This is a genomic window from Streptomyces pseudoechinosporeus (genome assembly GCF_054783935.1).
The window spans coordinates 610,933-668,603 of the sequence record NZ_BAAGPS010000009.1 but is presented as its reverse complement, the minus strand read 5'-3'; the positions used below and the strand labels follow the sequence as shown (position 1 = coordinate 668,603).

The following is a 57,671-nucleotide window of genomic DNA, read 5'->3' as shown; positions in this document are numbered from 1 at the left end:
GCCGTCGTACATGCTGTTCCAGCCCGCGAAGTTCTCGCGGAAGCCCGCCGAACTGTCCCGGCGGCCCTCGGATCCGGCCGCCGAGTAGAGCAGTTCGTGCAGGTCCTTCCATTCCTGGACCTGCTCGGTCTCGTCCCCGGCCGCCTCGGTCTCCAGGGAGGGCACGACATAGGCGGCCAGCCTACGGTCGCCGGGCCGGTCCTCACGCACCACGACCGCCGCCTGGTCGACGGCCGGGTGGCCGCGCAGTACGGACTCGACCTCGCCGGGTTCGATGCGGAAGCCGCGGATCTTCACCTGGGAGTCGGCCCGGCCGAGGAACTCAAGCCGCCCGTCGGCCTTCCAGCGCACCAGGTCGCCGGTGCGGTACAACCGCTCGCCGGGCGCCCCGAAGGGATCCGCGACGAACCGCTCGGCCGTCAGGTCCGGCCGCCCCAGATAGCCGCGGGCCAGGCCCGCGCCGCCTAGATAGAGCTCGCCCGCCACGCCCGCCGGGACGGGCTTCAGCCGGGCGTCGAGGACGTAGGCGCGGGTGCCGGGGTCGGGGACGCCGATCGGCACGATGGTGCCGGCAGGGGTGTCGGGGTCGCAGAGGCCGAGGGTGGAGTTGGTGGTCGCCTCGGTCGGGCCGTACGCGTTGAACATCATCCGGCCGCGCGCATAGCGGCCGACCAGCTCGGGCGAGACGCGTTCGGTGCCGGCGAGGAGGGTGGCGGGCGGCAGTTCGATGTCCTCGGGCATGGCGGCGAGCAGGGCCGGCGGGAGGATCATGAAGGTGATGCCGTGGGCGTGTGCGTACTCGGCGAGCGGTGCGCCCGGCACCCGGCGTTCGGTCGGTACGACGACGAGCCGGCCGCCGGAGAGCAGTCCGAGGCACAGGTCCCAGAACGCCACGTCGAAGCTGGGCGAGGCGAACTGGAGCACCCTGCTGTGCGGGCCGATGCCGAACCGTTCGGTCTGTGTCGCGATCAGCTTGGCGACGCCCGCGTGCGAGAGCACCACGCCCTTGGGGCGGCCGGTGGAGCCGGAGGTGTAGATGACGTAGGCGGCGTTACCGGTGGACAGCGCTTCGGGGGTGGGATCGTGCGCCGGACGCTGCCCCAACTCCCGTACGGTGTCGGGCTCGTCGAGGATCAGGCGGTCCATGCCGTCGCTCGGCGGGATGTCGGCGGCGGCCTCGGTGGTGGTGACCAGGCAGGCGGGGGCCGCGTCGGTGAGCATGTAGGAGATGCGGTCCGCCGGGTAGTCGGTGTCCACCGGCAGGTAGGCGGCGCCGGACTTGAGTACGGCGACCTCGGCGATGATCAGCTCGGCCGAGCGGGGCACCGCGAGCGCGACGACCCGTTCGGGTCCTGCACCGCGCGCGATGAGAGCGTGGGCCAGCCGGTTGGCGCGTTCGTCGAGCTCGGCGTAGGTCAGCCGGGTGTCTTCGAAGACGAGGGCAACGGCGTCCGGGCGCAGGCGTACCTGCTCGGCGAACAACTCCGGCCAGGTGCGCGACGGGACGTCGTGCTCGGTGTCGTTCCACTCCTCGAGGATGCGGTGGCGCTCGCCGGCGGCGAGCAGTTCCAGTTCGCCGACGGGAGTGTGCGGGCGGGTGAGAGCGTCGGCCAGCAGGGTCGCGTAGTGGTCCGCCATGCGCTCGGCGGTCGCGGCCTCGAAGAGGTCCTGACGGTAGGTCACGCGCACTTCGCCCGCAGTGACTTCACCCGCGGTGACTTCGAGCGTGACGTCCAGCGGGCCGGCCGATGCGGTATCTCCGAAGGCCGTGTTGAACAGCAGACCGCCGCCGCGGGTGGGCTCCGGACTCAACTGGGCGATGAGCGTGGACAGTTCGACCCGGTGGTCCCGGCCCTCCGCACACGCCTCGGCCACCCGGCGCACCAGTTCGGTGAACTCCGTGCCGCCGTCCAGGACGACCCTGACCGGCAGGCCGTCGTACCCGACGGTGATGTCCCGTGCGCCGCTGTAGCGGTGCAGCACGGCGACGTACGCGGACAGCAGCGTCGCCTCGTCAGCCGCGGTGCCCAACGAACGGCTCACCGTCCACCACTCCCCGCCGGGCCGCAGCGGGTACGGGAAGTCGACCGGGAGGGCTGTCTCCTGAGGAAGCGGGTCGAGCCGTCGACTCCAAAAAGTCTGTACTTCGTTGTCGCCGATGCCAGACACACGCTCTACAAAACCGGACACAGCTGACCGTGCCTCCCGGATGTGCGGAACCGGCTCTGCCGGAGGACCGCAGGTCATACTAAGGTAAGGATTACCTAACCAAAAGACCCAATCGCCACAGAGGCCAAGCTCACGACTAGGATTAAGGTCTGCCTAACCTAAGGGAGTCTGGTCCGTGGAGACCGAACGGTGAAGCGGGGCAAGAGACTTGGCCCCGTACTACTGGTGGCGCTGCTCGGCGCTGTTCTGGTGGTGCTCTGTCTGCTGTCGCTCGCGCTGGGCGCCGCAAGCGTTCCGCCGGACCAGGTGATCCGGACGCTGTTCGGCGACGCGCCGAGCCGGTTCGTGGACAACATCGTCTGGTCGGCACGGGTGCCGCGCACCACGCTGGGCCTCGCGGCGGGCGCCGCCTTGGGCCTGGCGGGCGCCCTCATGCAGGCCCTGACCCGCAATCCCCTCGCGGACCCCGGGATCCTGGGGGTCAGCGCGGGTGCCACCTTCGCCATCGTGCTGGCGGTGGGGGTGTTCGGGTTCGGCTCGTTCTACGGGTACGTCTGGTTCGCCTTCGCGGGCGCGCTCGCGGCGAGCGTCGTGGTCTACCTCCTCGGCGGCCTTGGACGTTCCGGCCAGACGCCGGTCAAGTTGGCGCTCGCCGGTATCGCGGTGACCTCGCTGCTCACCTCGTTCACCAGCGCCATCGCTCTGACCGACCCGGACGCGCTGGACCGCTACCGCTTCTTCACCGCCGGTTCGATGGCCGACCAGGACGGTGCCACGGTGCTGCGGATCCTGCCGTTCCTCGCCGCGGGCGCCATATTGGCCCTGGCCTGTGCGCCGGCGCTCAACAGCCTGGCCCTCGGCGAGGACGTGGCGGCCTCGCTCGGCCGAAACCTCGGCCTGGTCCGGCTGCAGGGCGTCGCCGCGGTCACCCTGCTGACCGGGGCCGCGGTCGCGGTCATCGGCCCGGTCGTCTTCATCGGCCTGGTGGTCCCCCATGTCGCCCGGGTCCTCACCCAGATGGCGGGGATCGGCCCCGACCACCGCTGGCTGCTGCCGCTGTCGGCCGTCCTCGCCTCGAGCCTGCTGCTCGCCGCGGACATCATCGGCCGCCTCGTCGCACGGCCGACCGAGGTCCAGGCGGGCATCGTCGTCGCCTTCATAGGCGGCCCGTTCTTCATCGCCATGGTCCGCCGACGCCAGCTCGCGGAGGTGTGACCATGGCCAACCCAAAGTCCACCCTCACCAAGTCCCCCTTGGACTCCGGCACTTCGCCCGCCCCCACACGCGTCCGCTCCTACCGCACCTTCCGGCTGGCCGTACCGCCCGTCTCGGGGATCCTCCGTCCCCGTCTGGTGGCGCTGAGCACGGTGCTCGCCACGGCCACCTTCCTGCTGTTCTGCTGGGGCCTGACGATCGGCGACTATCCGATCGCCTTCGCCGATGTCGTACGCGCGCTCGTCGGCAGCGGCGACCCCGGCACCGTCCTCGTCGTCCAGGAGCTGCGGCTGCCGCGCTCCCTGGTCGGTCTGCTGGCCGGGATCGCGTTCGCCGTCTCCGGGGCGCTGTTCCAGACCATGACGCGCAATCCGCTGGCCAGCCCCGACATGATCGGCCTCACCCAGGGTGCGGGCACCGCCGTGGTCGCGGGCATCGTGCTGGGCTGGGACGCCGGCCTCGGCACCCAGGCCCTCGGACTGCTCGGCGCGCTGGCCACGGCCCTGATCGTGTACGCCCTGGCCTGGCGGCGCGGCACCACCGGCTACCGGATCATCCTGATCGGCATCGGCGTGGCCTGGATCTGCACGAGTGCCACCGACTATCTGGTGGCCAAGGGCGGACGGTTCCAGGCGCAGGCCGCCCTCGGCTGGCTGGTGGGCAACCTCAACGGCCGTACGTGGGACCAGGTCGGCCCGCTCGCGATCGCGCTGGCGGTGCTGCTGCCGGCGGCGCTGCTGTTCGGGCGTCTGCTGCGCACCCTCCAGCTCGGCGACGATGTCGCCACCGGCCTCGGTACCAGGGTGCAGTTGGTGCGCCTCTCCATCCTGCTCACCGGGGTCGGCCTGATCGCCTTCGCCACCGCGTCCGCGGGCCCCGTCGTCTTCGTGGCGCTCGCCGCACCGCAGATCGCCCAGCGGCTGGCCGGTACCGCCTGGCCACCTGTAGTCGCCTCGGGGCTGACCGGGGCCCTGATGGTCCTGGGCAGCGACCTCATCGCCCGCACGCTCGTCTCCGGCACGGAACTGCCGGTCGGAATCGTCACCGGCGTGCTCGGCGCGCCGGTCCTGCTCTGGTTGCTCGTCCGCGTGAACCGCGCGGGTTCAGGAGGTTGATCCATGTCGGTTGAACCCAAGTCGGCGGGCGCCTCGTCGAGCAGCGACCCGGACCTGCGGGCCAGCGGACTGCGCCTGGCGTACGACAACCGGCTGGTCGTGGACGGCCTCGACCTGGCCGTGCCGCCCGGCCGGATCACCGCGATCGTCGGCGCCAACGCCTGCGGCAAGTCCACGCTGCTGCGTGCCCTGGCCCGGCTGCTCGCACCCCGTGAGGGCGCCGTCCACCTGGACGGCCGTGCCCTGCAGTCCATACCGTCCCGGGAACTCGCCCAGCGCCTCGGCATCCTGCCGCAGAGCCCGGTAGCCCCCGAGGGGCTGACCGTCATCGACCTGGTCAACCGCGGCCGTTCACCGCACCAGACCTGGTGGCGGCAGTGGTCCAAGGCCGACGAGCAGGCCGTGCACCAGGCGCTGGCCGCCACCGCCATGACCGACCTCGCGGACCGTCCGGTCGACGAGCTCTCCGGCGGGCAGCGCCAGCGCGCGTGGATCGCCATGGCGGTCGCGCAGGGCACACCCGTACTGCTCCTCGACGAGCCGACGACGTACCTGGACCTCGCCCACCAGATCGACGTACTGGACCTGATCACGGACCTCAACCGGCGCGAGAACCGCACCGTCGTGATGGTGCTGCACGATCTCAACCAGGCCTGCCGCTACGCCGATCACGTCGTCGCCATGAAGTCCGGCCGGATCGTCGCCGAGGGCCCGCCGGCCGAGGTCATCACCGCCGAGACCGTGGCGGACGTCTTCGACCTGAGCTGCAAGATCACCCTGGACCCGGTCAGCGGCACACCCCTGGTCATTCCGATGGGGCGCCACCACGGGGCCGACACGGCTCATCCGGCCCGTACGTGACTGACGGCGGCGCCCGCGAGCCGGGTGGCCAGTTGGCGCAGCCGTTCCTCGGACGGGTCGCCGCCGACCGTGAGGTTCAGCGTCTCGACCGCCGTCTCGCCGTCCTGGATGTACGAGCGGTGCACCACCACGACGCGGCAGGTGTCGGGCCCTTCCTCGTCCGGCTGGATCACCGCGGTGCGGCCCCCGATCCGGGTGAGGGTCCCGTCGGCCGCCGTTGGTGTCTCGCCGCGGTCGAACCGCAGCTCGGCCCACAGGTCGTTGGTGGTGCTGTGCCACTTGCAGTCCCAGTTGCCGAAGCCGATGTCCGGATCCCCGGCGTCGATGCCGGGGATGACTTCGAGGGCGTCCGCGGTGAGCAGGGTGCAGGCGTCCTGGTGGATCAGTGACGTCTTCGGCAGCTGGTCCGAACGCCGGGGCAGCTCCCCGCGGTTGAGCACCTGGACCGCGTACTCGGTGGCGGCTTCGGCCATGTCGCACAAGGGCGCGCTGCCCTCGTCCTGTTTCGCGACGACCATGATGTTGACGTCGGGATCGCCGGCCGGCAGCAGAGCCTTGACGCAGGCGTCGCCGTCGTCCGCCTCGTCCACCACACCGGTGGTCTCCTTCGGCGGCGACAGCTCGGAGGCCCCGCTGGTGTCGAAGAAGACCTCCACGTCCACGGGCTCGTCCTCGCCGGTGTCCACGATGACGTCGCACCGGTCGAAGTTGCCGTAGTCCCGGTCGAGGTCCGCCTCGCCGAAGGGCTTGAGCACAGATGTGGAGCTCAGGGCGCAGAGGTCGGCCGTACGGTGATCCCCGATGACGGATCCCGCGTTCTTCGACTGCGAGGCCGCCGAACCCGTCGCCCCCGGGGCGCTCGGCACCGCTTCCGTCCTGTCGCCCTGTGCCTCCCGGTCGTCGGGGATGATCCGACCGACCAGGAACGCCACGGCCAGGGTGAGTACGGCCGTCGTCGCCACGAGGAACAGCCGGGACCGTACCAACGCCGCCGCCCTCCCCCGGAGTTCGCTCCGTGGGGCGTCATCGGGCGGGAGGACCTCGCCGACGTCCGGAACGGGACCCGTCCTGGTGTTCCGTCCGGGTTCCGCGGGCGGCAGCGGTTCCTGAGGTCCCGCGACCTCCTCCAGCAACCGCCGGGCCTCGGTCGCCGTCGGCCGGTTCTTCGGCTCACGGTCGAGCACGGCGGGCAGGATGTCGCTCAACACCCCGATGTCCTCGGCCAGTTCGACCTCGCCCCGGGCGGCCTGCCGCTGCGCGACGTACGGATCCACGTCCTCGCCCGCGCCGGGGCGCGGCGACCGGCCGGTGACCAGGTCGTAGAGCAGGGCGCCGAGGGAGAACACATCGGACGCCGGCTCCGGCTGCCCCTGTACGACCTCTGGCGCGGCGTAGTCGGGTGTGTAGCTGACGGCGCCGTTCGGTGTGATCGTCTCCTTACCGCCGACCCGGTACGCGGCTCCGAAGTCGGCGAGTTCGGCAAGCCCCTGGCGGGTGACGACGACGTTGCCCGGCTTGACGTCTCCGTGCACGAGCCGTTCGGCGTGCAGTGCGGCCAGCGCGTCGGCGATCTGGGCGCCCACACGTGCGGCCCGCTCCGGAGACATCGTGGGCCGGTCCTCCAGGCTGCCGCCAGACACGTACTCCATCACCAGCCAGGACGTCGACTTACGGCGTCCACCCGCCCGTTCGTCGCCGGGCAGCGTGAGTACGTCGTGCAGGGTGACGACATGGGGATGGCTGAACGGTGCCAAGGCGCGGGCCTCGGCCTCCAGCCGGTCGAATCCGGTGGGGGTGTCGTCCGCCGGCCGCAGCCGCTTGAGGATGACATCGCGGGGCAGGCGTTGGTCGCGGGCCAGCCACACCTCGCCGATACCCCCCTTGAGAGGGCCTTTCACAAGCCGGTAGCGCCCACCGACCGTCGTGCCCAGGCGCACCAGCACTCCCCTCGCCCGCCATTCGGAACCTCAGTCTCCGCCTCTGCGGGGCCCGCACGTACGGGGTGAGCACACAGTCACACAGCGCTTTCACCGGATTTTCGCGTTCCGTCCAGGGACGGGATCAGGGCAGGGATCAAGTGCCGTTGGCCCACTGACACCAGGCCGATTCCGGATCGGCGTACAAGGTGAACCCCGGGTCGCCGGTGACGCACTCGCGGATGCGGTCGGGGGCGCCGATGAGATGGAAGCGCACGGCAGGATCCTTGGGGAACAGCGCGCGCAGTTCGCCGTCCGAAAGCCCGTCGGCACAACGGAGTTCCTGCAGATCGAGGAAGAACTCCCGGTGCCCTTCGTCGACTTGATCGTGCAACCGATGTCTCAGCTGCCGTCGCGTGGTGGCGCCCAGCGTGCCGCTGGCCGCCATCCACAGGCGAAACGGCGCCTCAGCCAGCAGGCGCATGCGAATGACCGTGATTTCCAAGGGTGTTGTGCTCCAGTGGCGCGTGCGTCGCGGTGCGCGCCGTATGCCCGCTTACCAGCCGTGACCTTGCTACTCCACCTCGTACGCCGCCAGAAGTACGCGCCCCGCGACTGCGCGAACCCTCCCCTCGCCCCACACAGGCGTAACGACGCGCTCCACATGCCGCTGCGTCAGGAAAGGGCGCGTCAGGATAGGGACCCGCCCGTCTCTCCGGTGAGCTCGCGCAGTCGGCGCAGCACCGCGCCGTGTTCCGGGCGGTGCAGGGGCGAGGCGGACAGCAGTTGCGTCAGCACCTCGCCGAGCGGCCCGGCACGGCGCGGCGGCGCGGGAGTCGGCGGGTAGCCGCTGCCCGCCCCCTCGGCGAACGGCTCCCTGCCCTCGACGGCGAAGTACAGGGTCGTACCGAGCGCGAACAGGTCGGACGCCGGTGTGGCCGAACCCCCGTACAGCTGCTCCGGGGCGAGATAGCCGGGCGTGCCGATCACCCGCTGCGGCCCGGTGTGGGACACGGTGCCCGCCATGCGGTGGGCGATCCCGTAGTCGGTGAGGACCACGCGCGCGTGCGGGCGCCCCGAACCGTCCGGTGCCAGAAGGATGTTGGACGGTTTCACATCCCGGTGCACGATCCCGATGTGATGCCCGGCGGCGAGCGCCTTGAGCACGGCGAGACCGATCCGCGCCGTCTCGCCGGCCGACAGCGGCCCCTCTCCCGCCCGCAACCGCTCCTCGACCACCGCCTCCAGGGTCGTGGCACCGCGGACGTACTCCATCACGATCCACGGGAAGCCGTCCTCCTCGACGACGTCATGGACCGTCACCACATGCGGCGCCTCGCGCAGGGCGGCAAGACTCCACGCCTCGCTGAGCGCCCGGGCAGTCCGTACCTCCGGACTCTCCTCCCCCGGCACGGCCCTCGTCCGTACGACGACCTCCTTCACCGCGACCTCCCGGCGCAGCCGCAGGTCGTACGCCAGCCAGACGCGTCCCATGCCTCCGGTGCCGATCGGCTTGATCAGCCCGTACCGCTCGGCGAGGACCCGCGCCCAGGGACCGCGTGCCTGGCCGTCGGGCGCGGACGGGCGCGGGGGCGCCACATTGGTGTCCCCGTGCTCCTGCTCGATCTCGTCCATCTGCGTTGCCCCGGATGCCGGATGCCTGGCATGTCGTCCGTACGCCGTCAGTACATCGTCAATGTGCCCTCGGTACTACCTGGTCAGTGCGGTCAGTACGCGGGTTTCAGCGCCCCCGCGGGAAGCTTCGTGCCGTCCTCCTGGATCACCGTGCACATCACCCAGCGGAACCCGGCGTCCCACTCGTCTTCGTTGGACGACCAGCCGTCCATCTCATGGCCCTTGCCACGGGCCCAGTTGACGCCGTACCTCTCCTCGCAGAGGTCTTGCTCGTCGGCGCTCTCAATGGAGTCGTTGCCCGAGGACCACGTCCAGCCGACGGCCTGTTCGTGGTGCGGCTCATCGCAGCTGACCAGGTAGAAGGTCCAGATGTCGTCCTCCTCCTCGGTGTTGAAGCAGTCGCCCGGGCCCATCTGCGTCACGTACACCTCCTCGCCCTGCGTGCGGTACTCGCCCAGCGGGCCTCCGAGGGTGGCCTTCTTCAGGAAGACCAGACAGGCTGTGTCCGGTGGCTGGCTCTGCCCGGCGGCCGGCGGCAGTACGTGCAGGACGGGGTCGGGCATGGTCTTGCGCAGCTTCTCCGTACGCTCGGCGCACTCGGTCCGCGCGGACGAGGCGCTGGAACTCGGTGTCGCACCGGACGCCGGTTGCGTGCCGGACGCGACGGTCGTGATCACCTGGCCCTCGGGGTCGCCATCGACGCAGTCGACGAGCTCCAGCTCGGGCTGCCCCTTGAACTCGCCCTCCTCCCAGTCGGCATCCACACACTGCCCGGGCATCAGCCCGTCCTTCAGGCCCACCCGAGTGCCGTACGGGAAGGGGCTGCGGGTGGTGGTCGGAGTCGGGGTCGGGGACGCGCTCGCCTTCGGCTGTTGCCTGGTCTCCGCGCGCTGCCGCTGTCTGTCGTCGCTGTACACGGCGGCACCGACGCCGAAGCCGCCGGCCGCCACGAGCACGCCGACGAGTGCCAGCAGGGCCGGGAGCCGCCATCCCTGGGTGCGGGGCGGGGCCTCGGCTCCGGGGCGGGTGGGGGTGATGTCCCGGTCACCATCACCGTCGCCGTCGCTGTCCCCGGCCGTGTCCCCATCGCCGGAACGGGGAGCTTCCTCACGGACGGCGGCTTCGACCCCCTCAGGGGCGCCAGCCTTCTTGGGCGCGCCGGGCTTCTCCGGGGCGCCGGCCTTCTCAAGGGTGGCGGCCCTCTGAGAGACGCCAGCCTTCTCCGAGGCGGCTCCAGCCACCGGCGCAGCCTTCCCCTCCCCGGCCTCCGCGGCCTCCGCCAGAAGCTCCGCCGCCTCCGCAGCCTGCGTACGGTCCAGCGGGTTCTTCGCCAGCAACCCCATGATCACCCGGCTGAGCCGCTCGCCGGCCCGCTGCGGCGGGGAGGGTTCCGTCTCCAGCAACGCCATCAGGGCCGCTTCGGGAGTGTCCCGGTCGAAGGGTCCCGCGCCCTCGACGGCGAAGTAGAGGGTGACTCCGAGGGAGAAAAGGTCGGAGGCAGGGGTCGCCTCACCGCCGTGCACCCGCTCCGGGGCCATGTAGCCCGGCGTGCCGATCACCACACCGCTCCGGGTCAGTCGGGTCTCCCGCGGCCGGAGCGAGATGCCGTAGTCCGTGAGCAGGACACGGCGGTCGGCGACCCCGGAGTGGTCGGGCGCGAGCAGGATGTTGGAGGGCTTCACATCCCGGTGGATGATGCCGAGGCGGTGCCCGGCGGCGAGTCCGTCGAGGGCCGCCGCCCCGATCCGGGCCACCTCGTCGGCGGGCAGCGGGCCGCGGTCCCGTACGGCGGCACTCAGGTCCATGGTGCCCGGCAGGTACTCCATCACGATCCACGGCAGGCCCTCGTGCTCCACCACGTCGTACACCGTGATCACATTCGGGTGTTCGCGCAACTGGGCCGCCTTCAGCGCCTCCTTGCGCCCGCGGGAGGCACGGTCGCCGGAGGCCTCGTCCGGCAGTACCGGGACCTCGATCTCCTTGACCGCCACCTGGGCCCGAAGCTCCTGGTCCTCGGCGCGCCAGACGCTCCCCATCCCTCCGGAACCCAGCCGCTGCCGCAACCGGTAGCGCCCGGCTATGACCCGTTCCTGCTCCCCTGCCACGTACCGCTCCCCTCACAGTGCGTGTGATCAGCCGACGACCACACGACGTGCTCAACCGACCGCCAGGGGGTCATGGTTACGCGAGACTCCCGGGACCCCTCCCGGTCACGCCCTCCCAGCCGTTTTCAGGCCAGGGCCTCGGCGCGCGGGGACTGGCCCGCGTACGCCGCCCTCAGCACCTCAAGGGCCCCGCCCATCGTGACCGTGCGCGGATTGGGGTACGCCTCGGCGGCTGTCTGTCCGGCTGCCACTGTCAAGTCGTCGTCGGTCAGGCCGAGTTGGGCGAGGGAGCGGGGTGCGCGGAGGCGTCCGGCCAGCTCCCAGAGGGCGTGCGGGGCGTTGTCCGTGTCGAGGGCGCGGTTGAGGGTGGTGATCGCTTCGGGGACGGCGGGTGCGTTGTAGGCGAGGGCGTGCGGGAGGACGACCGTGTGCGTCTCGGCGTGCGGCAGGCCGAAGGTGCCGCCCAGTACATGGCACAGCTTGTGGTGCAGGCCCATGGTGGTCGCGCCCAGGCAGGAGCCGCAGAGCCAGGCTCCGTAGAGGGCACGGCTGCGTGGCCCGATGGCCTCCGGATCGGCCGCCACCCGTGGGAGCGCGGACGTCATCGCGCGGACGCCCTCCTCGGCCATCAGCGCGACGAGGGGCGAGGTGTCGGGGGCGTACAGCGCCTCCGCCGCATGGGCGACGGCGTTGAAGCCGCTGGTCACGGAGAGGGCCGGGGGCAGACTCAGGGTGAGTTCGGGGTCGTAGACGACGCTGCGGGGCAGGACGGCCGGGTCGCGTCCGGTGCGCTTGACGCCGTGCTCGGTGACGCCCCAGACGGACGTCATCTCGGAGCCGGCGTAGGTGGAAGGCACAGCGATCAGCGGCAGGCCCATGCGCAGGGCGATCGCCTTGCCGAGGCCGATCGCGCTGCCGCCGCCGACCGCGACACAGCCGTCGGCGCCCGCCGCGTGCGCCACCTCGACGGCCCGGTCGGCGATCTCGACGGGGACCTGCATACGGGCCTCGGAGTGCAGTCCCGCGCACAGGGAGCCCAGCGAGTTCGCGACCGCACGTGCGGTGACCGCTCCCTGCCTGCCGCACACCACCAGCAGCCGCCGCAGACCGAGCCGTCCGGCCTCGTCGGCCGGCGCGGTCGTCGCGGCACCGGGCCGGAACACGACCCGTATCGGCCGGCTCTCGAAGGAGAAGTCCGGGACGTTCATGGCATTCGTGCTGTTCATGGCGTTCATGGCTTCGTGGCGTTCATGAGGGGCGCTCCGGGGTGAGCGGCGCGTGTACGAGGAGGCTGCTCTTTTCTGCGAATACCGCGTGCGAGCGCGGATAATCGCTGTCGGCGGCGAAGATGTGCGAGGTGAGGGGCGGGTATCGGCTCGGCGCCCGTCCGCTGGGGTGACAAGCGGTTACCCCACCGCTAGCCTCCGGTTTGGGAACCGGTTGCCACAAGTGTTGCCGCAGTTCCCGAGGGACTGAGCTGCGCGGTCGAAGGGGCGGGGATGACGAGAAAGAGCAACGGGGACATCGGGAACCGGAGCACGATCCGGGACGTGGCGGCCCGGGCGGGGGTGTCCGCCTCGACGGTGTCGCGCGTGCTGGGCGGCGAGTACCCGGTGAGCACGGCGACGCGTACGCGCGTGATGCGGGCGGTGCGCGAGCTGGACTATGTCGCCGACGCCCGGGCCAAGGCGATCGCGGGTGTCGGCACACCGACCCTCGCCTTCGTGCTGGACGACATCACTGGCCCGTCGTTCGCGCACATGGCGCACGGTGTGGAGCGCGAGGCGACCCGGCTCGGGCATCTGTGTCTGGTGTGCAGCACGGACGGCGACACCGAGCACGAGCTGGAGTTCATCGAGACGATGCGGGCCCAGCGTGCCGCCGCCGTGATCCTGGTCGGCGGCACCGCGGACACCGTCGAGTACCGCCAGCGCATGGCCCGTATCGCCGACTCCCTGGCGTCGGCGGGCTCACGGCTCGTCCTGTGCGGACGGCCGCCGCTGGATCCCGGCACCCCCGTGACGGTGATCGAGTACGACAACGAGAGCGGGGCGTACGCGCTGTGCGCTCACATCCTCGCCCAGGGGCACCGGCGCGTCCTGTTCCTCGGGGGCAAGCCGGAGAACACCACGGCTCAGGGTCGCGAGCGCGGCTATCTGGCCGCCCATCGCGCCCGCGGCATCGAACCGGACCCTGAGCTGCGCCTCGCCGGCGACTTCACCCGCGACTCGGGCCACCGCCGTATCCGCCAGGCCCTCGCCCAGGGGCTGGAGTTCACGGCGGTGATGGCCTCCACCGACATGGTCGCGGCGGGCGCGCTCACCGCCCTGCACGAGGCCGGCCTGACCGTCCCGGACGACGTGTCCCTCGTCGGCTACGACGACATCGCCTTCGCCCGCGATCTGCACCCTCCGCTGACCACGGTCCACGTCCCCTACGAGGAACTCGGCCGCCTCGCCGTCCGTACGGCCCTCGGCAGGACACCGGACGCCCCGAACGAGCACCTCCTGCTGGGAACGCATGTGGTGGTGCGGGATTCGGTGGCGGCGGTGCGGGGGCAGTTAGTCCCGGACGGAAGTGCCAGGGTTTCCTCGCAAGCTCCTGCTGGAGGGTTGACGTGACAACGAACAACACCGGTCCGATCCGCCTCACCGACCGCGCGCACACGGCATTGCGCCCGGCGACCGCGGCCCGGATCACCGGCGGTTTCTGGGCGGCCAGACGGGCGACCAACGCCGAAGTGAGCATCCCGCAGGGCCCGTCGAAGCTGGAGGAGGCGGGCAACCTCGCCAATCTGCGGGCGGCGGCCGACGGCAAGGGCACCTTCACCGGTGACTTCCAGTTCCAGGACTCGGATGTGCACAAGTGGCTGGAGGCGGCGTCCTGGCAGCTGGCCGACAGCCCGGAGAACGCCCGACTGGCCTCGCACATAGACGAGTTGACGGCCCTCCTGGCTGCCGCCCAGGACGCGGACGGCTATCTGCAGACGTACTACCAGGTCGCCCACCCCGAGCTGCGCTGGCAGGAGCTGGGCTGGGGCCACGAGTTGTACTGCGCGGGCCATCTCATCCAGGCCGCGGTGGCCCACCACCGGGCGACCGGCCGGCGTGAACTCCTCGATGTGGCCGAGCGGTTCGCGGCCCACATCGACGCGACGTTCGGCAAGGACAAGGCGATCGACGGGGTGTGCGGCCATCCCGAGATCGAGACGGCTCTCGTCGAGCTGTACCGCGAGACCGGCGAGCGCCGCTGGCTGGACCTCGCCGGCTACTTCGTCGACCGGCGCGGCTACGGCGTGCTGAACGCGGGCGCCGACCGCGGCGACGACCGCGACATGGGCCAGGCCTACTGGCAGGACCGCGTTCCGGTGCGCGAGGCGGACACGGTCGAGGGCCATGCCGTACGGCAGCTGTATCTGCTCGCGGGCGCCACCGACCTGGCGGCGGAGACCGGCGACCCGGAGCTGCGGGCCGCGCTGGAGCGCCTGTGGGACGCCATGGTGGCGACGAAGACGTATGTGACCGGCGGGGTCGGCTCGCGCCATGAGGGCGAGGCTTTCGGCGACCCCTTCGAGCTGCCACCGGACCGGGCGTACGCCGAGACCTGTGCGGCGATCTCGTCCGTCCAGTGGTCGTGGCGGATGGCCCTGCTGACGGGCGAGGCGAAGTACTCCGACCTCGTCGAGCGCACGCTCTTCAACGGCTTCCTCTCCGGCGTCGGCCTCGACGGCGACAGCTGGCTGTACGTCAACCCGCTCCAGGTGCGCGAGGAGTACGCCGACCGCGGCGGCGACCAGACGGCCCGCCGCACCCCCTGGTTCCGCTGCGCCTGCTGCCCGCCGAACGTGATGCGGCTGCTGGCCTCACTCCCCCACTACGTGGCGAGCGGCGACGCGGAGGGTATACAGCTGCACCAGTACGCGACGGGGGTGTACGCCGCCGGAGAGGGCGTCGTCCGCGTGGAGACCGCGTATCCGTGGGACGGCCGGATCACCGTGACCGTCGAGGAGGCTCCGGCGGACCGTGACTGGTCGCTGTCGCTGCGAATCCCCTCCTGGTGCACGGAGTTCAAGGCCTCGGCACTCGACGGGAGCGCTCCGACCGAGGCGGGCGACGGCTGGCTGCGGATGCACCGCCGCTGGTCCGCGGGCGACACGCTCACCCTCGACCTCGATCTGACGGCGCGGCTGACCCGGCCCGACCCACGCGTCGACGCGGTCCGCGGCTGCGTGGCCGTGGAGCGGGGCCCGCTCGTGCACTGTCTGGAGGGCGTCGACCAGCAGCCCGGGGTCCGTCTCGACGATGTGACACTGCCGTACGGCGCGGATCTGGCGGTCGCTCAGGAGCCGGAGCTCCTTGGCGGGGTCGCCGTCGTCACGGCCGGCGGGCGCCGCCGGAGCGACGGAAGCGGCGTACGGCTGACAGCGGTGCCGTACTACGCCTGGGCAAACCGGGAAGAGGGCGCAATGCGGGTGTGGATTCCCGAGGAGTGAGCTCTCTCGCCGACTCGGCGTCCCACAGGGCGAGTTCGCGGTCGCGTGGACCGTGCACCACGGGCGGCCCGTCCGCGCCGAAGACGCGCACCGGGTGCGAGGCGTCCCAGGCGGGCCAGCCCAGGTCGCCCTCGGCGGCGAACCGCACCCACGCGGAGTGCATCGCGTCGGCCAGCTCCTGCGGGGCTCCCTCGCCCGCGAGCTTGGCCGACTCCGGGATGTCCCCGGTGTCGAAGACGAAGCCGAGCTCCAGGGCGTGGCAGGCGCCGAGATCGGGGAGGTTCGAGGGCCAGGCGAACTCGTACACGTACGACGAGCCGGGTCGGGCGTCGGCCAGCCGGTGCAGCGGGATGCGCAGCAGGTGGTCGGTGACCATCTGGCCGAGGTGCTCGGCGGGGCGGGCGTCCGGGTGGAGGGCGCGATAGCCGCGCGGGACATCGGGGCCGCAGTGGCAGCGGGCCATAGCACCGGCCAGGGCGACCGGGCCGAGCCGGTCGACACGTTCCAGGAGCCCGCCCGGCACCAGCCACAGCCGGTACTCGTCGTGGGTCCAGCCCATGAGCAGCTCGACGCCCGCCGCGGCAGCACCGTCGACCAGGGCTTCCATCGGATCCCGCGGGACGAGGTCGTCGTCGACGACGATGCCGAAGGCGGGCCCGCCGAGGACCGGAGTGCTCAACCGCCCCACCTCGGCCTGGGTGCGCAGCAGCAGCTCACGGTCGACGGCGGCGAAGGCCTCGGCCGTCGCCGGGATCTTCAGCCGGGCCGCCATCCGGCGCACCATCCGCCGTACCTTGTCGCGGTCGGCGGCCTCGGGCGGCCCGCTCTGCAGGACGGCCCGCCGGATGAGGCCCTGCGCCTGCGGGGCGGCGAGCAGGGCTCCGGCGCTGATCGCCCCGGCCGACTGGCCGAAGACGGTCACCCGGTCCGGGTCGCCGCCGAACTCGGCGATCGCCTCGTGCACCCACTCCAAGGCGGCCAGCTGGTCGCGCAGGCCCGGGTTGGGCGGGGCGTCCGGGAAGAGGCCGTAGCCCTCCACGCCCAGCCGGTAGTTGATCGAGACCATGACGACGCCGTCGCGGGCGAAGGCGCGTCCGTCGTAGACCGGCACGGCCGACGAACCGCGGGTCAGCGCGCCGCCGTGGATCCACACCAGCACCGGCAGCCGGGCCCCTCGGCCCGGCTCCGGCGTCCACACATTGAGGTTGAGGCAGTCGTCACCCGGCACGACCGGGTCGGACAGCAGCCGGGCGAAGGCCTCCGAGTACGGGGGCTTCGGCGGTGTCGGCCCGAACGCGCCCGCGTCGCGCACACCGTCCCAGGGCGTGGGCGGCACGGGCGGCCGGAACCGGCGGGGGCCGAAGGGCGGCGCGGCGTACGGGATGCCGCGGAAGACGGCGATCCCGTCCTCGTATCTGCCGCGTACGACCCCGTACGGGGTCCTGGCTGTTGGCTGCGTCCGGTCTGCCGTCATCCGAGCACCAGCTCCTCGCACGCTCGTGAACCGTCGTTCACTTCAGAGCGCCACATCACCTCCGGTTATTCCGGCGTGCGTCGCTGGTGGGCGGCTATTTGGCGTACATCACCGTGCCGAAGCCGAGCTGGTCGTAACCGCCACTGTTGGAGCCGTAGTCACCGCCCCCGCCCTCGGGGCGCACGCTCTCGGCCATGCGCGTGATGTACGGAACGGACAGGCCCCGTCGCCGCGCGTAGTGATAGTGGAGGATGTCCCACACGGGCCTGACCTGGCCGCGGCTCGCGGAGGAGATCACGGTGTGTGACTGCTGGGCGCAGTTCTGCCCTGTCCCCCAGGTGTACGTCGTGAAGGGGACGTTCTCGCCGAGGTTGTACTTCGCGACGTACTGGGCGGCCTTCATGAACCGGTTGCTGTCGTAGCCGTACAGGTCCTCGCCCTGGTTCCAGGCCATCTCGCAGAAGGCGCCCATCTGGCCCATGCCCATCATGGTGTGCCCCTGGTCGCGGCCCGACTCCTGCCACTGGGCGAGGTTGTCCGGGTGCAGGAACGGCACGGCGTTGCGGATGGAGCCGTTGCCCGCACCGTTCTTGAAGTAGTTCACGGCCTGGTCGTACTTGGCGCCGTCGTCGCACAGGATCCCGATCGCGAGGATCGAGTTCATGTTGCACAGGTCCCAGTTCGCCCAGTAGTTGGTGATGCAGGCGTCGTTGTGGTTGTTCAGGAACTGGTTGTTGAGCGGGTAGAAGACGTTGAGCATCATCGTCTTGAACCGCTCGAGGTCGAACCCGCTGTAGCCGCGCATGAGTTCGGCGGCGTTCGCGAACTGGTAGCCGTAGATCCCGGCTGCCAGGAAGCGGTCCGCGTTGCCCGTGAGGGTGGTGAGGGTGGACGACCAGGCGTTGAGGATCCGAACGGCGCACTCGGCGTTGTCCCGGGTGCCGCCGACCTGCCAGCGCAGCGCGTTCTGGTACGCCGCGTGGATGTCGTTGTAGAGGATCCCGTAGTTCTGGCCGTCGCCGCCGCGGATGATCGTGGCCTGCGGGTTGGGCTGCCAGGTGCTGGCCGAGTGGGAGTTGGCGGTCAGGCGCTGCCAGCCGGACAGCCACGGCTGGGCGCCGTCGCGGACCCGTACCTTGGCGCGGTTGAGCTCTCCGTAGGCATGCAGCATGCCCGGGTGGGTGAAGGTGGCCGGGGCGGCCTCGGCCGTGCCCGAGAGGGCGGTGGCCGAGGCGCCGACGGCGAGGGCGGCGGTGAGTCCGCCGGCGGTCCTGAGAAGACCGCGGCGGCTCAATTCCGGCTGTTGGAGGTGCTGGTGGGGGGAAGTGCGGCTCATGTTGGTGCATCTCCAATCCCGTTGGGGATCTACATGGGGGTGATGCTCACCTCGCTGAATCGCGCGGTGCTGCGGACCAAGGGGCTGCGGGAGCAGACCACCAGGCCCACGTAATAGGGGGCGTCACCGAAGCCGGGGATCTCTCCCGTGGCCAGTGGTGTCCAGGTGACGCCGTCATCGGTGGAAACAGCCGCGGTGAAGGCGGTCCCAGCGCGCTTCAGCCGCAGCAGGCAGGGGGCGGTGACCGTGCCGTTGCCCGTGAACGCCGACCGTCCGGCCACAGCCGTACGGAGCATCAGCTGGGCGGCGGTCCCACCCGTGACGATCACTCCGGCCGCCTGGTCGAACGGTGACAGCGACTTGGCCATCAGCAGCCCGACCCGGTCGCCGCTCGCGCCTTCGCGGGAGACGAGCCGGGCGGTGATCTCGCTGTCGCCGGTGATCGGGCGACGTACGAACTGCCCTGTCATTCCTTGGTTGTTGACGGTCAGGTCGGTCCCGGCCCCACGCACGACGAGGGTCCCGTCCTCGTACGCCGTGCTGCCGGGGGTCCTGACGGCCACCACGCCGAAGGTCCCGAACTCCCGCTCGTCGAGGACCACGTCACCGAGGTCGCCGTACGTCCAGGGGCCGGGCGGCGGTGTGCCGACCGTGAGCTTCAGCGTGCCGTTTCCGTCACCGGCGGCGTTGCCCGCGGTGGTGGTGACGGTGAACTCGCCGGTCTCGGTGGGTGTTCCGGACACCCAGCCCGTGCGCTCGTCGAGGCGCAAGCCGTCGGGCAGGCCGCGCGCGGTGAACCGTACGGGCTCGTGCGAGGCCCGCAACAGGTGCCGGAACTCGTCGCCCTTGTTCGCGAACGCCGTGGTGGCGGAGGTGAGTTCGGGCACAGAGGGCTTCGGCATGGCGACCGAGGCGGGTTCCGAGCGCGGGCCCTTGCCGCCGGCGTTCGTCTTGGCGACGGTGTAGTGGTACGTCGTGCCGGGCGTGCCGGTTGCGTCGGTGTACCGGATGCGGGTGCCGAAGCCGACTGGGCCGACCTCTTTGGCGAGGGGGCGGTAGGGGCCGTCCGCGCTCTCGGCGCGCAGCACTGTGTAGCGGGCGGCCGGGTCCGGGTCGGTCCAGGCCAGTTCGACGGCGTCGGCGCCGGTGGCCGCGCTCAGCCCGGCCGCGGTGTGGGCGGGGCGGGGCGGGGACCAGACCTCGCCCCTCGTGGAGGTCACGGTGACGTTGTCGAAGGCGCCCGTGCCGGTCTCGGCGTACGACTCGTCGACGCCGAGGCAGGAAGTGAGGACCAGACCCGCGTATGCGGTGTGCCCCATGCCGTCGACCTCGGTCGTACCGACCACGGTCCACCGCATACCGTCTGCCGAGATCTCCCCGGTGCAGCGGCGGCCCTTGCGGGTCACCCGCACCCAGTACGGCTCGCGCAGCCGGTAGCCGTCACCCGCGCCCTCGACGTACGGCGCCTGAAGCGGGGTGGCCGACTCGGGCAGGCTGCCGAGGTTGGAGATCGGGAAGGACGCCTTGGCGGTGATCATCTCCTGCTGGGACGGCGGCACCGGTGTGCTGCCGGTGGCGGAGACCTGCGCCCCGGCCTTCGGGCGTACGGTCCACACGCCGCTCCAGGTGTGCAGCGGCAGTCCCTGGATCAGCATGGCGGCCCCAGCCGCGTCCGCGTCCAGGCCCGCCCGCACGGTGACGCCGATCTTGGAGTACTGCGAGCTGAGCGGGAACACGATCCGCGCGGTGACCGTGCCGTCGCCGGGCAGCGGCAGATACGCCATGCGGTAGGTGTCGGCGGTGCCGGAGGCCTCCAGTACGAATCGCTCGCCGTCGAACACGGCCGAGCCGGGGATCTTCACGTCCCCGATGTCCCGGGTCGACCAGGGTCCGGGGAGCCCGGCGGTCGCCGACGCCCAGGCCGAACCGCGGCTCTTGCCACGGGAGTTGGCGGCGCTGACGGTGTAGTAGTACGTGCGGCCCGTGCGGACGCCGCGGTCGGTGTACGTCGGCTTTCCGACACCGGAGGCGACGGTCTCGTACGGCCCGTCGGGGCTGGTGGCCCGGCGTACGGTGTAGCCGCTCGCCCAGGCGGACGGCAGCCAGGACACGGTGACCGCCCGGTCCGCGCCCGTCGCCGTGACGCCCGCGGGTGCCGTCGGCGCGCTCGGCGCGGCGGCCTTCGTACCGGCGTAGGTGAGGGTGCCCCAGCCGGGGTGGTCCTCCTGGTAGCCCTCGACGACGCGTGTCCCGCCGGTGCCCCGGAAGATGACCTTCTCGGTGTAGGGAGCGGGCTTGCCGAGGCGCCCGGCGTAGTGCGCGTACCCCATCTCCCACACCGGCCGGAACACCCCGCGCTGCCGGTCGGAGACGGCCGTCTTGACGTACTTGCCGGTGCGGTCGAGGTCGGGGGTGAACGGAACCGAGTTGTCGCCGAGGTTGTAGCGGGCGAAGTACTCGAAGTTGGCGAGGATCCGGTCGTCGGCGAAGCCGTACAGGTCCACGCCCTGCTGCCAGGCGACCTCGGCCGCGTCGGCGAGCAGGCCGACGGCGAGCTGCTCGTGGGCCTGGTCGCGCCCTGACTCCTGGCCCTGTCCGGTGGCGGCGACGACGCGGTGCAGCACGGAGCCGTTGCCGGCGCCGGTGGCGGCGAACCGCAGGGCGTCCTCGAACATCACGGGGTGGTCGCAGAAGACGGCGATGGCGAGGATGGTGCGCAGCGCGGCGAGGTCCCAGTTGCCGTTGGCGTACAGGCAGTAGCCGGACAGGGCCGGGTACCAGACGTCGGTGAAGGAGCGCTCGCAGCGGCTGATGGATTCCGCGGGCCAGCCGTCGTATCCGGAGTGCCGCAGGATCTCGGCGGCGTTGACGAACTTGAAGCCCTGGATCCCGGCCCCGAGTTGGCCGTCGGCGCCGGTGATGCCGGTGAGGGAGGCGGCCCAGACGTCGAGGATGTCGCGGGCCTTGTCGGCGTGGCGGACGTCGCCGGTAATCGCCCACATCAGGGCGTTCTGGTAGGCGGCGGCCGCGTCGGTGGCGGCCTGGCTGGTGTTGTCGGTGGGGCCGCGGCCCCAGGTGCGGATCTGTCCGGTGTTGCGGACGGCGTAGGTGTGCTGGGAGCGGGAGTCGGCGGCCAGGGCCGCGAATCCGGTGGCGATCGGGTTGCTCCCGTCGGCGACCGCGGACCGCATCCGGTCCAGGTCGGCGCGGGAGTGCAGCAGCCCGGGGTGTGTGAACTGTATGCGACTGGTCTGGTGGCCGGCCGCCCGGGCGGTGCCGGGCGCGAGCAGTCCGCTCGCGCCCGCCACCAGCAGCAGGGCCGCCGTGCCGCCGAGGAAGTTCCGGCGGCTCGGAGCAGATGTGATCATGACGCGGCGGCCGCCTCGGCCTCGGCGGTGGTGAGGAACTTGAGGTTCGTCACGTGCTCGTTGACGAACATGGGCACGCCGTCCGAGGCCAGGTACCACCTCGGCTTGCCCGTGCTGTCGGCGATCACCCTGCCGTTGACACGGAGGTTCTCGAAGGTGACGTCCTTGATCGCGTGCTCCGCGTCGAGGCCGGCGATGATCGAGAGGTCGGCGTTCTTGCCGTTGTAGCTGAGGTCCTTGATGTAGACGGACTCGATGCCGCGGCCTGCCGACGTGTTGTACTTCGGGTTGTACTCGACCCGCATGTGGATGAGCTGGCCCCAGCGGAAGTCCTCCACGCGGATGTTGTCGAACTTGACGTCCCGGACGAGGTTGCTGTCGCCGACCATGAAGGCGATGGCGCCCTGGTAGGTCACCTGCGGCTCGCGGTGGTCGAGGATGTCGATGTTCTTGAAGTTCAGGTTCTCCAGCATCTCGGGGGTGTCCGAGTTGCCGTGCACGCCGATGTTGATCGGGTGGGCGACGTCGGCCCAGAGGGAGCAGTTCTTGACCGTGATGTTGCGGGTGTCGCCGTAGAAGTCCCAGCGGTGCGTGTAGAGCGCGATGCAGTCGTCCGACGTACGCAGGAAGCAGCCGTCGACCGTGATGTTCTCGGAGCAGTAGAGCTGGATGCCGTCGCCCCAGCCCTGGTGGCTGAAGGCGCGCAGGTTCTTGATGGTGATGTTCTGCGACTCGGCGACCCTGATGTTCTCGTAGCGGGGGTTGAGGATCGTGACGCCGTCGATGGTGACGTTCTCGCACTTGCGGATGAGCATCGCGCCCCACTTGGAGTCGTAGAGCACTCCGCGGCCGGTCATCCGGGAGTTCTCCACCTCCTCGAACAGCACGAACGAGTTGAGGACCGCGCCGGGGGCCAGGTACACGGTGGTGTTGCTGGGCACCTTCAGCTCCCCGTTGGGGGGAGTGTGCAGACCGGGGCCGAAGTACATGACGTTCTTGTCACCCTCGGCGGGCACGTTCTTCTCGATCGGGTTCGCGAACAGGTGCAGGCAGTCGAAGATCTTGTCGTCGATCTGGACGACGAGGTTGCGGGGCCGGTCCAGGGTGAAGCGCGCGGTGCTGCCGAGCACCTCGGGCTTGATGCCGTACGAGTCCGGGCGGATGCGGACCTTCTCGCCGCCGCCCGGGTTGTACGTGACCTCGACCTCGACGGTGCCGGAGAAGTCGAAGGCGGCCCAGGAGGAGTTCTGGGCCCTGTTGCTGCCGGTGTTCGCGTCGATCAGTGCGAGCTTGGCAAGGTAGACGCCGACCTTCTGCCAGGTGCCGCCGAGCGGCCGGACCTTGACGGTGAAGGAGTTGTTGGCAGGCACCTTCGGAAGCGTCGGGTGGATGACCACGCTGTCGCCGGTGGTGCCGTTCTCCTCCGCCGTGGCGGCCTGTGCGGTGCCCGCGATGCTGCTGGCCAAGCCGGCGGCGGCGATGACACCGGCGGCCTGGAGGGTGGTCCGGCGTGACAGGGGCGTGTTCATGCGTAACTCCTTGCAAAAGGTTCGGTAAGAGGGACTACTTCAGTCCGGTCGTGGACATCCCGGCGACAAAGCCGCGCTGGGCGATGAGGAAGACCAGCAGGATCGGCACGACGTACATCACCGAGGCCGCGGCCTGGAGGTTGGTGACGGGCGTGCCGGCCGAGGTGACGTAAGTGGTCATGACGGCAACGGCGAGCGTGGTGCGGTCGGTGTCGAGCAGCAGCTGCGGGGCGATGTAGTCACCCCAGGTCCAGGTGAAGGCGATCACGAAGCTCGCGGAGAGGACCGGCCAGGACTGCGGCAGAAAGATCCGCCAGAAGATCGTCGCGTAACCGCAGCCGTCGACGATCGCGGCCTCTTCCAGCTCACGGGGCAGTCCTGCGAAGAACTGCCGGAAGAGGAAGACCAGATACGGGGCGGCGGCCAGGCCCCACAGCACCCACGGCCAGTAGGTGTTGACCATGCCGATCTTCGCGAAGATCAGGTAGGTCGGCAGCAGGGTGATCATCTGGGGCAGCATCATCGAGCCGAGCAGGATGCCGAACAGCGGCTTCTTGCCGGGGGCGTCGAGGCGCGCGAACCCGAAACCGACCCAGGCCGAGCTGAGGGTGACGAGGGTGGCGTAGATGAAGGCGATGACGAGGGAGTTGCGGGCGTAGCCGAGGAAGTCGATGAGGTTGTAGGCGTCGGTGAAGTTGCTCCACTGGAAGATGTCGGGCAGCCACTGGACGGGCGAGGTGGCCAGTTCGGCCGGGGTCTTGAGGCCGCTGAGGATCAGCCAGCCGAAGGGGCCGAGGAACAGGCCGGTGATCGAGACGAGGACCGTGTAGAGGACGAGGCGGCCGGTGCGTATCCGGACACGGACCGGGGACTTCGGGGGAAGGCTGGTGGCGGTCACTTCTTCGCCTCCGGGTCGACGTTGTAGAACACCACGCCGGACGTGAACTTGAAGATGAGTCCGGTCACGATGAGGATCAGGAAGAAGAGCACCCACAGCAGCGCGGAGGCGTAGCCGTAGCGGCCGAGCGCGAAGTACTGGGCGAACACGTGCATCATGTACAGGTAGTTGGACTCCGGGACCGTGGTGACGCCCCCCGTGCCGGGGAGGGGAGCCAACAGCAGCGGCATGATGGTCTGCACCGATGCGATCACTCCGGTCACCGTCTGGAACAGCAGCACCGGCGACAGCAGCGGCACGGTGATGCTGCGGAAGGTCCGCCAGGCGCTCGCCCCGTCGATGCGGGCCGCCTCGTGGAGCTCGCGGGGTACGTCCTGGAGCCCGGCCAGCGAGATGATCATGATGTTTCCGGCGGTCCAGAGCACCGTCATGATGAGCACGTAACGGGCGTAGGGGTCGGCGAGCCAGCCGAGGGCATCGAAGCCGAAGAGGGTCAGGACGCCGTTGGTGGCACCGGAGTTCTGGTCGAACAGCGTCTTGAAGGCGACACCCGCGCCCACCGGCGGCACCACGGCCGGCAGATAGAGCAGGGTGCGGAAGAGGCCCCGCGCCTTGATCGGCCGGTTGACGAGGATGGCAAGACCGAGCCCCGCGATGATCGACAGCGGCACCGAGGTCAGCGCGAACAGGCCGGCGCGGCCCAGGGCGTTCCAGGTCACCGAGTCCTGCAGCAGCTCGCTGTAGTTGCCGAGCCCGATGAACCGCCAGTTTGGCGAGATGCCGTCGAACGTGGTGAAGCTCAGCCACAGTGCGTACACCATGGGGGCGATGGTCAGCAGCGCGAACCCGATGATCCAGGGCGAGGTGAACATGTAGAACGCCCGGTGCCTGCGCGCGGTCATGGAGACCCGCGGCCGGTCGGCGGCCGGTGCCCGGCCGGTGCTCGCGGCCGGTCGTGGCCGGTCCGCGACAGAGGAGACCTGATCGACCGTCATCCCACTTGCTCCTTACCGCGCTTCAGCTGCTCGTTGATGGCCGCGTTCAGGCGTCCCGCGAGGGTGTCGACGGACATCTGGCCCGCCATCGCAGCCGTCGCGATCTGGTTGAAGAGGGCGTCGAAGGCATCCGCCGTGGTGTAGGGGGTGAAGGCGATCACCGAGAAGTGCTTCAGCTCCTCCTGCTGCACCTTCAGCTCCCGCTTCTGGTAGTCCTCCTGGGCGGGCATCAGCGGGCGCAGGGACTTCAGGCTGGGGATGCCCCAGCCGCCGGCGGCGCGCTCCTTGGCCGGCGCCTCGCCGAAGAACCACTCGAAGATCCGCCACGCGGCGTCCTTGTTCGACGCCTTCCGCGGCATCCACAGGCCGGTGCCGCCCTGGCAGGCACTGATCCGCGGGCCGCCCTCGAAGACCGGGGCGGGCGCGAGACGGGACACCGGCGCCAGCTTCTTGTCGGTGTTGATCATGCCGCCGAGCCAGTAGCCGTTGTTCGACATGGCCATTCGCCCGGCCTGATAGGTGGGCCCGTCCCAGCCGTTGGGGTCGGGCTGGATGAGGCTCGGCCCGACTTTGGTCCTGCAGTAGTCGATGTACCAGGCCAGCGCCTTGCGGGCCTCAGGGGTGGTGAAGTCGATCCGGGAGAAGTCGTCACTGAAGAGACTGCCGCCGGCCGCCGCCGTCATGGTCGTGAAGAGCGTGGCTTTGGTCAGACCGCTGTAGCTGCCGCCGAAGACGGTGGTCTGGCCCTGCTTGCGCTGGACGAGTCGCTTGGCGGTGTCCAGCCACTCCTCATACGTGACCGGCTCGGTCTCCGACGGGTACTCGACGCCCGCCTTGTCGAAGGCCGAGGTGTTGTACCAGTACATGGAGTCCTGGGAGAAGTCCTTCACCATGCCGTAGCGCGGGCCCTTGCCCTGGATGCGGCCGTCGTACCGCCACAGGTCGTTGACCGGGTCCAGGTCGTCGGCCTCGAGGACACTGCTCCTGGCGAAGTAGGGGTCCAGATCCTCCATCACGTCCCGCGCCGCGAAGAACGCCGCGTCCACGGCGCCGACGCTGCGTACCAGGTCGGGCGGGTTGCCGCTGGTGAGCATCGCGATCAGCTTGGTGATGTCGTGCTGCACCGTTTTGATCGTGATGCCGGTGTCCTTCTGGGCCTGCTTGACCAGTTCGGGCGAGATGTCCTCGGGCTTGACCATCAGCGTGACGGTCTCGCCGCCACCGCTGACGCCGGTGGACACCGGCATCGCGCAACCGCTGAGGGCAGCCGCGCCGGCCGCGGCGCCGCCCGCCGACAGCGCGAGGAACCGGCGGCGGCTCGGGGGAGCACCGGAGTGTGAGCGCATCTACGCCTCACCTTCTTGCTTGGGGATCGGGCCTTCTTGCCTGGGGATCGAGCAGGCCTAGAGGTTCTGCTGAGAGCTGGGCAGGCCGACCGGAGCCGACCGACATTCGGCAACCGGTTGTCATAAGCGGGTGGGCAGAGCTTCTTCCTGTCTGGAATCTGCGTCAAGAGTCTTGACGAACTTTCGAAAAGAATGGGTAATCTCGCCGACATGAGCCAGAAGGCCGGAGGGTCGCTCCGGAGTCTGCGGCGAACCAACCAGGAGCAGCTCCTGGCCTTGCTGCTCGACCAGGGTCCCCTGCATCGCGCCGCGCTGGCACGGCTGGCGGGAGTGTCCCGTACGACGGTCTCGACCATCGTCAACGAGCTGCTGGCGCGCGGTCTGGTCGCCAAGGCCGAGGGGAAACCGATTGCTGATCTCGACGGGCGCGCCGGTGATCTGCTGTCGGTCGATCCGCGTGCGGCGGTCGTGGCCGGGATGAACCACACCTTCGACGGCGTGTGGGTGCATCTCGGCGACCTCGCCGCCCGTGAGGTCGCGAGCGCCGGCACGGCTCTGGACCCCGACAGTGGGCCGGCCGAGCGGATCGCGGCCGGTGCGTCGATCCTCCAGCGGCTCCTGGACGAGGAGGGTCTGGGCCGAGGACGGGTCCTCGGCGTCGGCGTGGGCGTCCCGGGGCCCATTCACCGCGACACCGGAGTGGTCGGGGTGTCACTGCCCGGGCAGCCCTGGTCGCATGTGAACGCCGCCGAGGAGTTCGAGCGGGCCCTTGGACTGCCGGTCACTGTGGAGAACAACACCCGCCTCGAAGGCGTCGCCGAGGCCCGCTGGGGCGCCGGCCGCTCGGTGCCGAACCTGCTCTACTTCGGCCTCTCGAGCGGTATCGGCTCGGGGCTGATCCTCGACGGACGCCTGTACCGCGGAGCGGTCGGCGCCGCGGGTGAGCTGGGCCATGTCTCGGTCAGCGTCAACGGCCCCGCCTGCCGCTGCGGCAACCGCGGCTGCCTCGTACTGCGCGCCGGGATCCCGGCCGTGCTCGCCGCGCTGCGCCCTCTCTTCGGCGACGCCATGACCCTCGACGAGATGCTGGACCGCACGCTCGCCGGAGACCGCGCGGGCGAGCGGGTGTTCGCCGACGTGGGCACCGTCGTCGGCCAGGTACTGGCCAACCTGTGCAACCTGCTCAACCCCCAACGCATCGTCGTGGGCGGCGAGTTGTCCCGCGCGGGCGAGCTGCTGCTCACCCCGATACGCACGGCGATCCGCCGCTACGCGCTCGCCCTGGTCCACGAAGTGGACGTGGTCCAGGCGGAGTTGGGCCGCGGCGTGCCGCCCGAGTCGGGCCTCGGCGCCCGAGTCGGCGCACTCGGCGGCGCGGCCCTGGTCCTGAGCGAAACGCCGGACCTCGCGGCGGCTCTGAACCGGGTGCCGGCGAATGGGGCGACGGCATGAGGGACGGTACGGAGCAGGGGCTCGCCGAGGGGGCAGCAGCAGCGCCTCCGGTCGGGCACCCGGCCGATCCTCCGGACGCCACTCCCGCCCGCTTCGCAGGCAAGGTCGCCGTCGTAACCGGCGGCGGCAGCGGCATCGGGGCCGCCTGTGCCCAGCGACTCGCGGCGGAGGGCGCCACCGTGGTCATCGCCGATGTTGATGACGAGGCGGGCGAGCGGGTGGCCGCGGAGATCAGGGCACAGGGACTGCGTGCCCGTCAAGTCGGCTGTGACGTGGCCGTCGCAGCCGACTGGCAGCGGCTGGCCGAGGCCGTGCTCGCCGAGCACGACCGGGTCGACGTCCTGGTCAGCAATGCGTACGCGCTGACCGTGGGCGCCGCGCACGAGCTGGCCGAGGACGAGTGGGACCGTGTCGTGGACGTCTGCCTCAAGGCCACGTACCTGGGAGTGCGAGCCCTGCACGCGCCCCTGGTCGCGGCCGGTGGCAGCATCGTCGCCGTCTCCTCCGTGCACGGCCGCATGGGCTCTCCGGGCTTCGCCGCGTACGCCGCCGCCAAGGGCGGACTGGACGCGCTGGTGCGGCAGTTGGCGGTGGAGTACGGCCCGCGACTGCGCGTCAACGCGGTGGTGCCGGGCCCGATCGCCACGCCCCAGTGGAGCCGTACCTCCGAGCAGGGCCTGCGGGCCGAGGCCTCACGCACGGTCCTCGGCAGGTTCGGCCAACCGGAGGAGGTAGCCGCCGCCGTCGCCTTCCTGGCCTCGCCGGAGGCCGGGTTCATCACGGGCGCCGCCCTGCCCGTCGACGGTGGCTGGAGCATCCGGCCCTGAGACGACGCGGCCACCCCGCACCACCCAGAGAGGTCCCATGAAGATCGTCAAGATCGAGACATTCCGCGTACCACCGCGCTGGCTGTTCCTCCGGATCGAAACCGACGAGGGCATCGTCGGCTGGGGCGAACCCATCGTCGAGGGCCGCGCGGAGACGGTCGCCGCGGCCGTCGCCGAACTCTCCGATCTCCTCATCGGCACTGATCCGCGCCGTATCGAGGACCACTGGCAGGTGCTCGCCAAGGGCGGCTTCTACCGGGGCGGCCCGGTCCTGTCCAGCGCGCTGGCCGGCATCGACCAGGCGCTGTGGGACATCAAGGGCAGGGCCCTAGGCGTACCCGTGTACGAGCTGCTCGGCGGCCCGGTGCGGGACCGCGTCCGCGTCTACCGCTGGCTCGGCGGCGCCACAGCGGGCGAACTGGCCGACTCGGCGCATCAGGCCGTCGCGGAGGGCTACGACGCGGTCAAGCTCAACGCGTCCGACCAGCTGCGCTGCCTCGACACCCCGGCCGCCGTCCGCGGGATCGTCGCCCGGCTCACGGCGTTGCGCGAGGCGGTCGGCTGGGACGTGGACATCGCCGTGGACTTCCACGGCCGGTTCTCCACCGGTATGGCCCGCCGCACCCTGCCCCTGGTCGAACCGCTGCTGCCGCTGTTCGTGGAGGAGCCGGTGCTGCCCGAGTTCTCCCGCGACCTGGCCCCGCTGGCCGCCGCGACCGCCGTCCCCCTCGCCACCGGTGAACGCCTTTACTCCCGTTGGGACTTCAGAGACGTACTGCCCACCGGGATAGCCGTGGCCCAGCCCGACCTGTCGCACGCGGGCGGCATCTCCGAGGTGCGCCGCATCGCCGCGATGGCCGAGGCGTACGACGTGGCCCTCGCCCCGCACTGCCCCCTGGGCCCCATCGCCTTCGCCGCCAGTCTCCAGATCGACTTCGCGACCCCGAACTTCCTCATCCAGGAACAGAGTCTGGGCCTGCACGCCCCGCACGACAACCCGCTGCTGTCCCACCTCGTCGACCCGGCCGCCTTCCACTACACCGACGGCCACGTCACGCTTCCGCTCGGGCCCGGCCTCGGTATCGAGATCGACGAGAAGGCGGTGCGCCGGGCCGCTACCGAGGGCCACCGCTGGCGCAACGAGATCTGGCGCCACGGCGACGGGTCCTTCGCCGAATGGTGAACTGAGCGGATCCTCACCCCGCCTGGCCGAAACACCTCGTAACCGATTACGACGACATGTAGGGTCGCATCACCACCGACAGCGACCGGCGAACTGCCCCCTCTGGTACGGCAGAACCACCGAACTTGCTGCTCCACCACCTGCTGCGGCGTTGGCTCAGGTGCCCGAGAACAGCCGAGAACCTCGCGAAACGCCATACGCAGCGGTCATCACGCGCATTGACCGCCCCTCACGTCAGACTTACGGTAGAAGACGCTTTCAGAAAACGTTTCCCCAACACCTCACCCCAGCACCTCAGGAGAGTCATGACCAGCGCTCAGCCGCCGAGGGCCGTGTTCGCCATGGATCCGGTGCACCTCCCCCTGCTCTTTCCTCCGCCGCTGATGGCACGGCTCCAGCAGGTCGCCGAGATCGACACCACGCTCGTCGTACAGGACTTCACCGCACCCGACGCCGCCCCGGCGCTGGCCCGGACCGAGGTGCTGATCACCGGCTGGGGCTGCCCGCACCTCGATGCGGACGTCCTCGCCACGGCACCACAGCTGCGCACCGTCCTGCACGCCGCGGGCTCGGTCCGCTCGCTGGTCGGCGAGGCTCTGTGGAAAAGCGGGATCGCAGTCTCCAGCGCGGTGACCGGTAACGCGCTGCCGGTCGCGGAGTACACGCTCGGCATGATCCTGCTCGCCGGGAAGGACACCTTCGCGCACCGCGAGCGCTTCCGGGACACCCACGCCTACCCGTCCACCGCCGAGACCGCGGCCACGGGCAATCTCGGCCGCCGGGTGGGGATCATCGGCGCTTCCCGCGTGGGCCGCCGACTGCTGGAACTGCTGCGGCCCTTCGACCTCGCCGTCGCGTTGTACGACCCCTACGTGGACGCCGCCGAAGCCGCCTCGCTGGGCGCCGAACTGCTGTCCCTCGAGGACCTGCTCAGACGCAGCGACATCGTCAGCCTGCACGCCCCCGACATCCCCGAGACCCACCGCATGCTCGACCGCGACAAGCTCGCCCTCATCAGGGACGGCGGAGTGGTGATCAACACCTCGCGCGGGGCCCTGGTCGACCCCGACGCGCTGTCCGACGAGCTGGTCAGCGGTCGACTCAGCGCCGTACTGGACGTCACCGAGCCCGAACCGCTGCCCGCCGGATCCCCGCTGTACAAGCTCCCCAACGTCTTCCTCACGCCGCACATCGCCGGCTCCCTCGGCAACGAGCTGGCCCGCCTCGGTGGCATCGTCGTCGATGAGCTGGAACGCCTTTCCGCGGGCCTGCCGCCGGCCCACGAGGTGCGTCATGCGGATCTGGCCCATGTCGCCTGAACCCCGCCCCAAGAACCTGCGACCACCCCGGAGAAACAATGGGATACGGTTCCAGCACCGGCCCGGGGCAGGGTCCCGGCTCGTCCGGTGGGGAGTCGCTACGGTGAAGGAGTCGCTACGGTGAGTGAGCGCACGGCGTCGGGTGACTCCGGACGGGCCACCATCCGGGACGTGGCGGCACAGGCGGGCGTCTCCGTCGCCAGTGTGTCGCGCGTCCTGTCCGGCAACTATCCGGTGTCGGAGGAACTGCGCCGCCGGGTGATGAAGGTGGTTCAGGACCTGGACTACGTCACCAACGCCCACGCCCGCTCACTCGCGGGTGGCGGCACACCGACGGTGGCCATCCTCATCAACAACATCACCGGTGCCGCCTTCACCCATGTGGCCAAGGGAGTTGAGGGCGCAGCCTCGTTGCGCGGCTGGCTCTCGCTGGTCGGCACGACCGGAGACGATCCGGAACGGGAACTCGCGCTGGTCAACCTCATGCGCCAGCAGGGCGTCGCCGCGGTGATACTGCTCGGCGGCGCGTACGACTACGAGGAGTACCAGCTGAGGATGGCCCGGTTCGCCCGCGCGCTGGACGCAGCCGGCTCGCATCTCGTGCTGGTGGGCAGGCCTCCGCTGGAGCGTGACGTACCGGCGACGACCGTCGACTACGACAACGAGGGCGGCGCCTACGCCATGGCCAGCCACCTCCTGTCCGCCGGTCACCGCCGCGTCCTGGTGCTGCCGGGCCACGCCGAACTCACCACCGCCCAGGGCCGGTTGAACGGCGCACGGCGGGCCTTCGATGCGTACGGCGTGCCCTTCGATCCGAAGCTGGTGCTGCACGGCCCGTACGACTACGAGCACGGGTACGACGCCGTCGAGGAAAGCCTGCGCCTTGGGCTGGACTTCACGGCGGTGCTCGCGGGGACCGACGTGGTCGCCGCGGGCGCCATGCAGGCCCTGCGTGCGGGAGGGCTCAGGGTGCCCGAGGACGTGTCGATCGTCGGCTACGACGACATCCCGCTGGCCTCTCAGCTCACTCCCCAACTGACCACCGTTCACGTGCCGTACGAGGAGATGGGCCGCGTCGCGCTGCGCGCGGTGGCCAACCGGCGCGAAACCGGTACCGGCCGCCGCAAGGGCGGCGACGGCGACCATGTGGTGCTGGGCACGCATGTCGTCGTACGGCACTCCGTCCAGCCTCCCCCAGTGCCTTAAGGGCCTGGGAGGTGCCCCCAGCCCGGCAGTCGTAGCGCCCAGGATGATTGCTGTTACGTAAACGTCTTCGAGGATGCTCGACGACGCCGGGCAGCGTTCCAAGAGTGCTACAGGTATCGACTTCCACACCGCTGACCTGCACATTCGTTGCGGTTTGCGGGTAGGGCACGACAGCGATGGCACGCAACGTCACCGACAACCAAACTTAACAATTTGCCGTCGGACTCTTGCGTGAAACAGAGCGGGCGACCTACGTTTCACAGCAACCGTTTTCTATAGCTTCGCAGAGGGTTCCGAGACACGAGCCAGCGTCTTCCCCGCTCGCCGTCGCCCCACCGAGCCACCCCTCTTCCGCGATCGTCTACGCCTCGAAGGATGACCGTACGATGAACTTCACCACCCCCCGGAGAAGGTTCGCTCGCGCCGCTGTCGCGGGCCTCGCCCTGACAGGTCTGCTCGCTGCCTGCGGCGGCTCCGGAGACGACGAGCCCGCCGAGTCCTCCGGTCCGGTCACCCTCGACTTCTGGGGCTGGGCCAACGGCCAGGAGGCCGTCGTCAAGGCCTTCAACGCCAGCCACAAGGACGTCCAGCTCAAGTACACCAAGGTCACCGACCAGCTGACCATGCAGAAGCAGCTGACCAACGCCGTCAAGGCCGGCAACGCTCCCTGCCTGATGCAGAACACCGGCGAGTACGTGACGAGCTGGGTCTCCCAGGACGCGCTCGCCGACATCACCGAGTACGTCGAGGCCGACAAGGACAAGTTCAACCCCGGCTCGTGGGCCACCGGCCAGGTCCAGGGCAAGGTCTACGGCGTCCCCACCGCTTCGGCGCCCGCCTTCACCATCTACCGCACCGACCTCTTCGAGAAGTACGGCCTGAAGGCCCCCGCGACCTGGGACGACTTCATCGCCGCGGGCAAGGAGCTGAAGAAGCACAAGATCAAGATCACCAACTACGCCGGTGAGGACCCGAGCACCCTGGAGGTGCTCGCCATGCAGGCCGGGGCGCAGTGGTACTCCGTCGACGGCGACTCCTGGGTGGTGAACTTCCAGGACGAGGGCACCCTGAAGGCCGCCGACGTGATCCAGCAGATCATCGACAACGACCTCAACTCCAAGCTCTCCTTCGCCGACTACGCGGCCGTGCAGCGCAACTACGACAACGGCGGCACCGCGACCCGGCAGATCTCCACCTGGCAGATGTCCGGCATGGTGCAGAACTTCACCAAGTCGTTCGGCGACTGGGCACTGTCCCCCTGGCCGACCTTCAAGGGTGAGGCGCCCAAGACACCTGCGGGTACCAACCAGAGTGGCAACCTGACGCTGGTGTCCGAGCAGTGCAAGAACAAGGAGCAGGCCGCCGAGGCGGCGCTGTGGATGTCCACCGACCCCGGTGCGGTCAAGACCATGGCGAGCCCGGAGACCGGCAGCGGTGTGATGCCGGCGCTGGCCGACAGCGACTCGTACGTCTCCGAGGCGATCTCCGAGAAGCTGCTCGGCAAGAACTACGAGCCGGCCAAGAAGACCGTCACGGACAGCCTGGACACCATCAACACCGACTGGACCTTCGGCCCGAACTGGACCGCGATGTTCACGGAGATGCAGGACGAGTGGGCCGCGGTCGTCAGCAAGAAGCAGAAGGTCACCGACCTGCTCGCGCACATGCAGGAGTGGACGGTCAACGACCTGAAGCAGCGCGGCATCAGCGTCAAGGGCTGAGGCACACTTCATGATTCGCTCACTGCGCTGGAAGGGTGCCGCCTTCACGGTGCCCTTCCAGCTCGGCTTCGTCTTCCTCTACCTGCTTCCGATCGGCTACGCGGTCTACCAGTCGCTGTATCTGCAGAAGCAGTCCGGACTCGGTCTCGGCGGCGCGACCAGGGAGTTCGTCGGGCTGGAGAACTACCAGAACGGCCTGACCGACTCGGCGTTCATGACCTCCATCCTCAGGGTGGTGCTGTTCGCCTGCGTCCAGATCCCGTTCATGCTGCTGATCAGCTTGTTCCTGGCGCTCTTGCTGGACGCGGTCACCTCGAAGGTGGCCGGCCGGTTCCGGATCCTGCTGCTGGTTCCGTACATGATCCCCGGCGTGGTCGCGGCCATCGTGTGGGTCAACCTGTACAGCCCCGAGGTGGGCCCGCTGACGCCGCTCGGCGAGCTGTTCGGCTTCGACTGGAACTTCTTCTCGCCGTCGATGGTGTGGCCGGCCATCGGCAACCTGCTGACCTGGCACGGCATCGGCTACAACATGGTGATCATCTACTCGGCGCTCCAGTCCGTCCCCCGCGAGCTGTTCGAAGCTGCGCGGCTGGACGGCGCCTCCGAGCTGCGGATCGCGCGGAGCATCAAGGTCCCGTTCGTGCGCGGCGCGCTCGTCCTGACCGCTCTGCTGTCGATCATCCAGATGCTGCAGATCTTCAACGAGCCCGCGCTGTTCAGGAACGTGACCCCGCAGACGGTCAGCGACGACTTCGCCCCGATCATGATCATCTACAACCAGGCGTTCAACGCCGGCAACTACAACTACGCCGCGGCCCTGTCGGTGCTGCTCGCCCTGTTCCTCGGCGTCGCGTCCTTCCTCTTCTACCGGCTGACCTCGAGGGAGGCGGACTGATGGCACTGACGAAAGACCGTAAGGAAAACGACACGGGAAACGGTGCGGAGACCGCCGCCGTGCCGCCCCGCGGGGGCGGCGTCCGCCGGCGCACCCGCCCTGATCCCGCTGCCCGGTCCCGGGGCGGGCAGCGGTTCGTCCTCGTCGGTCTGGTCCTGGCCAGCGCCTACAGCCTGTTCCCGGTGTACTGGCTGATCATCGCCGCGACCAAGGACCGCGTGGGGCTGTACCAGAGCAACGGGCTGTGGTTCTCCGGCTTCCACCTGTGGGAGAACCTGCAGCAGGTGTTCACGTACGAGGACGGCATCTTCCTGCGCTGGACCGCCAACTCGTTCCTGTACGCGGGAGTCGGCTCCCTCGGCGGCACCCTCATCGCCCTCCTCACGGGCTATGGCCTTGCCCGCTTCGACTTCCCCGGGCGGGGCGTGGTGTTCGCGACCGTGGTGGGTTCCTTCCTGATCCCGATCGCGCTGCTCACCCTGCCGCTGTACCTGATGTTCTCGGAGATCGGCCTGGTCGACACCCCCTGGGCGATGCTGATCCCCTGCCTGATCAACCCGTTCAGCGTGTACCTGGCCAAGGTCTACACGGAGGCCACGATCCCGTTCGAGCTGCTTGAGGCGGCCCGGATCGACGGCGCCGGTGAGCTGCGGATCTTCTTCAGCATCGTGCTGCGGATGATGACCACGGGCGGCGCGACGGTGTTCCTGCTCGCCTTCGTCAACACCTGGAACGCCTTCTTCCTCCCGCTGACCGTGCTGCGCGGCGAGGAGAACTGGACGCTCAACCTGGGTCTGTACAACTGGTCCGGTAAGCGCCTGGAATCGGGCATCGACGTGACCAGCCTCGTCCTGACCGGTGCGCTGCTGTCCATCATCCCGATGGCGATCATGATGGTCGCGATGCGCCGCTACTGGCGGAGCGGCGTCACCCTGGGCGCACTCAAGTAACCAAGCCCTTGGAACGCAACTCGGCGGTCAGCGACGTAACTCCATCGCTGACCGCCGAGGCGTTCGCCAGGCACTGCTGGCGGAGAACCCCTACTCCTGCCCGCCGTCCAGATCCCGCACCTCGAACCAGTCGAAGTCGGCCGGGGTGCGCGTGCCGCCCAGATCCTGCGCGCAGATCCCGACAAACGCACCGGTGAACCGCAACCGGTTCCCGTAGTCGTCGGAGAGCTTGCTCGCATCGAGTACCGGGCCCACGGCCTGCCAGTCGGTCCCGTCAGGCGAGGCGAAGAAGCGCAGTTCCGTACCGTCGAAGCGGGCCCTCAGATACGCCAACGGCCAGTCGTCGACGTCGAGTTCGGATTCCGGGAGTTCCCGGTACGCCCCGTCGTCGGTGAGGATCACGCCCAGGACGCGTCCCCTGCCCTCGGTATGGGTGAGGCGCAGGTAGTAGTGCGTCGACGTGTCGTACCAGCAGATGAGGCCCGCGAGCTGGCTGAAGTGGGAGGGACGGAAGTCGACGACCGTCGTCACCTCGCACCGCACCGAAGTGAGCCGCTGCGCGAGAAGGCTCTGGTCGTAGAGCGAGTGTGGACTCTGCCGGCCGCGCAGCCGCAGATGTCCGGGGCGTTCGCCGAGCGTCAGCCACTCGGAGGTCGCGGGCGCCCGCAGCGTACTCCAATGCCCGCCGAGGGAAGGAGAGTCGAAGTCGTCGCGTGCGGGGGGTCCGGCGACCGGGCCCGGTGGTCCCGGCTCCACCCCCGTGGGTGCCAGGACCTCCAGACTCGGCCGCCGGTCCCCGTCGGCCAGCCGCAGCCAGCCGTCGTCCGTCCAGGTCACGCGCTGCAGGCAGGTCTCCCGGCCGAGAATGCAGCGCGGCCCGTCGGGCGTCTTTACGGGTCGGGAGGCCAGGTGGACGAGGTACCACTCCCCCGCCGGCGTCTCGACCAGCTCGCCGTGACCGGCCTTCTGCAGCGGCCAGTCCGGGGTGTCCCGGGTGGTCAACAGCGAGCCGAGTGGGTCGAGTTCGTACGGTCCGGTCAGCTCGCGTGAGCGGGCCATCAGGATGCCGTGGTTCCAGCCGGTGCCGCCCTCGGCGAGCATCAGGTAGTACCAGCCGTCCCGGAAGTAGACGTTGGGGCCCTCGATCAGCTCGTCGTGCCTGAGGATCGTGCGGGGCTCGCCGATCAGGGCCCGCTTGTCGGCGTCGTACTCCTGGAGCAGGATCCCGGCGAAGGACGGGTGCCCGTCGCGCGGGTCCCACTGGATGTTCAGCAGCCAGCTGCGGCCGTTCTCGTCGTGGAAGAAGGACGGGTCGAAGCCGGAGGAGTTCAGGAAGACCGGCTCAGACCATGGGCCCTCGATCGAGGGGGCCGTGACCAGGTAGTTGTCGAGGTCCTTGTAGGGCTTGCTGATGGTGCGGACGACCGTGTAGACCAGCCAGAACTGCCCGTCGTGGTACGACAGCGAGGGCGCCCAGACGCCGGCCGAGTCGGGGACTCCGCGCAGGTCGAGCAGCTCGGGCCGGTCCAGGATGTGGCCGGCCGGCTCCCAGTGGACGAGATCCGTCGAGCGGTGCACGGGCACGCCCGGGTACCACTCGAAGGTCGAGGTGGCGACGTAGTAGTCCGCGCCGACGCGCAAGATGCTCGGGTCCGGGTGGAATCCGGGCAGCACGGGGTTGCGGAGGTGGCCCGCGGTCATGCAGGTCCTTTCAACAGGCGACTCAGGTGGCTCACGGAGGTGGGGTCAGCCCTTGACGGCGCCCTGCATCACACCGGCGACGATCTGCTTGAACAGCAGCAGGAAGACGATCAGTAGCGGCAGTACGCCGATGGCGGCGCCGGAGAGGATTCCCACGCTTACGCCGTGCACGCTTACTGTAGGAACCGGTTGCTATCCGGTCAACGTTTCGGACAGGTGAGGTCCACTATTCGAAACTTTTACTGTCCCTCGGATCCGCTCGAGGGTGGGCTTCAGCCCTCTTGCTCGGCTCGCGGCAGCAGTCCGGTACGTGCGAGTCCGCCGAGCCAGGCCGCCGAGGGCTTGGGGGTGCGTTCGAAGGTCTCGGGGTCGACGGAGATGAGGCCGAAGGTGGGCTTGTAGGAGCCCCATTCGTAGTTGTCGAGGGCGCTCCAGTGCAGGTAGCCGCGTACGTCGAGGCCGTCTTCGAGCGCAGCGGAGACTTCCTGGAGCGCGCCGGTGGTGTAGTGGATACGGCGCCTGTCGTCGTCGGTGGCAATGCCGTTCTCGGTGACGACCAAGGGGACGTCGCCGACGATTTCCGCGGTGTGCCGCAGTGCGTATCCCAGTGCCTGGGGGTAGTACTCCCAGCCGGTGAGGGTGCGTTCGGCGTCCTCGGGCGCCGGGATGGGGCCGTCGGTGGTGATCCTGGTGCGGGTGTAGGACTGGACGCCGATCCAGTCGTCGTCGCGGGCGGCTTCGATGAAGACGTCTTCGCGGGGGTGGCTGTAGGCGGCGGTGGCGGCTTCGGCGCCGGGCAGGGCCTGGTAGACCTGGTTGGCGATGGACCAGCCGACCTGGATGTCGGCGGAGATCGCCTTGACGACGGCCGTGGCGCGGTGGTGTGCCTGGATCAGGGCGTCGGTGGTGGCCTGGTCGGGGAGCAGGAGTCCCGCCGTGAGGGGTGCTTCGGTGCCCAGTTCGCGGATGGCGCCGGCGACCGCGATCATGTTGGGCTCGTTGACGGTGCACACGTGCCGCACGCCGGTGCCGATGACCGGCGCGGTCGCCCGCACGTACCGCTCGAACAGGTCCACCGCCCCGTCCGCAGTCCAGCCGCCGCGCTCGGCGAACCAGCGCGGGACGGTGAAGTGGTGGAGGGTGACCATGGGTCGCAGGCCGCGTTCGATGGCGCCGTCGACCATGCGTCGGTAGTGGGCGATCTCGGCCCGGGAGAAGTGGCCGGGGGCGGGTTCGATGCGGGCCCATTCGATGCTGAAGCGGTAGTCGGTGAAACCGAGTTCGGCGAGCAGATCCATGTCCTCACGCCACCGGTGGTAGCTGTCGACCGCATCGCCGCTGGGCTCGGCGATCGAGCCGCCGCTGTGTTCCATCTGCCACCAGTCGCTGTTGACGTTGTTGCCCTCGATCTGGTGGGCGGCGGTGGAGGCTCCCCACAGGAAGCCGTCGGGGAAGCGGAGACCGTCGGCGGTGACGTTCATGCTGGGCCTTTCCGGGGTCGTGCGGGATGTCGGTCAGCAGGCGCGCAGTCTCGCTGTCACTGGGGTACGGCGCCGGGCCAGATGGCCGAGGCGTCGTCGCGGTGGGGCTCGGGCAACCGTATGGGGCGGACGGGAATGGTGTGGCTGTGCCCTTCGGTGACGGCCGTCCAACGGGCGGGGTAGCCGGAGTAGCACAAGGTGGTCAGGGCGAAGACTTGGTCGGCGTAGACCTCGACGTACTCGCCAATGGTGAGGATGTGCAGCGAGGCCGCGGGTTCGCTCAGGATGGTCTCGCCGAGCCGGGTGCCGTCGGGGCCGGTGACCCAGAGGTTCTTGCCGTCGCAGCCCACGGCGAGGGCGGCACGGTCGGTGCCTGGGGCGTCGGTGCGGAGGGTGATCTCCACGGGCCCGGAAATGCCGACGTCTCCGACCGCGTGCAGGGTGGGGTGGTCGGTCTCCTCGCCGAGCCAGGCATTCAGTCCGGGCCACCATTCCAGGCGGGGCGCGGAATCGCCTTGCACCACAAGAGACTTGGGCTGGGCGAGCATGCCGCGGCAGCGCTCCCCGGCATCGCTGAGGCCGACCTGGCGGGGTGTCGTGTGCAGGACGACACGGGAGCCGTCCGGGGCGGGGATCACCCTGGGGGCGTAGGCGCCGGTCGGGCCCAGTGGGCCACGGCGGGTCCACGGGCCGCGCAGGCGGGGGGCCGTCCACGCCTCGAAGCAGCGGGACTGCCCGATGGAGCCGAGCAGCAGCCAGCTGCCGTCGTCGAGGCGTTCCAGGACCGGGCACTCGAACTCGTCGATGTCGCCTGGTGCGAGGAGCGGCGGGTGGACGGTCCAGTGCTCGAGGTCGTCGGAGGTGGCCAGGGCCACGCAGCCGCCGGCCTCCACCGGGAGGGAGGCGTCGCTCGCGCAGACGGCCATGACCCAGCCGTCGCCCTCGTCGTCCCGTACGACGAAGGGGTCGCGCCAGGCCATCTGCTCGCCGGTGCGGTACCAGCGCGGGTCGGCCTCGACGACCGGTCCGGTGCCATGGCGGCGCCAGCCCGTGCCGTCGGTGCGGTCGGAGTACGCGAGACCGACGGCCTGGAGCGGCGTGCCGCCGGGCAGCAAGCCGCTCACCCCCGTGTAGAACATCGCCATTCCGTCGCCGTACCGGAACGGATGCATCGTCCACACCGCCTGCGCGTCGAAACGGCCGGGCAGCCCGTTGCCGAAGGCGGGTCCCTGCGGCTGCCAGTGCACCAGGTCGGTGGAGGTCGCCCGGCCGTACGAGGTCTCCATCCGCAGATGATCGAACTCGGCCGTCCAGGGCCCCTGGAGGTGCAGCACCGAGTAGGTGCCGTCCTCGTCCCGGAGCAGGGCGAAGTCGTTCACGCAGAGGCCTGGCGGGGCGTATCGCATGCGCAGTTCCTGTCGGCTCACAGCGCCCAAACGCGTGCGCTGACCATCAATTCAAAACGGACTCACTTTGGAATCGGCCCAAGTAAATCTGAACGCAAACGCTTGCGCAACAAGGGGGCCGGGTTTACGGTCTCGTCACCCCCACATCACACCGACGTGAAATCAACGGGAGGAACTGCGCCGTGACGGCCAGCATCAACGACGTCGCCCGCGCCGCCGGCGTCTCAGCGTCCACCGTGTCCCGCGCCCTGCGCGGCCGGCCGGGCGTCTCCGACGAGGTGCGGCACAAGATCACGGCCGTCGCCGCCCAGCTCGGCTACACCGCCTCCCGCTCCGCCGCCAGTCTGGCCAGCGGCCGTACGTTCACCATCGGCGTCCTGGTTCCGTACGTGGGCCGCTGGTTCTTCGGCACCGTGCTGGACGCCGCCGAGCACGTGTTCAGCGCCGCCGGGTACGACGTGCTGCTGTACAACCTGGGCTCGCCGGAGATACGCAAGCGTTTCTTCACCAGGCTGCCGGTGCGCAAGCGGGTGGACGCGGTCCTCTCGCTGCTCATCCCGGACGAGGAGGAGTCGGCCGCGCTGCGCTCACTGGGGGTGCCGCTGGCCACCACGGTCGGCGGCGCCCGGCCCGGCTTCACCGTCGTCGGCATCGACGACCGGGCCGGCACCGAAAGCGCCGTACGGCATCTGGTGAACCTCGGCCACCGCCGTATCGGCATGATCAGCGGGGCCAGCGGACCGCTGCACTGGACCACCCCCATCGAAAGACGCAACGCCTACCTGGACGTCCTGGCCGATGCCGGAATCGAGCACGATCCGGCTCTGGAGGCGGACGGCGACTACACCGTCGAGGGCGGTGAGCGGGCCATGACCGAACTGCTGGCCGTCTCCCGCCCGCCGACCGCCGTGTACGCGCAGTCCGACGAGATGGCGATGGGCGCTCTGCGCGCCCTGCGCCGCCACCGGCTCAGGGTCCCGGACGACGTGTCGGTCGTCGGCTTCGACGACCACGAACTCGCCGACGTTGTCGGCCTGACCACCGTCGCCCAGCCGGTCGCCGACCAGGGCGCCGAGGCCGCCCGGCTGTTGCTGCGTCAGCTGGACGAACCCGGCGCCGAACCACCCGCTGCGCAGGTGCAGATGCCCATCCGCCTCGTCCTGCGCGAGACGACCGCACCGCCTCGTCCGCGCGGACCGCAGTAACCCATACCCCCTTGAGCCCTACACCCCCCTGCCCAGACAGCACGTCAGCACCACGAACCCTCGCCACAGCACGGAGGCACAGCCCATGAGTTCGACCCGCAGGAATCTCCGCCGTACAGCCAGTACGGGCCTGGCTCTCGTCCTTCCCCTGGCGGCGCTGGCCGCCTGTGGCGGGGGCGGCAGCACCGACACCTCCGCGGAGGAGGGCAGCGGCAAGGGCACCATCAGTGTCTGGGCCCACCAGGGCCAGAAGAGCGAGGACACCGCCATACAGAACGCGGTGAAATCCTTCAACTCCTCGCAGAGCGACATCAAGGTCGACCTGAAGCTGATCCCAGGCAACGACTACACCAAGACCATCACCACCACCGACGCCTCCGAGCTGCCGGACGTGATGGAGTTCGACGGCCCGACCATGGCGAACTTCGTCTTCAACCAGAAGCTCGCCCCGATCGACGACTACGTCTCTGCCAAGACCCTGAGCAACGCCACCGACGCCATCAAGGCGCAGGGCGAGGTCGACGGCAAGCACTACGGCCTGGGCCAGTACGACTCGGGCCTGGGCATCTACGGCAACAAGAAGCTGCTGGACGCGGCCGGGGTGAAGTACCCGACGAGCGTGGACGACGCCTGGACGGCGGACGAGTTCACCGCCGCGCTCAAGGCGCTCAAGCCCAAGGACTCCGACGGCAAGGTCCTCGACGTTCAGGAGACCGCCGGGTTCGCGACCGAGTGGGGCACCTACGGCTTCGCCCCCATCGTCTGGTCGGCCGGCGGTTCGCTCATCAAGGACGGCAAGGCGGAAGGCGCTCTCGACAGCCCGGCCACGGTCTCGGCCCTGAAGACCTGGCAGTCCTGGAAGCCCGACGTCGACGCCAACACCGACGGAAACGCCTTCGCCAAGGGCCGTGTCGCGCTCAGCTGGGTCGGCCACTGGATGTACCCCGCCTACAGCGAGGCGCTCGGTGACGACCTCGTGGTGCTGCCGCTGCCCGACTTCGGCAACGGTCCCAAGACCGGCCAGGGTTCCTGGGCGTGGGGCATCGGCGCGGACACCAAGAACGCCAAGGCCGCCGGCACGTTCATGGACTATCTCCTGAACGACGCCAACGTCACCGCGATGACGACGGCCAACGGCGCCCCGCCCGCCACCAAGACGGCACTCGCCGCGAGCGAGCTGTACAAGCAGGGCGGTCCGCTCCAGCTCTTCTCCGACCAGCTCGCCAAGCCCTGCGGCGACACCGACATCACCAAGTCCTGCGTCGCCGTCACCCGCCCGCTGACGGCCGGATACCCCACCGTCACCGCCAAGTTCGCGGAGGCTCTCAACTCCGTCTACAGCGGCGCCGACCCGAAGGACGCCCTGTCCAAGGCCGCCAAGGCCATCGACCAGGACTTCTCCGACAACGCCGGCTACGAGATCCCGTAGGACCCATCGGCCGGGGCGGGCCGCGCACACCGCGCCCGCCCCGCCGGGAACAGGACCCCCCGTGAAATCCGTCGAACCCGCGCACGCCGCGCCCCATGCCCGGGAGCAGGCCCCACCCGTGACCTCCGTCGAACCCGCGCGCCCGGCGCGCTCTGTGCGCAAGAACCGCGACTGGTTGCACGGACTGCTCATGTCCACGCCCGCCGTCGTCGGACTCATCGCCTTCGTCGGTATCCCGTTCGGCTACGCCGTCGTCCTCTCCTTCTACAACGTCCGCCTCGGCTCCCCCCTGGAACCGACCTGGTTCGGCATCGAGCACTACCGGCGGCTGTTCACCGACCCCGATCTGTCCGGCCCGTTCCTCAGGTCCCTGCTCAACAACCTGACCTTCGCCGCAGTCGTCGTACCCGTACAGACCGGTCTGGCGCTCGGCCTTGCGATCCTGCTCAACCGCAAGCTCAAGGCGATCGGCCTGTTCCGGTCCCTGTTCTTCATGCCGGTCGTCTTCCCGATGGCGCTGGTCGCCGTGATCTGGCGGCTCATCCTCGCCCGCAGCGATCAGGGCATGCTCAACTCCGCGCTGGACGCGGTGAGTTTCGGCAACTGGGGCGCTTTCGACTGGCTCGGCGACTCGGCCACCGCGATGGCGTCGATCATCGTGCTCTCCATCTGGCAGGGCGTCGGCTTCCAGATGGTCATCCTGCTCGCCGGACTCCAGAGCATCCCGGGTGAGCTCTACGAGGCCGCCGAACTCGATCGCGCCTCCCGCTGGCAGCAGTTCCGCCATGTCACCCTGCCCGGCATCCGCGGCACCCTCGTGTTCGTCGCCCTGCTCACCTCGGTGTTCGCCTTCCGGGTCTTCGACCAGGTCTACGTCCTGGTCGAAGGCGGCGGCCTCAACGAGGACGCCGCCCGCACCGTGATGTACCAGGCGGTCACCACCGCCTTCGACCAGAACAACATCGGCCAGGCGTCCGCGATCACCGTCGTCTTCTTCCTGATCGTCGTCGTCCTGACCCTCATCCAGCGCCGCGTCGTCCGGCCCGACAACGAGGACTGATCATGAGCATGAACCTGGGCCTCACCCGCACGCCCCTGCGCCGTTTCCTCGACTACGCCATCCTCTCCGTCCTGGCGTTCGTCTTCGCGCTGCCCGTCATCTACCTGCTGATCGGCAGCCTCAAGCCGTCCGACGAAGTCCTGAACGGTCTGTCCGGCTTCCTGCCCACCAACCTGTCGTTCGACAACTACACCGCCGTCCTCGACAGCCTCAACTCCGAGAGCACCGGCTACTTCTGGCGCTTCATGGGCGTCTCACTGCTGCTGGCGTTCGTGGTGGTGACGGGCGGTCTCTTCGTCAACTCCATGGCTGCGTACGGTCTTTCACGGCTGAAGTGGCGCGGTCAGAACGCCGTCTTCACCCTCATCCTGCTGCTGATGCTGATCCCGTTCGAGTCGGTGGCCGTGCCGCTCTTCTACATGTTCAACGACCAGCGCAACACGCTCCTCATCCTGGCGCTCCCGTTCATCGCCAACGCCTTCTCGGTCTACCAGTTCCATACGTTCTTCCGTACGATCCCGCCGAGCATCGAGGAAGCCGCCCGCATCGACGGCGCGGGTCCCTGGCGGACCTTCTTCGCGATCATCGTCCCGATGTCGAAGCCGGCCTTCGCCTCCGTGGCGATCCTGACCTTCCTCATGCAGTGGGGCTCGTTCCTCTGGCCGGTGCTGATGGTCTCCGATCCGTCGGTACGTCCGCTGCCGCTGGAGATGAGTGTCTTCCAGGTCCAACAGCCCCCGGACTGGGGTCAGATCCTCGCCTTCGGCGTGCTGCTGGTGCTGCCCGTGCTGATCGTCTTCCTCTTCTTCCAGCGGTGGTTCGTCCAGGGCGTCGCCAGCTCGGCCGTCAAGGGCTGAGTCAGCCCTTCGTGCGGTCGCGTACGCAGCGGAACCCCGTGTTGCCGACCGAGCTGTCCGGGCTGTTGCTGGTGCGGGCCGCGACGCGGTAGCGATTGCAGTAGGAGTCGTGGCACAGGTAGGAGCCGCCGCGCATCACGCGGGCCGTGCCCTGCTCCGGTCCCGTGGGGTCGGTGTGGGGCCCGGTGCCGTGGTCGGTGCCCCACCAGTCGGCGCACCACTCCCAGACGTTGCCGGAGGTGTTGAACAGGCCGAATCCGTTGGGCGGGAAGGCGTCGACGGGGGCGGTGCCGAGGTAGCCGTCCTCGGCGGTGTTGCGGAACGGGAAGCGGCCCTGCCAGATGTTGCAGCGGTGTTCGCCACCCGGCGTGAGCTCGTCTCCCCAGGGGAAGCGCTTCTGGTCGAGGCCGCCGCGGGCCGCGTACTCCCATTCGGCCTCGGTCGGCAGCCGGGAGCCCTCCCACCGGCAGAACGCGAGCGCGTCGCCCCAGGAGACATGGACGACCGGGTGGTCCCCGCGGTCGTCGAGGTCGCTGCCGGGCCCTTCCGGCGCCGCCCAGTACGCGTCCTCCACCCCGCACCACCACGGCGTGCCCTCCGGCCGCGGTGACACCTTGCGCAACTCCCCCGGCACGAACTTGGCGAAGACGTACGACCAGCCGAACCGTTCGGCGTCGGTACGGTAGCCCGTCGCGTCCACGAACGCGGCGAAGCGTTCGTTGGTGACGCAGCGGGTGTCGATCTCGAACGGCCCGACGGTCACCTCGCGGACCGGGCCCTCACCGTCACCGGGGTTGGCGTCCGCGTCCTCACCGCCCATACGGAAGGTGCCGCCGGGCAACGCCACCTTGGTGCCGGAAAGCGCCGTGCCGCTGCCGGGAACGAGCGGCTCGGACGCGGCAGATGCCGCTTCGGAGGACCGGCCGGGTGCACAGCAATGCGAATTCACGCGGCCAGTACAACACGCCCCCCATGTGCCGAGGCGACCGAGTCAGCCCGGCGGCAGCGGCTGCTGCGCCCAGATCGTCTTGCCGTTGACGGTCTGCCGGCTGCCCCAGCGCTGGGTGAGCTGGGCGACGAGCAGCAGACCGCGGCCGCCCTCGTCGTAGACGTGCGCCCGGCGCAGATGCGGTGAGGTGGAGCTGCCGTCGGAGACCTCGCAGATCAGCGCGCGGTCGCGGATCAGGCGCAGCCGGATGGGCGGTTCGCCGTACCGGATCGCGTTGGTGACCAGTTCGCTGACGACCAGTTCGGTGACGAAGGCGGTCTCGTCCAGGCCCCAGTCGGTGAGCTGCTCGGTGGCGTACTGCCGGGTGGCGGCCACGATTTCGGGGTCCGGCTCGATGTCCCAGGTGGCCACCTGGTCGGCGCCGAGCGCACGGGTGCGGGCCAACAGCAGGGCCACATCGTCGGCGGGCTGCGGCGGGAGTACGGACTTCAGCACCGCGTCGCACAGGGCGTCCAGTGAGTCGGCGGGCACGGTCAGCGCACGGCACAGGTCGGCGATGCCGTGGTCGAGGTCGCGGTCACGTCCCTCGATCAGCCCGTCCGTGTAGAGGGCGATCAACGAGTCCTCGGGCAGCTCAAGTTCTGTCGCCTCGAAGGGCAGGCCGCCCACGCCGAGCGGCGGCCCGGCGGACATCTCGACGAGCTGAGTGGTGCCGTCGGGCAGGAGGACGGCCGGTGGCGGATGTCCGGCACCGGCCACGGTCAGCCGGCGCGAAACGGGGTCGTAGACCGTGTACAGACAGGTCGCCCCCAGCTCCGCAACGTCATCGGTGGTGCTCTCGTCCGTCGCCAGGTGCGTCACCAAGTCGTCGAGGTGGGTGAGGAGTTCGTCCGGCGGCAGATCCACGTCGGCGAGGGTCCGTACGGCCGTACGCAGGCGCCCCATGGTCGCGGACGACTGGAGGCCGTGCCCGACCACGTCACCGACGACCAGGGCGACCCGGCTGCCGGACAGCGGGATCACATCGAACCAGTCGCCGCCGATACCGGCCACCGCCCCGCTCGGCAGGTAGCGGTGGGCCACCTCCACGGCCGCCTGCCCGGGCAGCCCCCGTGGCAGCAGGCTGTGCTGCAGGGCCAGCGCGGTCGACCGCTCAAGTGCGAACCGGCGAGCGTTGTCCACACAGACGGCGGCCCGGCTCGCCAGTTCCTCGGACAGAACGACATCGTCACCAGCGTACGCATCCGGATTGGCAGCCCGCACGAAGACCGCGACGCCCAGTGTCGTGCCCCGGGCCCGCAACGGCACCGCCAGCATCGAGTGGACCCGCACGCCGTACTCACGGTCCTTGGCGCCCCGTGCCTCATGGCCGCTCAGCCACCGGTCGAAGTCCGCCTCCCCGGCCCCGCTGAGCACCGCGTGTCCGTCCAGCAGCGCTCGCGCGGGCGGGGAGAACGGCGGATAGGTGTCCGCCTCGCCCAGCTCGACGGCCGCCTCCGGGGTGCCCGTGGTGACGGACCGGTGTGCGACCCGGCGCAGCACAACATCGGTGCGCTGTGCGGCCGGCGGTTCGTCCGCTCCGAGGACCCAGTCGAGCAGGTCCACACTGGCGAAGTCGGCGAAGCGCGGCACCACGAGCCCCACCAGTTCCTCGGCGGTGCGCACCACGTCCAGGGTGGTGCCGATGGAGGCGGCGGCCTCGTTCAGCAGGGCCAGCCGCTGCCGGGCCCAGTGCTGCTCGCTGCTGTCGAACGCCGCCAGGGCGGTCCCGACCAGCTCGCCGGAGGGGTCCCGTACCGGCCACATCTCGATGTTCCAGGCGTGGTACCGGGTGCCGGAGGGTGCGCGGGTGAAGCTCTCGTACTGGACGGGTTCGCCGGTGTCTGCGACCTGGCGCAGATGCTGCAGGAAGCCTCGGCTGTGCTCGGCGTCCTCCACCGTGTCCGGGAAGTACCGGCCGACCAGGGTGTCCTCCGGGACGCCCATCACCTGGCAGGCCACATTGTTGAGCCGCAGGTAGTGCTGCCGGGTGTCGAAGACCGACATCGACATGGACGCCTGGTCGAAGGCCTGCGCCGCCAGACTGGGCCCTTTCCCGTCGGACCGCTCGGCGGTGACCACGAATCCGACCGCTTCACCGTCCGCGCCCAGCAGGGGGCTCGCCCTCAGGGCCAGCGCGAGGTGGGATCCGTCCCGGTGCCGCAGCACGACGGTGCCTGTCAGCGCGGTGACGATCCCGGACGGCACGTCCTCGGCGAGCAGCTCCCCCGCCGCCCGGCCCACGGCCTCCCCGGCCGCGTATCCCGTCAGCCTCCGGGCGGCGTCGCTCCACCCCGTCACCGTGCCCTGTGCATCAAGGATCGCCGAAGCGGCGACATGCTCCATACGCCCCAGAATGAGGGCATCGTGGCTTCCCATCAACCCGGCCGCCATGGGCGCCTCGGGCCCGCTGTCGTTGACAGGGGCTCGACAGGGACCTCAGAATCGCGGCATGACCAGGCACTGTTTCGACACGACGGGACCTCTGCGCGTCCCGGACCGGACCGGCTGCGAGCGCTCCGGCCGCTAGCTGTGCTGCCGCCGAGGCTCTGCCCCGGCCTTTCTTTCGCTCCACTGAGCCACGGCCGATTTCCGCCGCTTCCTCACGCGCGCGGCGCGAGCACACTTCTGCCGGTTCCCCCCTGCCTGCTCACACGAGGAGAGCCTTCATGACCGTCATCGACACGAAGCCCCCCACCCTGCGCGAGGCGCGGACGCTGCCGGACGGAATGTACGAGGGGCCGCGTACGCTGCGGCGCCTGCCCGAGGGGTGGCAGGAGCGCCCGTACGAACGCTTCGAGCTCGTGCCCCTGGGGCGCACGATCGGGGCCGAGGTGCGCGGAGTCGATCTCTCACGACCGGTGGAGCCCGCCCTGCGCCAGGAGTTGAACCGCGCCCTGCTGGAGTGGAAGGTGCTCTTCTTCCGCGGTGCGCACCTCACCTCCGTACAGCAGCGCGACTTCGCCAGGAACTGGGGCGAGTTGGAGACCAACCCCCTGCTCGCCACCGGCTCCACCGAGGACGTGGTGCGCTTCGACAAGGGCAGCGGCTCCACGCCGACCTTCGAGAACATCTGGCACGCCGATGTCACCTTCCGGGAGCGTCCCGCGCTCGGCGCCGTGCTCCAGCTCCGGGAGGTGCCGCCGTTCGGCGGGGACACGATGTGGGCGGACATGGCCGCCGCGTACGACAACCTGCCGCAGGAGGTGAAGGACCGCATCGACGGTGCCACCGCCGTGCACGACTTCATCCCCGGCTTCGCCCGCTTCTACGGGCCCGAGCGGCTCGCTCCGTTCCAGGACGCCTTCCCGCCCGTGGAGCACCCGGTCGTCCGCACCCACCCGGAGACCGGGCGTCGGCTGCTCTTCGTCAACGCCTCCTTCACGACCCGGATCACCGGGATGGAGCGTGGCGAGAGCGACCGGCTGCTGAGCTACCTGTGCCGGCAGGCCCATGTGCCGGAGTACCAGGTGCGCTTCCACTGGCAGCCGGGCGATGTCGCGTTCTGGGACAACCGAGCGACCCAGCACTACGCCGTCAACGACTACGCTCCGCACCGCCGCGTGGCGGAACGCGTCGCCATCGAGGGCGACCGGCCGTACTGATCCGTTCGCCTGCCGTACTGATCCGCTCCCCCGTACGGCAGGCAGGCAGCCAGGTCAGGCCTTGCCTGCCGCCGGGCCGGTCTTCTCTCCTGCGCCGAGTTCGGGAGAGTAGGAGAGGAAGTCGTCGACCATGCGGTGGAAGAGCGCGGCGAGCTGCTGGAGTTCCTGGGGTGACCAGTCGGACAGGGCCATCTGCATACCGCGGGCGCTCATCTCGCGGATGCGGTCGACGGCTTCCTGGCCGGCCGGGGTGATCTGGATGCGCTGGGCCCGGCGGTCGTCGGGGTCGGGTACGCGGGTGACGTATCCGGCCTTCTCCAGCTGCTGCACCTGCCGGGTCACGTGGGAGGCCTCCACGGCCAGCCGGTTCGCCAGCTCGCCGGGGCGCATCGGCTCAGAGTCGCCGATCTGCCGCAGGAGTGCCACGGCGGCACGGTCCAGCGGCACTCCGGCCAGCGCCATGAGCCGGTCGTGCTGACGCGTTCGGCCCATGAGATAGGCGACGCGCGTGAGCGCCCGCTCGATCTCGATCACTTCCGTGGAGGCGGGTGTGGTTGCCGCAGATGGTGTGGACATACGCATCACTTTACCATCTTATTGCGTAACTCAAGTAAGTTCTGCCGAGTGTTTACCTGGACGCCGGTGCTCCATCCAGGCCGAACGATTCGCGATGGCCTGCCGCCACGGCCGGATCGCCTTCGGCGTCATCCCCACGGCGAGGGCACCCACCAGGCGGTCACCGCTTCGGTAAGCGACCAGGAACCGGCGTGCGTCCAGATCCCCTTCCACGACGGCGATCTCATCGTGGCCGCGCAGATGTCCGTACGCCTGGATCTTCATGTCGTACTGGTCGGACCAGAAGTACGGGATCGGGGCGAACGGCTTGCGCGCGCCCGGGTTCAGCAGGTTGCGGGCGGCCGCCATGCCCTGCTCGGCGGCGTGGGTGCGGTGCTCGATGCGCATCGACGTACCGAACAGCGGGTGGTGCCAGCGGGCGACATCGCCGGCCGCGTACACCCTCAGTGCGGCTTCGCAGTACTCGTCGCACACCAGCCCGTCCCCCACCGCCAGGCCGCTGTCCGCGAGCCACTCGGTGTTGGGCAGGGAGCCGATGGCGACCAACACCTCGTCCGCCTCGACGAGTTCGCCGTCCCCGAGCCGTACGCCGTCCTCCGTCACCTCGGTCACGGTGACCCCGGTGCGCAGATCGACCCCGTGGTCCAGGTGCGCCCCGGACAGTACGCGCCCGACCTCCTCACCGACCGCATGGGCCAGCGGCACCGGTGCCGGTTCCAGGAGGACGACCTCGCAGCCGAGGGCCCGGGCCACCGCGGCGGCCTCCGCCCCGAGGAATCCGGCACCGACCACGACCAGGCGGCGCCCCGGTTCCAGTTGCTCCCGCAGGGTCAGGGCGTCGTCGAGGGTGCGCAGCACATGCGCGCCCTCACCGGGCAGGCGGCGCGGCCGGACGCCCGTGGCCACGATCAGACCGTCGTACGGCAGCCGGGTCCCGTCGGCCAAGTGCACTGTGCGCTCGGCGAGTTCGAGGCCGGTCGCGGCGGCGCCGAGACGCAGGTCGAGGCCGAGGGCGTCGAGGTCGGTCGGTGTGCGGAGGGCCAGCCGCTCGGTGGGCCACTCGCCGGACAGGAGCTGCTTGGACAGCGGCGGACGGTCGTACGGAGCGTGCGGTTCGTCCCCGACGAGGGTGAGCGTGCCGTCGTAGCCCTCCCGGCGCAGCGTCTCGACCGCCGCGAGACCGGCGGCCGAGGCACCGACGACCACGATCTGCCTCACTCCTCCACCAGTCGGATCGCCGCGGCCGGGTAGATCGCCACGGCCTCGCGCACTTCGTCCAGGAGGTCGTCGTCAGGCGTCTCGGCCAGCAGGATGGCGACGCCGTCGTCGTCCCGCTGGTCGAAGACGTCCGGGGAGGCCAAGACGCACTGCCCCGCTGCCACGCATTTCGGCTCGTCCAGTTCCACGCGCATGGTTGTTTCCTTCCTTGGTACGGAGTGGGTCACCAGGTGACGGGCAGGGAGTGGACGCCGTAGGTGGTGCCGGTGCGATCGAACTCCAACTGGTCGATGGTGGTGGCGAGTTGGAGGGTGGGGATACGGCGGTAAAGGGTGCCGTAGACGACCTGGAGCTCCAGGCGGGCGAGGTTCTGGCCCAGACACTGGTGGGGGCCGTAGCCGAATGCCTGGTGCTGGCGCGCGGGGCGGCTCAGGTCCAGCCGCTCGCTCTCGGGGAACGCCTCCGGGTCCCAGTTCGCGGCGTGCAGGTCGAAGATGATGCCGTCCCCGGCACGGATGACGACGCCGCCGATCTCGATGTCCTCCTTGGCGATCCGGCGGACACCGGTCTGCAGGATGCTCAGATAGCGCAGCAGTTCGTCCACCGCGCCCGCGATCACCTTCGGATCGTCGGTGTCGCGCAGCACGGCGAACTGGTCGGGGTTCTGCAGCAGCGCGAGCGTGCCGAGGCTGATCATCGTCGCGGTGGTCTCGTGGCCCGCGATGAGCATGGCGACGCCCATGTTGACGGCCTCGACGTGGGCCATCTCGCCGGCCTTGACCCGGCCGGCCATCTCGGACAGCACGTCGTCGCCCGGGTTCTCGAGCTTCTCCCGGAACAGGGTGTCCAGATACTGGGCCAGCTCGCGGCTCGGCACCATCGCCTCCTCCGCCGAGAGGGAGCTGTCGAGGACGCGGCCGGCGTTGCGCTGGAAGAACGCGTGGTCCTGGTACGGAACGCCGAGCAGTTCGGCGATAACCAGCGACGGCACCGGCAGCGCGAGCGCGGTGAGCAGGTCGGCTGGGTTCGGCCCGGCCAGCATGTCGTCGATCATGCCGTCGACCATCTTCTGGATGGCGGGCCGCATGGCCTCGATCCGCTTGACGACGAACGGCCCGTTGACCGTGCGGCGCAGCCGGGTGTGCTCCGGCGCGTCGGTGTTGGTGATCATCTTCGGGGTGTGAGGAGCGATCTGCGCCCGGTGCGCGTTGACGTACGGAAAGCCCGGCTCGCAGTCGTCGTTGCTGACCCGCGGGTCGGTCAGCAGGGCGCGCTGGTCGGCGTGCCGGGTGACCAGCCAGGGCGTGCCGCCGTTCCAGATCCGTACCTTGCTGATCGTTTTCTCCGCCCGCAGGGGCTCCACGGCGGGAGGCGGGGCCAGCGGGCACTCCGATGCTCGGGGCATCGGGTACTCGGGAAGCGGCGCGGTCGCGTGCACGGGACAGCCGGTCATGGTGTCGGCCATGTCTCTCCTCGGCGGTGGGGGCTCCGAAGGGATCGGATCTGAGACCGGGGACGACCGGGGACACGGTGGTCGACGGCCTCGATGAGGACATGGAAGCGGACCGGACTGACACCTTCCGGTCAGTTGCCTGACAGAGAACTGACGTGAGCCAGATCACGCGCGAGCGCCACCGCGCGGGCACGCGAGCCACAAGGGCACAGACATACCAGCCGGAGTACGGGAAGCGGGAGGTGCCGCTCGCCGGCCGGCGGAGGGTTCCGTCCCCGCCGATACAAGCCTGCCGCCCGCGAACGCCGCGCACCCTGGGCCGAAGGTCCCTTGTCACGGCCGATCGGCCTCACTCGCGCAGGCCGTGACATGGGTTCGGCTGTGCCCGGCGGCATCAGGACGGCCATTCGGGACCCGTCCCGCGGCGCCCTCAATAGACTCGCCGCCCGGTCTCCGGACGAGCCGCGAAAGGGATGGACACCATGGCGAGGCTGACCACGGCAGGACGTACGGGACGACTGGCGGGCGGTGCTCTGCTGGCGACGCTCGCCATACTGACCGTGACCGGCTGCGGCGGTTCCGGCGAGGACTCCGGGGATTCCGCCGCGGGCGCGGGCGCCGGCAACACCGAGTCCCCGGACTCCAGTACTGACAGCACCCCGAAGAGCCCGTCCCCCGCCACCTCCAGCCCGTCCCCGACGGTAACGACGGCGGACGGAACCGACCCCGGCGCCTGCACCGACGGCAACTGCGAGATCGCGGTGTCCAAGCCGGTGACGATCCACTTCAAGATTCCGGACGGTCCCGCCAAGCTGTCCGTGACCAAGGTCGGCAAGAACGAGGTCGGCTACAAGGTGACCCAGGGCACCAGCACCAACGGCAGCTCGGCCGGCGGCACGGCGAGCGGCGAGGGCAGCGGCTGCATCACCTTCTTCTACAGCAACGGCAGCGGCACCCAGTGCGGAGCGGCCGGGGAGCCGCCCACCAAGGAGGCCGGCACGGTCGCGCTGCAGCTGGTGCCGGGCCCCGACGGCACCGCGATCCTCCGCCTCGTCTCGGGCTGACGCTGACGCCGACAAGCAATACATGAAGTATCGCTCATATGGACATGGCTTTCATTTCCACCTAGCCTGGGGTCACACCGATTCGGCGCTGCCACAGGAGGTGATCCGCCATGGGTGGCCGGACGACCCGGCAGCGAATGGCGGTCCTGCGGGTGCTTCAGGGCTGCCAGGACTTCGTGTCGGCTCAGGAGTTGCACACCCTGCTGACCGCGGACGGCACCCGGATCGGGCTCACCACCGTCTACCGAGCGCTGCGCCAGTTGGAGGTGGCAGGCGGTGTCGACGTCGTACGGGACGACGACGGCGGGCGCCTCTACCGGCAGCGACCGGCGGACGGGCACCGCCACTACCTGATCTGCCGCTGCTGCGGCCGCAGTCAGCCGGTGGACTCGGAGGTCGTCGAGCGGTGGGCCGGGCGGATCGCGGCCGACACCGGGTTCGCCGCGGTGGAGCACACCGTCGAACTCACCGGCATCTGCGCCGGCTGCCGCCCCACCGTGGACGAAGGGGAACCACCGTGCCGCTGGGACCGCCCCCTGGACACCCCGGACCGGGCCCGCAGCCGAGCGAGTTGAGGCGACCGTCCGCGCGCCACTCAGGTACGCGCGGCGCTCAGCGCGCGGTGACCAAGTGACCGTCGCCCTGTCCGGCGGCGGCCCGCGCATCCAACTCGCCCCGGGCGCCTGCCACTTGGTGACCAGCGATCCGACGGAGTACGCCATTTAGTAATGGGATCCATTTTCATGTAGCGTCTGGTTCGCTCACTCACCAAGGAGGACCCCATGGCCGTTCCCAAGCGGAAGATGTCCCGCAGCAACACCCGTCACCGCCGCGCCCAGTGGAAGGCCAGTACTCCGCAGCTCGTGCCGGTCACGGTCGACGGGTCCGTCTACCAGGTGCCGCAGCGGCTGGTGAAGGCGTACGAACGCGGTCTGCTGCACCCCGAGGGCTGAGCGAGATGACGGACGACCGGCTGCCCGTGACCGTCCTGTCCGGATTTCTCGGAGCGGGCAAGACCACCCTGCTCAATCATGTCCTCGGCAACCGTGAGGGACTGCGCGTCGCGGTCATCGTCAACGACATGAGCGAGATCAACATCGACGCCGCCCTCGTGCGCGGTGGCGAAGCCGCCCTGTCGCGCACCGAGGAACGTCTGGTCGAGATGACCAACGGCTGCATCTGCTGCACGCTGCGCGACGATCTGCTGGAGGAGGTCGACCGGCTGGCCCGTGAGGGCCGCTTCGACTATCTCCTCATCGAGTCCAGCGGCATCTCCGAGCCGATGCCGGTCGCCGCCACCTTCGCCTTCGCCCGGGACGACGGGGCCGTACTCGGTGATCTGGCCCGGCTCGACACCATGGTCACGGTCGTCGACGCCGCGAACTTCCTGCCCGAGCTGACGGACGGCGACGAGCTCGCCGAGCGGGGCCTCGACCAGTACGAGGACGACGAGCGCACCGTCAGCGATCTGCTGATGGACCAGATCGAGTTCGCCGACGTCATCGTGCTGAACAAGCTCGACCTGGTCGACGACGAGAGCGCGGCCCGGCTCCGGGCGACCCTCACCCGCCTCAACCCGGTGGCGAGGATCGTTCCCGTCGCCCATGGCCGGGTGAACGTCGGCGAGGTGCTCGGCACCGGGCTGTTCGACCTCGATCGCGCCCAGCAGGCGCCGGGCTGGGTCATGGAACTCAACGGCGACCATGTCCCGGAGACCGAGGAGTACGGCATCTCCTCCACGGTCTTCCGCTCCCAAGTGCCGTTTCATCCGGGGCGGTTGTGGACGTTCGTCACCGAGGAGCTCGACAGCGGGGCCTTCGGGCAGGTGCTGCGGTCCAAGGGCTTCTTCTGGCTGGCGAGCCGCCCGCAGGTGACGGGGCTGTGGTCGCAGGCCGGTTCCGTCGCCCGCTTCGAGCCCTCCGGTGCTCGTGGCGCGGAGGGCCCCTCCGGGCAGGAGCTGGTGTTCATCGGCACCGGGTTGCGCGCCGAGGCGCTGCGGGCGGCGCTGGCCGACTGCCTCATGAGGGACGGCGAGAGCACGCCGCTCAGCGATCAGTTCCCCGCCTGGGACACGTACGGCATCGACGATGCCTGCGAGCACGAGCACTCCGAACTCGTGGCAGGAGCCTGAAGACTCCGGGTCGGGCGGTGGTCAGCCACGGCACTGCCCGACCCGGTACGGACAGCGATCCCGGAGGTTGGCATGACCGAGCGCGATGTACGCCTGGGCACGGTCCAGGAGACCCTGCTGATCCCGCTGTACGGCCGGGCGGTGGAGAACCGCAAGAAGGACGCCGCCCTGCGTGACGCACGGGCCGAGGAGATCGTCGCGGCGATCGACTACGACTTCACCCGCTTCGACAACCTGCCCAGCCTGGTCGGCACCGTGCTGCGCACCTCCCTGTTCGACCGATGGGTGACTGACTTCCTCGCCGAGCACCCCACCGGCACGGTGGTGGAGCTCGGCACAGGCCTCAACACGCGGTACGAGCGCGTCGACAACGGCAAGGCCCGCTGGCTCGACCTCGATCTGCCCGACGTGATCGAGCTGCGCCGCACCCTCTTCACGGACACCCCGCGCCGGACGATGATCGCCGCCTCGGTCACGGACGACGCCTGGGCCGACAGGGTTGCCGCCGGGTCCGACGGCCCGTACTTCTTCGCGGCCGAAGCCGTGCTGCCGTTCCTGGAGGAGCAGGACGTACGGCACGTCGTGGACCTGATCGCCGAGCGCTTCCCCGGCTCGCTGCTGGCCCTGGACACCGCCGGTCCCGGAATCGTCGGCGCCCAGGACCAGCACGACGCGCTGAGCAAGGTCGAGGCCCGTATGCGGTGGACCTGCGCGGACCCGGCCGAACTCGCCGACTGGCGGCCGGGAAGCCGGCTCCTCGCCTCCCACCGGCTCACCAGCCTGCCGCCGCGGATGCGCGAGGAGTTGCCTGCCGCGTACCAGGAGATGCTGACCGGCCTCGCCGACCAGCGGCTGCCCCAGGTGGACGAGTACTGGCTCAGTCTCGTCCAGCTGCCCTGACGGGGTCGCTGAGAGGCGTTCGCGTGCAACCTTCTTGCAACGGGGCAGGTGGTTGGCTGAGGCACGGTCGTGCCAGCGAGCGCCGAGGAGTGATGCACGGTGACCTCATCCGCCCCGCGCGTGGAGTTGACGTCCGCCGCCGCCGAGCTGCTGCGCCGCCTTCGTGCCGCTCACGGGCCGCTGATGTTCCATCAGTCCGGTGGCTGTTGCGACGGTAGTGCGCCCATGTGTTATCCGGAGGGCGAGTTCCGGACCGGTGGCTCCGATGTGCTGCTGGCCTCGCTCACCGTCGAGGGCGTTGACGAGCCGGTGTCGTTCTGGATGTCGAAGAGCCAGTTCGAGGTGTGGAGTCATACCCGGCTGATCGTCGACGTGGTGGAGGGGCGGGGCAGCGGCTTCTCGCTGGAGGCGCCCGAAGGGGTGCGTTTCCTGATCCGTTCGCGTCTTGTCGGCACGTAGCATCGTCACGGCTACCACCCTGTGGTGAACTCCCCTGTGTCCTGGGCTTGTTGAGGAGACGGCGGAGACAGCAGGGGGCGGCATGGGACGCGGACGGTTCAGAACCGCGCTGACGGTTCTCGCGGTTTGGA

47 protein-coding genes (1 of these 47 running past the window's edge) are annotated in these 57,671 nt (G+C 69.9%); 24 read left to right on the top strand and 23 right to left on the bottom strand.

Going from position 1 to position 57,671, the window contains the following annotated elements:
- Positions 1-2,247: the beginning of an amino acid adenylation domain-containing protein gene (locus ACYVO6_RS14555; protein WP_461061126.1), read on the bottom strand. 16,578 nt of this gene lie to the left of the window's left edge; the window shows 2,247 of its 18,825 coding nt (coding positions 1-2,247); it begins with the start codon at positions 2,245-2,247; the stop codon falls past the left edge of the window.
- 111 nt (positions 2,248-2,358) lie between these two features.
- On the opposite strand from ACYVO6_RS14555, the gene ACYVO6_RS14550 reads away from it, so the two are divergent.
- From ACYVO6_RS14550 to ACYVO6_RS14540, 3 genes are read left to right on the top strand one after another with little or no spacing between them, the layout of a single operon-like run.
- Positions 2,359-3,384, top strand: coding sequence for a FecCD family ABC transporter permease (locus ACYVO6_RS14550; protein ID WP_461061124.1), 1,026 nt, complete (start codon positions 2,359-2,361; stop codon positions 3,382-3,384).
- Between the two features lie 2 nt (positions 3,385-3,386).
- Entirely contained in the window at positions 3,387-4,499 is a 1,113-nt protein-coding gene (locus ACYVO6_RS14545) for a FecCD family ABC transporter permease (RefSeq protein ID WP_461061122.1), read from the top strand.
- 3 nt (positions 4,500-4,502) lie between these two features.
- Positions 4,503-5,360 (top strand): ABC transporter ATP-binding protein, encoded by an 858-nt coding sequence (locus tag ACYVO6_RS14540; protein WP_461061120.1) that lies wholly within the window; start codon positions 4,503-4,505, stop codon positions 5,358-5,360.
- Here ACYVO6_RS14540 and ACYVO6_RS14535 read toward each other — a convergent pair.
- The 5 genes from ACYVO6_RS14535 to ACYVO6_RS14515 form a co-directional block, all read right to left on the bottom strand.
- Entirely contained in the window at positions 5,342-7,297 is a 1,956-nt protein-coding gene (locus ACYVO6_RS14535; RefSeq protein ID WP_461061118.1) for a serine/threonine-protein kinase, read from the bottom strand. The two genes, ACYVO6_RS14540 and ACYVO6_RS14535, sit on opposite strands and share 19 nt — an antisense overlap.
- Positions 7,298-7,433: 136 nt before the next feature.
- Positions 7,434-7,781, bottom strand: a complete 348-nt coding sequence (locus ACYVO6_RS14530; RefSeq protein ID WP_461061116.1) for an STAS domain-containing protein — start codon at positions 7,779-7,781, stop codon at positions 7,434-7,436.
- 185 nt (positions 7,782-7,966) lie between these two features.
- Positions 7,967-8,911: a serine/threonine-protein kinase gene (locus ACYVO6_RS14525; RefSeq protein ID WP_461061114.1), complete on the bottom strand. Its 945-nt coding sequence runs from the start codon at positions 8,909-8,911 to the stop codon at positions 7,967-7,969.
- A gap of 92 nt (positions 8,912-9,003) precedes the next feature.
- The gene (locus ACYVO6_RS14520) at positions 9,004-11,016 is read right to left on the bottom strand and encodes a serine/threonine-protein kinase (RefSeq protein WP_461061112.1); all 2,013 of its coding nucleotides are present in this window, start codon (positions 11,014-11,016) and stop codon (positions 9,004-9,006) included.
- Between the two features lie 125 nt (positions 11,017-11,141).
- Positions 11,142-12,242: a maleylacetate reductase gene (locus ACYVO6_RS14515; protein WP_461061110.1), complete on the bottom strand. Its 1,101-nt coding sequence runs from the start codon at positions 12,240-12,242 to the stop codon at positions 11,142-11,144.
- Positions 12,243-12,515: 273 nt separating this feature from the next.
- Between ACYVO6_RS14515 and ACYVO6_RS14510 the strand changes: the two genes are divergently transcribed.
- Together ACYVO6_RS14510 and ACYVO6_RS14505 are read left to right on the top strand one after the other, a co-directional pair.
- A complete protein-coding gene (locus ACYVO6_RS14510; protein WP_461061108.1) occupies positions 12,516-13,637 on the top strand; it encodes a LacI family DNA-binding transcriptional regulator in 1,122 nt (373 codons plus the stop codon).
- Complete coding sequence (locus tag ACYVO6_RS14505; protein WP_461061106.1) at positions 13,634-15,508, top strand: glycoside hydrolase family 127 protein; 1,875 nt, start codon at positions 13,634-13,636, stop codon at positions 15,506-15,508. The genes ACYVO6_RS14510 and ACYVO6_RS14505 overlap by 4 nt, the downstream gene beginning before the upstream one ends.
- Here the strand turns inward: ACYVO6_RS14505 and ACYVO6_RS14500 are convergent.
- The 7 genes from ACYVO6_RS14500 to ACYVO6_RS14470 form a co-directional block, all read right to left on the bottom strand.
- Positions 15,390-16,982 carry a carboxylesterase/lipase family protein gene (locus ACYVO6_RS14500; RefSeq protein WP_461061104.1) on the bottom strand — a complete coding sequence of 531 codons (1,593 nt, stop codon included), beginning with the start codon at positions 16,980-16,982 and terminating at the stop codon, positions 15,390-15,392. The two genes, ACYVO6_RS14505 and ACYVO6_RS14500, sit on opposite strands and share 119 nt — an antisense overlap.
- 94 nt (positions 16,983-17,076) lie before the next feature.
- The gene (locus ACYVO6_RS14495; RefSeq protein WP_461061102.1) at positions 17,077-18,318 is read right to left on the bottom strand and encodes an alginate lyase family protein; all 1,242 of its coding nucleotides are present in this window, start codon (positions 18,316-18,318) and stop codon (positions 17,077-17,079) included.
- A 29-nt stretch (positions 18,319-18,347) separates the two neighbouring features.
- Entirely contained in the window at positions 18,348-21,686 is a 3,339-nt protein-coding gene (locus ACYVO6_RS14490; protein ID WP_461061100.1) for an alginate lyase family protein, read from the bottom strand.
- Entirely contained in the window at positions 21,683-23,215 is a 1,533-nt protein-coding gene (locus tag ACYVO6_RS14485) for a glycosyl hydrolase family 28 protein (RefSeq protein WP_461061098.1), read from the bottom strand. The genes ACYVO6_RS14490 and ACYVO6_RS14485 overlap by 4 nt, the downstream gene beginning before the upstream one ends.
- 34 nt (positions 23,216-23,249) lie before the next feature.
- Positions 23,250-24,113, bottom strand: a complete 864-nt coding sequence (locus ACYVO6_RS14480; RefSeq protein WP_461061096.1) for a carbohydrate ABC transporter permease — start codon at positions 24,111-24,113, stop codon at positions 23,250-23,252.
- Positions 24,110-25,108 (bottom strand): carbohydrate ABC transporter permease, encoded by a 999-nt coding sequence (locus tag ACYVO6_RS14475; RefSeq protein ID WP_461061094.1) that lies wholly within the window; start codon positions 25,106-25,108, stop codon positions 24,110-24,112. The genes ACYVO6_RS14480 and ACYVO6_RS14475 overlap by 4 nt, the downstream gene beginning before the upstream one ends.
- Entirely contained in the window at positions 25,105-26,454 is a 1,350-nt protein-coding gene (locus tag ACYVO6_RS14470; protein ID WP_461061092.1) for an extracellular solute-binding protein, read from the bottom strand. Before ACYVO6_RS14470 ends, ACYVO6_RS14475 begins: the two co-directional genes overlap by 4 nt.
- A 210-nt stretch (positions 26,455-26,664) precedes the next feature.
- Here ACYVO6_RS14470 and ACYVO6_RS14465 point away from each other — a divergent pair, with 210 nt between their 5' ends.
- The 8 genes from ACYVO6_RS14465 (at position 26,665) to ACYVO6_RS14430 (ending at position 36,007) form a co-directional block, all read left to right on the top strand.
- A complete protein-coding gene (locus ACYVO6_RS14465; RefSeq protein ID WP_461061090.1) occupies positions 26,665-27,906 on the top strand; it encodes an ROK family transcriptional regulator in 1,242 nt (413 codons plus the stop codon).
- Positions 27,903-28,733, top strand: a complete 831-nt coding sequence (locus ACYVO6_RS14460) for an SDR family NAD(P)-dependent oxidoreductase (RefSeq protein WP_461061088.1) — start codon at positions 27,903-27,905, stop codon at positions 28,731-28,733. Before ACYVO6_RS14465 ends, ACYVO6_RS14460 begins: the two co-directional genes overlap by 4 nt.
- The gene (gene dgoD, locus ACYVO6_RS14455) at positions 28,711-29,916 is read left to right on the top strand and encodes a galactonate dehydratase (RefSeq protein WP_461061086.1); all 1,206 of its coding nucleotides are present in this window, start codon (positions 28,711-28,713) and stop codon (positions 29,914-29,916) included. The genes ACYVO6_RS14460 and dgoD overlap by 23 nt, the downstream gene beginning before the upstream one ends.
- A 305-nt stretch (positions 29,917-30,221) precedes the next feature.
- Positions 30,222-31,235, top strand: a complete 1,014-nt coding sequence (locus ACYVO6_RS14450; RefSeq protein WP_461061084.1) for a hydroxyacid dehydrogenase — start codon at positions 30,222-30,224, stop codon at positions 31,233-31,235.
- A 120-nt stretch (positions 31,236-31,355) separates the two neighbouring features.
- Positions 31,356-32,441, top strand: coding sequence for a LacI family DNA-binding transcriptional regulator (locus tag ACYVO6_RS14445; RefSeq protein ID WP_461061082.1), 1,086 nt, complete (start codon positions 31,356-31,358; stop codon positions 32,439-32,441).
- Between the two features lie 386 nt (positions 32,442-32,827).
- Positions 32,828-34,162 (top strand): ABC transporter substrate-binding protein, encoded by a 1,335-nt coding sequence (locus ACYVO6_RS14440; protein ID WP_461061080.1) that lies wholly within the window; start codon positions 32,828-32,830, stop codon positions 34,160-34,162.
- Positions 34,163-34,172: 10 nt separating this feature from the next.
- Positions 34,173-35,057, top strand: a complete 885-nt coding sequence (locus ACYVO6_RS14435; RefSeq protein ID WP_461061078.1) for a carbohydrate ABC transporter permease — start codon at positions 34,173-34,175, stop codon at positions 35,055-35,057.
- Positions 35,057-36,007, top strand: coding sequence for a carbohydrate ABC transporter permease (locus ACYVO6_RS14430; RefSeq protein ID WP_461061076.1), 951 nt, complete (start codon positions 35,057-35,059; stop codon positions 36,005-36,007). Before ACYVO6_RS14435 ends, ACYVO6_RS14430 begins: the two co-directional genes overlap by 1 nt.
- Before the next feature lie 90 nt (positions 36,008-36,097).
- Here ACYVO6_RS14430 and ACYVO6_RS14425 read toward each other — a convergent pair whose 3' ends face one another.
- The 4 genes from ACYVO6_RS14425 to ACYVO6_RS14410 form a co-directional block, all read right to left on the bottom strand.
- On the bottom strand, positions 36,098-37,708 hold the full coding sequence (locus tag ACYVO6_RS14425; RefSeq protein ID WP_461061074.1) for a glycoside hydrolase family 43 protein: 1,611 nt from the start codon (positions 37,706-37,708) through the stop codon (positions 36,098-36,100).
- Between the two features lie 45 nt (positions 37,709-37,753).
- Positions 37,754-37,879, bottom strand: coding sequence for a hypothetical protein (locus ACYVO6_RS14420; RefSeq protein ID WP_461061072.1), 126 nt, complete (start codon positions 37,877-37,879; stop codon positions 37,754-37,756).
- Between the two features lie 101 nt (positions 37,880-37,980).
- Positions 37,981-39,189: a glycoside hydrolase family 1 protein gene (locus ACYVO6_RS14415; protein ID WP_461061070.1), complete on the bottom strand. Its 1,209-nt coding sequence runs from the start codon at positions 39,187-39,189 to the stop codon at positions 37,981-37,983.
- Positions 39,190-39,245: 56 nt separating this feature from the next.
- Positions 39,246-40,595, bottom strand: coding sequence for a glycoside hydrolase family protein (locus ACYVO6_RS14410; RefSeq protein ID WP_461061068.1), 1,350 nt, complete (start codon positions 40,593-40,595; stop codon positions 39,246-39,248).
- Between the two features lie 182 nt (positions 40,596-40,777).
- Between ACYVO6_RS14410 and ACYVO6_RS14405 the strand changes: the two genes are divergently transcribed.
- The 4 genes from ACYVO6_RS14405 (at position 40,778) to ACYVO6_RS14390 (ending at position 45,146) form a co-directional block, all read left to right on the top strand.
- Entirely contained in the window at positions 40,778-41,800 is a 1,023-nt protein-coding gene (locus ACYVO6_RS14405; protein WP_461061066.1) for a LacI family DNA-binding transcriptional regulator, read from the top strand.
- A gap of 85 nt (positions 41,801-41,885) precedes the next feature.
- Positions 41,886-43,229, top strand: coding sequence for an ABC transporter substrate-binding protein (locus tag ACYVO6_RS14400; protein ID WP_461061064.1), 1,344 nt, complete (start codon positions 41,886-41,888; stop codon positions 43,227-43,229).
- Positions 43,230-43,290: 61 nt separating this feature from the next.
- On the top strand, positions 43,291-44,289 hold the full coding sequence (locus tag ACYVO6_RS14395) for a carbohydrate ABC transporter permease (protein ID WP_461061062.1): 999 nt from the start codon (positions 43,291-43,293) through the stop codon (positions 44,287-44,289).
- 2 nt (positions 44,290-44,291) lie between these two features.
- Positions 44,292-45,146, top strand: a complete 855-nt coding sequence (locus ACYVO6_RS14390) for a carbohydrate ABC transporter permease (protein ID WP_461061060.1) — start codon at positions 44,292-44,294, stop codon at positions 45,144-45,146.
- Between the two features lies 1 nt (position 45,147).
- On the opposite strand, the gene ACYVO6_RS14385 is transcribed toward ACYVO6_RS14390, so the two are convergent.
- Together ACYVO6_RS14385 and ACYVO6_RS14380 are read right to left on the bottom strand one after the other, a co-directional pair.
- Positions 45,148-46,095: a formylglycine-generating enzyme family protein gene (locus tag ACYVO6_RS14385; RefSeq protein ID WP_461061058.1), complete on the bottom strand. Its 948-nt coding sequence runs from the start codon at positions 46,093-46,095 to the stop codon at positions 45,148-45,150.
- A gap of 42 nt (positions 46,096-46,137) precedes the next feature.
- Entirely contained in the window at positions 46,138-48,480 is a 2,343-nt protein-coding gene (locus tag ACYVO6_RS14380; protein WP_461061056.1) for a SpoIIE family protein phosphatase, read from the bottom strand.
- 323 nt (positions 48,481-48,803) lie between these two features.
- On the opposite strand from ACYVO6_RS14380, the gene ACYVO6_RS14375 reads away from it, so the two are divergent.
- Positions 48,804-49,739: a TauD/TfdA dioxygenase family protein gene (locus ACYVO6_RS14375; protein ID WP_461061054.1), complete on the top strand. Its 936-nt coding sequence runs from the start codon at positions 48,804-48,806 to the stop codon at positions 49,737-49,739.
- Between the two features lie 54 nt (positions 49,740-49,793).
- Here the strand turns inward: ACYVO6_RS14375 and ACYVO6_RS14370 are convergent, their stop codons facing one another.
- Genes ACYVO6_RS14370 through ACYVO6_RS14355 form a run of 4 tightly spaced genes read right to left on the bottom strand, consistent with a single transcriptional unit; the run spans position 49,794 to position 52,998 of the window.
- The gene (locus ACYVO6_RS14370) at positions 49,794-50,315 is read right to left on the bottom strand and encodes a MarR family winged helix-turn-helix transcriptional regulator (protein WP_461061052.1); all 522 of its coding nucleotides are present in this window, start codon (positions 50,313-50,315) and stop codon (positions 49,794-49,796) included.
- 30 nt (positions 50,316-50,345) lie between these two features.
- Positions 50,346-51,533 (bottom strand): NAD(P)/FAD-dependent oxidoreductase, encoded by a 1,188-nt coding sequence (locus ACYVO6_RS14365; protein WP_461061050.1) that lies wholly within the window; start codon positions 51,531-51,533, stop codon positions 50,346-50,348.
- Complete coding sequence (locus tag ACYVO6_RS14360) at positions 51,530-51,727, bottom strand: ferredoxin (protein WP_461061048.1); 198 nt, start codon at positions 51,725-51,727, stop codon at positions 51,530-51,532. Before ACYVO6_RS14360 ends, ACYVO6_RS14365 begins: the two co-directional genes overlap by 4 nt.
- 29 nt (positions 51,728-51,756) lie before the next feature.
- On the bottom strand, positions 51,757-52,998 hold the full coding sequence (locus ACYVO6_RS14355; RefSeq protein ID WP_461061046.1) for a cytochrome P450: 1,242 nt from the start codon (positions 52,996-52,998) through the stop codon (positions 51,757-51,759).
- Positions 52,999-53,468: 470 nt separating this feature from the next.
- Between ACYVO6_RS14355 and ACYVO6_RS14350 the strand changes: the two genes are divergently transcribed.
- The 6 genes from ACYVO6_RS14350 to ACYVO6_RS14325 all read left to right on the top strand — a co-directional run bounded on the left by ACYVO6_RS14350 (position 53,469) and on the right by ACYVO6_RS14325 (position 57,540).
- Positions 53,469-54,050 (top strand): hypothetical protein, encoded by a 582-nt coding sequence (locus tag ACYVO6_RS14350; protein WP_461061044.1) that lies wholly within the window; start codon positions 53,469-53,471, stop codon positions 54,048-54,050.
- 110 nt (positions 54,051-54,160) lie between these two features.
- Complete coding sequence (locus ACYVO6_RS14345; RefSeq protein WP_461061042.1) at positions 54,161-54,625, top strand: Fur family transcriptional regulator; 465 nt, start codon at positions 54,161-54,163, stop codon at positions 54,623-54,625.
- Positions 54,626-54,832: 207 nt separating this feature from the next.
- Positions 54,833-55,003 carry a 50S ribosomal protein L32 gene (rpmF, locus tag ACYVO6_RS14340; RefSeq protein ID WP_365779728.1) on the top strand — a complete coding sequence of 57 codons (171 nt, stop codon included), beginning with the start codon at positions 54,833-54,835 and terminating at the stop codon, positions 55,001-55,003.
- Positions 55,004-55,008: 5 nt separating this feature from the next.
- Positions 55,009-56,181 (top strand): GTP-binding protein, encoded by a 1,173-nt coding sequence (locus ACYVO6_RS14335; protein WP_461061040.1) that lies wholly within the window; start codon positions 55,009-55,011, stop codon positions 56,179-56,181.
- Between the two features lie 72 nt (positions 56,182-56,253).
- A complete protein-coding gene (locus ACYVO6_RS14330; protein WP_461061038.1) occupies positions 56,254-57,081 on the top strand; it encodes a class I SAM-dependent methyltransferase in 828 nt (275 codons plus the stop codon).
- 99 nt (positions 57,082-57,180) lie between these two features.
- Entirely contained in the window at positions 57,181-57,540 is a 360-nt protein-coding gene (locus tag ACYVO6_RS14325; RefSeq protein ID WP_461061036.1) for a DUF779 domain-containing protein, read from the top strand.
- The last annotated feature ends 131 nt before the right edge of the window (positions 57,541-57,671 follow it).

Coding starts and splice junctions, on each gene's coding strand:
- ACYVO6_RS14370 (WP_461061052.1), bottom strand. CDS start 50,315: ATGTCCACACCATCTGCGGCAACCACACCCGCCTCCACGGAAGTGATC.
- ACYVO6_RS14425 (WP_461061074.1), bottom strand. CDS start 37,708: ATGACCGCGGGCCACCTCCGCAACCCCGTGCTGCCCGGATTCCACCCG.
- ACYVO6_RS14545 (WP_461061122.1), top strand. CDS start 3,387: ATGGCCAACCCAAAGTCCACCCTCACCAAGTCCCCCTTGGACTCCGGC.
- ACYVO6_RS14440 (WP_461061080.1), top strand. CDS start 32,828: ATGAACTTCACCACCCCCCGGAGAAGGTTCGCTCGCGCCGCTGTCGCG.
- ACYVO6_RS14360 (WP_461061048.1), bottom strand. CDS start 51,727: ATGCGCGTGGAACTGGACGAGCCGAAATGCGTGGCAGCGGGGCAGTGC.
- ACYVO6_RS14485 (WP_461061098.1), bottom strand. CDS start 23,215: ATGAACACGCCCCTGTCACGCCGGACCACCCTCCAGGCCGCCGGTGTC.
- ACYVO6_RS14540 (WP_461061120.1), top strand. CDS start 4,503: ATGTCGGTTGAACCCAAGTCGGCGGGCGCCTCGTCGAGCAGCGACCCG.
- ACYVO6_RS14465 (WP_461061090.1), top strand. CDS start 26,665: ATGAGCCAGAAGGCCGGAGGGTCGCTCCGGAGTCTGCGGCGAACCAAC.
- ACYVO6_RS14495 (WP_461061102.1), bottom strand. CDS start 18,318: ATGAGCCGCACTTCCCCCCACCAGCACCTCCAACAGCCGGAATTGAGC.
- rpmF (WP_365779728.1), top strand. CDS start 54,833: ATGGCCGTTCCCAAGCGGAAGATGTCCCGCAGCAACACCCGTCACCGC.
- ACYVO6_RS14515 (WP_461061110.1), bottom strand. CDS start 12,242: ATGAACAGCACGAATGCCATGAACGTCCCGGACTTCTCCTTCGAGAGC.
- ACYVO6_RS14390 (WP_461061060.1), top strand. CDS start 44,292: ATGAGCATGAACCTGGGCCTCACCCGCACGCCCCTGCGCCGTTTCCTC.
- ACYVO6_RS14450 (WP_461061084.1), top strand. CDS start 30,222: ATGACCAGCGCTCAGCCGCCGAGGGCCGTGTTCGCCATGGATCCGGTG.
- ACYVO6_RS14380 (WP_461061056.1), bottom strand. CDS start 48,480: ATGGAGCATGTCGCCGCTTCGGCGATCCTTGATGCACAGGGCACGGTG.
- ACYVO6_RS14345 (WP_461061042.1), top strand. CDS start 54,161: ATGGGTGGCCGGACGACCCGGCAGCGAATGGCGGTCCTGCGGGTGCTT.
- ACYVO6_RS14525 (WP_461061114.1), bottom strand. CDS start 8,911: ATGGACGAGATCGAGCAGGAGCACGGGGACACCAATGTGGCGCCCCCG.
- ACYVO6_RS14435 (WP_461061078.1), top strand. CDS start 34,173: ATGATTCGCTCACTGCGCTGGAAGGGTGCCGCCTTCACGGTGCCCTTC.
- ACYVO6_RS14500 (WP_461061104.1), bottom strand. CDS start 16,982: ATGACGGCAGACCGGACGCAGCCAACAGCCAGGACCCCGTACGGGGTC.
- ACYVO6_RS14415 (WP_461061070.1), bottom strand. CDS start 39,189: ATGAACGTCACCGCCGACGGTCTCCGCTTCCCCGACGGCTTCCTGTGG.
- ACYVO6_RS14410 (WP_461061068.1), bottom strand. CDS start 40,595: ATGCGATACGCCCCGCCAGGCCTCTGCGTGAACGACTTCGCCCTGCTC.
- ACYVO6_RS14475 (WP_461061094.1), bottom strand. CDS start 25,108: ATGACGGTCGATCAGGTCTCCTCTGTCGCGGACCGGCCACGACCGGCC.
- ACYVO6_RS14350 (WP_461061044.1), top strand. CDS start 53,469: ATGGCGAGGCTGACCACGGCAGGACGTACGGGACGACTGGCGGGCGGT.
- ACYVO6_RS14400 (WP_461061064.1), top strand. CDS start 41,886: ATGAGTTCGACCCGCAGGAATCTCCGCCGTACAGCCAGTACGGGCCTG.
- ACYVO6_RS14335 (WP_461061040.1), top strand. CDS start 55,009: ATGACGGACGACCGGCTGCCCGTGACCGTCCTGTCCGGATTTCTCGGA.
- ACYVO6_RS14375 (WP_461061054.1), top strand. CDS start 48,804: ATGACCGTCATCGACACGAAGCCCCCCACCCTGCGCGAGGCGCGGACG.
- ACYVO6_RS14430 (WP_461061076.1), top strand. CDS start 35,057: ATGGCACTGACGAAAGACCGTAAGGAAAACGACACGGGAAACGGTGCG.
- ACYVO6_RS14510 (WP_461061108.1), top strand. CDS start 12,516: ATGACGAGAAAGAGCAACGGGGACATCGGGAACCGGAGCACGATCCGG.
- ACYVO6_RS14490 (WP_461061100.1), bottom strand. CDS start 21,686: ATGATCACATCTGCTCCGAGCCGCCGGAACTTCCTCGGCGGCACGGCG.
- ACYVO6_RS14470 (WP_461061092.1), bottom strand. CDS start 26,454: ATGCGCTCACACTCCGGTGCTCCCCCGAGCCGCCGCCGGTTCCTCGCG.
- ACYVO6_RS14330 (WP_461061038.1), top strand. CDS start 56,254: ATGACCGAGCGCGATGTACGCCTGGGCACGGTCCAGGAGACCCTGCTG.
- ACYVO6_RS14355 (WP_461061046.1), bottom strand. CDS start 52,998: ATGGCCGACACCATGACCGGCTGTCCCGTGCACGCGACCGCGCCGCTT.
- ACYVO6_RS14460 (WP_461061088.1), top strand. CDS start 27,903: ATGAGGGACGGTACGGAGCAGGGGCTCGCCGAGGGGGCAGCAGCAGCG.